This window comes from Polaribacter septentrionalilitoris, from assembly GCF_009832745.1.
Classification (GTDB): Bacteria; Bacteroidota; Bacteroidia; order Flavobacteriales; family Flavobacteriaceae; genus Polaribacter; species Polaribacter septentrionalilitoris.
Map to the genome: position 1 here is coordinate 1 of NZ_VRMJ01000046.1, position 57,671 is coordinate 57,671.

The window sequence follows — 57,671 nt, forward strand, 5'->3', positions numbered from 1 at the left end:
TTTTTACTAAAAAAAAAGTTAATATTTTATGAAAAATTAAAAAAAAAGGGTCTAAATTTTAATTTTTGATGAAATTTAGTTGATTTTACTTCAACATAGCTATTTTAACTTCTACATCTTTACTTGGCTCATAGCCAATCCTATGTGCTTTAACTAATAGCATTTCTGTAGATTTTATCTTAACAGGCTCTGAATAAACGGTCCAACTCTTGGCTTTAGGATCTGTTTTATATCCTATAGAAGCTCCTTTTGTATCACAACTAATTACAATTTTCCCATTTTTTATAACTGTAACTGGATTGGCTGTTTTGGGTTTTGTTTTTTTACCATCCCAAAGTTTGGCTACCAATTCTTTTTCTGGAAAATTAGGTACATCCCCAATTTCTGTAAGCCATCTATCCATTTCATTGCTTAACTCAGCTAATTTATCTTTATACTCAGGGTTTTCGACTAAGTTATGTAGTTCAAAAGGATCATTTATACAATCGAATAATTCTTCTTTTGGTTTTTTATCTCTAAACCATTGCATCTGTACATCATTTAACTTACCCTCATCTTTTAACCTTATTAATTCTTGCATTGTCGGAATTTTTTCGCGGTACGTTATTGGCAAATAATATCCTTGCTCTGGTCTATAATTTCTAATATACTTAAATTGTTTGTCTTTTACAGCTCTAATTGCATCTGTAAAACCATCAAAACGATCTGCTGCTGCATGTATATAATTTCGTTGTTTTTTTGATTGATACTTTCCTAAAAAAGCTTGCCCTTGCATGTATGCTAGCGGTTTTTGATGCGTTAGAGAAAGTAAGGTTGGTGCAAAATCTACAAAACTAACCAATTGATTAAATTTTGTTCCTGCATTTATTTTTCCTGGAAAACGAACAATCATTGGGGTTTTTAAACCAGAATCATAAATGAGTCTTTTTTCTCTTGGCATTGGCCCTCCATGATCACCGTAAAACATAATTATAGTATTTTCTAGTAGCCCATCTTCTTCTAATTGTTTTAAAACCGCTCCCACTTGTCTGTCCATTTCTGCAATATTGTTGTACAATTTCCAAAGATCTCTTTGTACAATCTCAGTATCTGGTAAATAAGGAGGCACTTTAAATTTAGTGTCTTTTGGAATATGAACAGGAGTTTCTGCTTCTGTCATTCTATTTTTAGCATGAGATTTTCCTTTGTTTTTCCAATTGTACGATTTATCTCCAGCTTGATAATGCCTTGTTTCAATTTCTCGAAATCCATAAGGTTCAAACAAACCAGATTCATGTGTTTCAGTAAAGTTAAATACAGCAAAAAATGGTTGATTCTTTTCTCTATTTCTCCAATGTGCATAAGGACTACTCTCATCCCAAGCAGTAACAGGAGGTTTAAATTGATAATCTGTTTTGTAATTATTAGTACAATAATACCCTTGTTTACGAAGTAATTCACTGATCATTTTTACTTCTGGAGGAGGAACTGCCCCATATTTAGGCAATCCAGTTACCTCACTATAAGAAGTAGTACGCATGTGGTTTGCACCAATACTAGATGGATACATTCCAGTTGCAATTGCAGCTCTACTTGGGGCACAAACACCAGATGTAGAATATAAATTTGGATAAATTACACCTTCGCTTGCTAATTTGCTTAAATGAGGAGTAACTATAGTAGAATCTCCAAAAGAAGGGATGTAATGTCCCATATCTTCTGTGACCAACCACAATATATTAGGTTTCTTAGGCGCTATTTTTTCTTGTTTACAACTGCTGACAAAAAGAATTATAACTAAAATTAAAAAAATATACTGTTTCATATTCGCTTTATTTATAATAGTATTTATATGTAACCGCAAAATAATTAATAAGTTGAACTTACGTGTCTTGTAGTGTACCGTTTTATAAGTAATATTTACGTGAGATTTACTACAACAGGATACCACAGGGTATACATTTTACAATAGCATTCTATTTTTAACTTTTAACATAAAAAACACTAAGATGCAAAAAAGTGTATTAATTATATTTTCAATATTATTTTCTTACAGCCAAATTATGGCACAAACCATTAATGCTCCAAAAGGAAGAATAGCCATAGTTGCAGATGGAAACTCACCTGACCCAGATGACTTAGGAGGAACAACAATTAGTTTGGCTTTATTACGTTCTGCAGGACTTGAAGATAGACTGGTACATTATTCGCATAGTTGTGATTTAGAAAGAGATGATAGAATTTCAAAAAAAGCGGAAACAGAGAGACACCATTTAATGCAGATAGCTTGTGATATGACTGCAAGACGTTGGGGTGGTTTTAAGCATTTGACTTTTTTTGATGCTATTTGGCAAAAGGAAGAAACTATTACAGACTTATGCTTTGCTATAAATGCTTCTTCTAAAGAAAGTCCGCTTTGGATAATTGAAGCTGGTGAACCTGACATTATAGGAATGGCTTTACAAAAAACACCAAAAGAAAAACACAAATTTGTAAAAGTGATTACACATCACCCTGCAAATGATAATGCTGGCGATTTTTATACTTGGCAACAGATTTTAGATTTTGGTATTGAAGAAGTAAGAATTCCAGACCAAAATATCAATTTAAAATTACCTATTGCAGATTGGGATTGGGCCAAAAACCACACAGATTCTAGAATTCAACTACTATGGACAATAGGTAAATTAGCTGAGGTTGATGATGTTGTTAAATTTCAAAAAGGAAAATGGGATTGTTCTGATGCAGGTATGATTTTATATTGGATTACTGGTGCTAACGTTAACAATGGCTTAAAAGCTGGAGGTCCTGAAGTGGTAAAAAAAATACTTTTAGATTATATAAAATTAAATCCTGAACCTAAAAGAGGCCCTAAAAAGAAAATTTAATAAAATAATCTTTATATCTAAGTAGTTTTTTTAGGGTTACCCTTTTTTTTATCTTGTTATTAAATAAGCTCTTTCATTCTCTAATACAGAAATCATTTTATCTGCCTGTCCTTGGCTAAAACGTCTCCTACACAAAACTCCTTCTGGATCTGCACCTGCCCATTGTGTCATAAAGTTTAAAGTATCTGGGTTATAAGGTATTCCTGCAGGATCTGTTTCATTTCCTATATAGTTACAAGTTGGCTCATCTATATTACCATCATTTAAATCTGGAGATGCAGGTGTGTCGCATATTTTATCTCCTGCCTCTGCACAGTTAGAGCCATCTACTAATTCTATATTACCCTGACTGTCTGTAAAAGTTTCTTCTGTATGATACAATCCTAAATAATGACCAATTTCATGGGTTACAGTTGCTGTATTTTCTAACTCTATAGCAGATTCGCTTAATTTTAAATTATTTCCTTGGTCAGGAAATAAAGCTGTTGCACCTAATTCACCTTCAATTACTCCGTCTATTCTGTTTAAAATTTTTGTGAAATAAAATATATTTAAAGCTGTATCGTCTTCAAAAGAATTTAATACTTTATTGTTTATAAAATCATCTTGTTTTACAAATTCTTTATTCCATTGTGTGTTGTCTAAAAATTTAATATTTCTTGTAAAGAATTGTATTTTAGTTGATCTAAAATTAAGGTTGATATCGCCCATAATTTTTACTATTCTTTGCTCAGAAGTTACTGCATTAATACCAGCACTATTTCTAGAAATATAATGTACAATAGGTATTCTTAGTGTATCTTTAGAAATCATGGTTAAAGGATTTTCAGATATTTCTCCCTGCATTAAATCTTGTTCTTCTAAAGGCCCTTTATCTTTACTACAGCTAAAATTAAACAGTATTAAAACAGCGACAAATAAAACATGTGGATATGTTAATTTTTTCATTTTAAAAAAAAATAGTTATTGTATTTTGTAAGTTGTCGTAAAAGTTACTAACTAATTACTTTTTTTAAATACTATGAATCTTTTGGGCTATGAGATTTAGTAAAAAAACTTTTAAAAAGAAAGGAAACACTAATTTAATTAAATCTTAAATTGTTCTTTTTGTTTAATTTACACTCCTATTTTTTTTTAAATTACTCTGGTATTATTTCTATTAGTTTTACTGAATGTGGCGCTAAATCTACTTTCAGCATTAAATCATCAGAGTTTGAACCTACAAGAGAATCTTTAACTGTTTGTGATAATTTTGCGAGTTCTCTATATTTGGAAAGGTTATTATTGAACACGTTCTTCCATCCATCTTCAAAACGATCTGATGGTCTGTTCCCATAAATTCGTCCATTTGGTTTTTCGCCCACACCAACTTTTCTAAGATCATCATATAGCTGATTCATTAAAATACTATTTTCTTTATCAATAGTCCACTCATTGACTCTCCATTTGGTATTGCCCGAAATTAAACTTCCTTCTAACTTTGGATAATATGTTTTAGAATTGGTACTACTCCTAGTAGTGTTATGGTTATAGACGAATAAATAAATTTTACCATCTTTAGAAACAGGTAACACCCCAGAGAATCCTGAAAAATTTCCAGAAGCAATCAGTCTATTCCCTCCTTCTAGTTTTAAAAACATTTCTGTAACATTTCTTCTACCAGAAGCTAAATCAGACCCTTCTATTTCTTGACCCCAGTCGTAAATTTCTGTTACTTTATATTTGTAAGTCAAATCTGCAATAGCAGCATACCAACTTGCACCCATTTCTGTAGCATCATGTAAGCTTAAGCCTCTATTACGATTATCTCCCCTTAAAACTCCGAATTCCTGAATATCAAAAGGAATATTTGCAAACTGAGGGTAACTATTTAGTTTATTTCGATAAGGTTTTATAACCTTTTCAAAACGTACTTCTTTTTTATCAAACTTTTCATAATAAGACAGGCAAAAGAAATCCATTTGTGTACCCTTTTCTCCGGTAGCGTAATTTGTTCCGTTTGCACAATGATCTATAATTTCTGTACTAAATATACCTACAGCTCCTTCTGTTAAAAGATTACCTGGACCAACTATAGCATCTGGAATTACCTTTAACACTTCGTCTACAGTAATATCATAATGTTTAAAAAAGTCTTCTTTTGTACCTCTCCAATGATGAGGAGCATAGTTAGGTTCTGTTGTAATTCTAAAGCGCCAAGTTTTTACCTGAGCCATACCAAATTCATCAACTAAGGTTTGTAAAAAAGCATTTACGTATTGCCTCCATATTTCATAATCATTTGGTGGTTTAGAATTTCCATAAGTATCTTTTACTCTGGGTAAACTCATATCCCATGGCACATTATCTAAAACAATTCTAGGTTTAAAGCCCGTTAGCATAAAATTTCGCATGCTAGTGATTAACCCACTAAAGTCAGTTATAATTTTACCAGAGGCATCCACTCCTTTATAAAAGTTATTTTTATCGTCATTTCTTCCTCCCATCATTCTAACCAAATTGTAACTTTTTACATAAGGTTTTATATTTTGAATAGAGTTTCTAAAGTTTGCAACGTTAAATCTAGTTTGATTAATCATCGGCCTTGTAGACCAAAAATTATAAAACAACCCTTCTGATGAACCTGTATTTATACTAATAATTTTGTCTGGGTCTGCATCAGAATAATCAACGACAACAAAATCACCTTCTTTAACTTCTTCTTCCTCTTCTTCAAAAAGTTCTTCTATTAGAGCTTCCTGTTCCGTAATTCCATCTTTAGAACAAGAGGAAATTATAAAAATTGACAAAACAAGTATGTATATAATGGTAATTTTCTTCATTAATAAAACTTTTTTTTACGAAGTTATATGATTTTACTAAATATAATGTCCTGTACAGTGCTGATGAAGTTGTATTACAATTTATCTAGGAAGTTTATTAAAGAAATAGATCTTGTCTTTAAAGTTTTTTTAGTTGGATGTTTTTATACTCCACCTTCATTGGAGGTCCTACATGCACTTGAACACCAATAAACCCTTTTTTACTTCTATTTTCAGTATCTAAGTCAATTACTTCGCTCATTAAAACGCCATTTACATAATGTTGCATTAAGCTATCTTTTACTACAAGATACATGGTGTTCCAATCATTATCTTTTACAGCAGTTTTTAGTTCTTTTTTTTCGCCTAAAGAAGCAACTACATTTCGGGTTTGCCAGCAATTTCTTTTTACATTTTTACGTAAATTATTTAGAGGAATACTATCTGGTATCACTCCAATATTTACTTTCTCGCCAATATAAGCTAGTGTGGTTCTTTTTTTCTCCTCGTAGTTTTGTCCTACAAATCGTTTTTTACCATCAATGTCAGATTGATAACCTCTTAAAGCAAATGGTTTATTTTTTATCTTTTCACTCCTATAATTAACTCCACTATTGCCTGAAATTGAAATTCTGTATTCTAATTTTAATTCAAAGTTTGTAGGTTGTTCTTTTTCATAAATGATAAAAGAATTTCTCTTTAATATGGTTTCAGGAGTAACTTCTCCTGTTAAAACACCTTCTTTTACAGACCAATATTTTGAATCTCCTTTCCATCCTTCTAAATTTTTACCATTAAAAATGGGTTGAAACTCTTTTGTATTATCAGAATTATTTTTATCACTTTTACAAGAAGCAAATGCTATAAAAAATACTAGTAAAAAATGGTTGATCCTTTTCTCTATTTCTCCAATGTGCATAAGGTCTACTCTCATCCCAAGCAGTAACAGGAGGCTTAAATTGATAATCTGTTTTATAATTATTAGTACAATAATAGCCTTGTTTACGAAGTAATTCACTAATCATTTTTACTTCTGGAGGAGGAACTGCCCCATATTTAGGCAATCCAGTTACCTCACTATAAGAAGTAGTACGCATGTGGTTTGCACCAATACTAGATGGATACATTCCAGTTGCAATTGCAGCTCTACTTGGGGCACAAACACCAGATGTAGAATATAAATTTGGATAAATTACACCTTCGCTTGCTAATTTGCTTAAATGAGGAGTAACTATAGTAGAATCTCCAAAAGAAGGGATGTAATGTCCCATATCTTCTGTGACCAACCACAATATATTAGGTTTCTTAGGCGCTATTTTTTCTTGTTTACAACTGCTGACAAAAAGAATTATAACTAAAATTAAAAAAATATACTGTTTCATATTCGCTTTATTTATAATAGTATTTATATGTAACCGCAAAATAATTAATAAGTTGAACTTATGTATCTTATAGTGTACCGTTTTATAAGTATTATTTACGTGAGATTTACTACAACAGGATACCACAGGGTATACATTTTACAAAAGCATTCTATTTTTAACTTTTAACATAAAAAACACTAAGATGCAAAAAAGTGTATTAATTATATTTTCAATATTATTTTCTTACAGCCAAATTATGGCACAAACCATTAATGCTCCAAAAGGAAGAATAGCCATAGTTGCAGATGGAAACTCACCTGACCCAGATGACTTAGGAGGAACAACAATTAGTTTGGCTTTATTACGTTCTGCAGGACTTGAAGATAGACTGGTACATTATTCGCATAGTTGTGATTTAGAAAGAGATGATAGAATTTCAAAAAAAGCGGAAACAGAGAGACACCATTTAATGCAGATAGCTTGTGATATGACTGCAAGACGTTGGGGTGGTTTTAAGCATTTGACTTTTTTTGATGCTATTTGGCAAAAGGAGGAAACTATTACAGACTTATGCTTTGCTATAAATGCTTCTTCTAAAGAAAGTCCGCTTTGGATAATTGAAGCTGGTGAACCAGATATTATTGGAATGGCGTTACAAAAAACACCAAAAGCAAAACACAAATTTGTAAAAGTGATTACACATCACCCTGCAAATGATAATGCTGGTGATTTTTATACCTGGCAACAGATTTTAGATTTTGGTATTGAGGAAGTTCGTATTCCTGATCAAAATATAAAATTAAAGGTTCCTATTGCTGAATGGGATTGGGCTAAAAATCATACAGATTCGCGTATTCAATTGATTTGGACCATAGGAAAATTAGCAGAAGTAGATGATGTTGTTCGATTTCAAAAAGGAAAATGGGATTGCTCTGATGCTGGTATGATTTTGTACTGGATTACTGGAGCAAATAAGAATAATGGCCTAAAAAAAGGAACTGTTGATGATGTAAAAAATATATTGTTAGATTACATTAAAAATAATCCTGAACCATCAAGAGGTCCTAAAAAGAAAACAAAGAAATAAGAATAAGAACACCTATTAAAATTTATTGGTGATATTTTTTTATTTCTAAAAAAAAATAAATATGAAAAATTCATTTTACCTTCTATTAGTAATATTTACTCTTGTTTTTAATTATCAAAATTTAGAAGCTTCTCATAATGAGCCTATACTTTCAACTAAATTTTCTACGGTTACACCTATTACTCAAGAAAATATTCAAACAGCTGTAAATGCTTGGTTGACTGATGCAGTTACTACAGAAGCAACTTATGGGCATATAAAAGACTGGGACGTATCAAATATTACCAATATGGATTATTTGTTTCAATACAAATCTGAGTTTAACGAAGATATTTCGAATTGGGATGTTTCTAAGGTTACTTCTATGAGAGGTATGTTTTGGGGGGCTACTCGTTTTAATCAAGATATAAGTAGTTGGAAAGTTTCTAATGTAAAAGATATGTATGCAATGTTTGCGTATGCTTCAGATTTTAATCAAGACATAGGTTCTTGGGATGTTTCTAATGTAACAGAAATGCTAGGTTTGTTTTTCGCTACAACTAATTTTAATCAAGATCTAAGTAATTGGTGTGTATCTAATATTACATCAACCCCTCCATCTTTTTCTGATAGTTCTGGTTTACAAGAAAACTTTAAACCTCTTTGGGGTTCTTGTCCTAAAGCTAAATTGACTACAGAAGTTGCCACAACTATAACTGAAAATTCTGCAATTTTAGGAGGTACAATAATATCATCAACAGAAACTGTAACAGAAAGGGGTATCCTATATTCAACAGTAGAAAATGAATCCAACCCACAATTAGCCCAAGAAGGTGTTGTTAAAGTTGTTATTGGAAATGGTATAGGTTCATTTGTGGAAATGATTACTGGTTTGTCTGAAGGAACCGTATATACATATAGAGCCTATGCTATAACATCCTCTTCCATAAATTATGGAGATGTTTTAGAATTTAGAACTTTAGGAATTACACCAATTACCCAATCAAACATTAGAACCGCAGTAAATTCTTGGGTAGAGGATGCAACAGCAACAGAAGCCATTTATGGACATATTAAAGATTGGGATGTATCTAATGTAACAGATATGAGCCGATTATTTGAAGGTAAAGGAACATTTAATGAAGATATAAGTAATTGGAATGTTTCCAATGTAACAAATATGTATTCTATGTTTTCATTTACAAATGATTTTAATCAAGATATTGGAGATTGGGATGTATCTAAGGTAAAATATATGTCTTATATGTTTTATAAATCCTCTAAATTTAATCAAGATATAAGTAATTGGAATATTTCTCAAGTCGAAAATCTGGAATTAATGTTTGGATTTGCTACAAATTTTAACCAAGATTTAGGGAGTTGGGATGTGTCTGCTGTGATAAATATGAGTGGAATGTTTAATGAAGCTACTAATTTTAATCAAGACCTTAGTAAATGGTGTGTGTTTAACTTTACAGTTGAGCCAACTGAATTTTCAACTAATTCAGCTTTAGAAGAAAATAATAAACCTGTTTGGGGTAATTGTAATATTTTGAACATAACAACTGAAGAAGTCACTGAAATAACTGAAACTTCAGCAGTATTTGCAGGAAATATAACAACATCAACAGAAACTGTTACAGAAAGAGGTGTTTTATATGCACCAATTTTAAATTATTTAACCCCTGAATTAGAAAAAAATGGAGTTCTAAAAGTTACTGTTGGTAATGATGTTGGATCGTTTAATACAACCGTAACTAATTTAGAGCAAGGTACTGAATATGCGTACAGAACTTATGCCATAACAGCTTCTGGCACAAGTTATGGAAAAGTATTAAATTTTAAAACATTAGGTGTAAAACTGATTACTCAAGAAAATATTTATATAGCTGTAAACACTTGGATAGAAAATCCATCAGAAGCTGAGGCAACTTATGGTCATATAAAAGATTGGGATGTTTCTAAGGTTACAGATATGAGTTATTTATTTTTTAACAAAAGTAATTTTAATGATGATATTGGCAATTGGGACGTTACTAACGTAACAAATATGACTCAAATGTTTTGGAATGCCACTAATTTTAACCAAGACCTTTCTAAATGGTGTGTTTCTAATATCACTGAAGAACCAATACAGTTTTCAGATAATTCTTCAATTCAAGAAAATCATAAACCTTATTGGGGTTTTTGTAATATTGTAGAATTAAAAACTTATGAAGCTACTGATATTACCTATACATCAGCAGTTGTTTCAGGAGAAATTATAGCATCACCAGAAACAGTAACTGAAAGAGGAATTCTTTACGCACTTAAAACAACAAATTCAAATCCTCTAATTGGAGAATCAGGAGTTACAAAACTTACTTTGGGTAAAGGGCTAGGTAGTTTTAGCACTGCAATATCAAATTTATCCTTTGGTATATATAGTTTTAGAGCTTATGCTGTGAGTACATCTGGTGTAAGTTACGGAAGGGTATTCACTTTTAAAATAGTTACCGAAATCACTCAAGAAAATATACAAACAGCAGTAAATGAATGGATTACAGACCTATCAGTTGCAGAAGTTAAATATGGGCATATAAAAGATTGGGATGTTTCTAATGTTACAGATATGAGCTCTTTATTTAACAATAAAAGAGATTTTAATGATAATATTAGTAAATGGGACGTTTCTAATGTTAATAGTATGAATAGAATGTTTTCTGGAGCTACAAATTTTAATCAAGATATAGGTGCTTGGGATGTTTCAAATGTTACCAATATGTATGCAATGTTTAGTGATGCGACTTATTTTAATCAAGATATAGGTTCTTGGAATGTTTCTAATGTTAACCACATGTATGCAATGTTTAGTAATTCAAATAATTTTAATCAAGATATAGGCTCCTGGGATGTCTCTAGTGTTACCAACATGTCATTTATGTTTTCAGTTACAAATTTCAATCCATCTAAATTTAATCAAGATATAGGTTCTTGGGACGTATCTAATGTTACTGATATGTCTTTTATGTTTTTACGTAACACTAGTTTTAATCAAGATATTGGAAGTTGGAATGTTTCTAGCGTTACTAATATGGAAAAAATGTTTAATTATTCTGAAAGTTTTAATAAAAATATTAATAATTGGGATGTATCTAAAGTAACTAATATGTCTTCTATATTTAGAGATTCTAATTTTAATGGAAATATAGGTTCTTGGAACGTATCTAATATTACTGATATGAGTGATATGTTTAAAAATGCAATCAATTTTAATCAAGATATAGGGTCTTGGGATGTTTCTAATGTTACCAATATGTCTTCTATGTTTGAAGGGGCTTCCAGTTTTAATGGAAATATTAGCTCTTGGAATGTAAGTAATGTAACTAACATGAGAGGAATGTTTTGGAATGCAACCAGTTTTAATGTAGATATAAATAACTGGAATGTTTCGAGTGTTACAGATATGTCTTTAATGTTTACAGAATATACAGGTTCTAAAAATTTCAATCAAGATATTAGTAGTTGGGATGTTTCTGCAGTTACAAATATGACAGGAATGTTTGCAGGTGCAAACAAATTTAACCAAGATATTGGTAGTTGGGATGTTTCTAGTGTTACCAATATGTCTAGTATGTTTTCTAGTGCAACTAATTTTAATCAAGATATTAGTAATTGGGATATTTCTAATGTAACAAATATGGAATCGATGTTTTTTTATGCATCAAATTTTAATCAGAACCTTAACCAATGGTGTGTTACTAATATTACCAGAGAACCTAATAGATTTTCATCTAATAGTGATTTACAAGAAAGCAACAAACCTATTTGGGGTACTTGCCCAACAATATTAACTATATCTACAGAAAACCCTATTGATGTAACCCATAATTCTGCTACTCTTGGTGGTACTATTTCAACAACAAAAGAAACAGTTACAGAGAGGGGTATAATTTATGTTTTAAAATCAACAAATGAAAACCCTAAAATTGGTGAAAGTGGAGTTAACAAAGTTGTTATTGGAGATGGTTTAGGTACATTTAGTACAACCATAACTACATTATTAGAAGAAACTGCATATACTACCAGAGCTTACGCCATAACAAATGCTGGTGAAAGTTATGGAAGAGTTTTAATGTTTACTACTGTAAAGTATGTTACCCCAATTACACAATCAAATATAAAACAAGCAGCTGCGCAATGGGTCTCAAACCCAACAAAAGCGGAGGAAATTTATGGGCATATAAGCGATTGGGATGTTTCTAGCATAACTAATATGAGTGAGCTTTTCCAAGAAGCAGATTCTTTTAATGAAGATATTAGCAATTGGGATGTTTCAAATGTAACAGATATAAGTAGGATGTTTAGAGGTGCTTATAATTTCAATCAAGATATTTCTAAATGGGATGTTTCCAAAGTTAAAAATATGGGCGGGATGTTTCAAAGTACAGGGTTTAATCAAGATATAGGGAATTGGGATGTTTCTAGTGTTTCAAATATGCAAGCAATGTTTGCCTTTAATTTCGAATTCAACCAAGATATAGGGAATTGGGATGTTTCTAGTGTAAATAATATGTATTCAATGTTTAGGCTTGCACACAGTTTTAATCAAGATATAGGAGCTTGGGATGTTTCTAAAGTAAGGAGAATGGGTATTATGTTTGAAAGTGCAACAAGTTTCAATCAAGATATAGGCAATTGGGACGTTTCTAGTGCAACAGACATGAGAGCTATGTTTGCAGAAGCAACAAGCTTTAATCAAGATATTAGTAATTGGGATGTTTCTAATGTTATTAATATGGGAAGAATGTTTTCAAATGCTTCAGAATTTAATCAAAATATTGGAGACTGGGATGTCTCAAAGGTTATAGAAATGGAAAGTATGTTTTATAACACCCCTTGGTTTAATCAAGATTTGAGTAACTGGTGTGTCTCTAATATTACATCTGAACCTTACTCTTTTTCATCAAGATCTGGTTTAGCAAATAGTAATAAACCAGTTTGGGGATCCTGTCCATCATTAAATGCAAGAGATTTTGAAATCGATAAAAACATAACCATTTACGTTTCTAACAATAACCAACTTAATATTTCAGGAATTACTGTTGGAGAAAAGGCTAAAATTGAAATTTTTAATATTTTAGGTAAAAACTTAGATTCTTTTGTAATACAACAAGCTGAAGTAAATAATAAAATTGCTTTAAAAAACACAAACACAGGTTTGTATTTGATTAGGCTTAAAACTTCTTCATCAACAAAATTTAAAAAGATTTTTATATATTAAACTTAGGTAATTATTGGTTTGTAGCTGTTTTTATAATAACCTTTTTAATAAGATGTTTTTATACTCCACTTTCATTGGTGGGCCAACATGTACTTGCACACCAATAAAACCTTTTTTACTTCTGTTTTTGGTATCTAAATCTGTAACATCACTCATTAGAACACCATTTACAAAATGTTGCATTCTATTGTTATTTACAATAATATGCATCGTATTCCAATCATTATCTTTAATATGAGATGTCAATTCTTTTTTATCTCCTAAAGAAGCAACTACATTTCTTGTTTGCCAGCAATTTCTCTTTATATTTTTTCTAAGGTTCGTAGTAGGAATAGTATCTGGCATTGCTTCAATAATCACTTTCTCGCCAATATAAGCTAGTGTGGTTCTTTTTTTCTCCTCGTAGTTTTGTCCTACAAATCGTTTTTTACCATCAATATCCGACTGATACCCTCTTAAAGCAAATGGTTTATTTTTTATCTTTTCACTCCTATAATTAACTCCACTATTGCCTGAAGTTGAAATTCTGTATTCTAATTTTAATTCAAAGTTTATAGGTTGTTCTTTTTCATAAATGATAAAAGAATTTCTCTTTAATATGGTTTCGGGAGTAACTTCTCCTGTTAAAACACCTTCTTTTACAGACCAATATTTTGAATCTCCTTTCCATCCTTCTAAATTTTTACCATTAAAAATGGGTTGAAACTCATTTGAATTTTCGGAATTATTTTTATCACTTTTACAAGAAGTAAATGCTACAAAAAATACCAGTAAAAAACTGATAAATGCTGAATTATTATTTTTTAAAATCATACATCTGTATTTAAAAAGTTTGAACTGCTTTTGTGCTATTTGTTGGTGTACTTATCTTTTTGTCATTATATTCTAAACTAGTTCCATCACCAATATACAAAGTCACTTTTTCTTTATCGTTATTTTCTTCAACTCGAACAATTCCATAATGCCCTTGAAACTTTAGGTTTAGATTTGAGATGTTGATTGCTTCATTTTTATCATTACAAATAATATAATCTACTATTTTTTTATTGTTCACATTACTTACAACTTTTGCTCCAACAACTTTACCATTTACTTGTAACTCTTCTACAGATTTTACAGATAATTTTTTGCCTTTTGTGGGTTCTAAAACCACAACAAAAGGTTTTTCCCAAGCTTCTCCTTTTTGTCTAATAACTAATACTTGCGTATCTTTTTTGTCATAGCCATTTCTAGCTTCTCTTGTTGCAGGAGCTAATGCTTTTGTGTATTCTTTATCTGTTCCACTTGGCACAAATAGATGCATTGCTCTGTTTTTCTTTCTAACATCAAATCTAATATTTATTGCTTCTTTTAAAGGTTTTGATACTTTTTCATTTTCAAAAAAGCGCCAACCTGGAGATTGCACAACATCTCCAATATCATTATTGTACCTTGTTGTAGTTTCTAAATGAATCTTTTCTAAATCTGCGGTTTTTAATCGCATTTTATCTCCAATATTATGATATACATAATCGTGAAATTTATTTTCTTTATTGGCTTTAGATCGAAATAAATCGAAATAATACCCTGAAGTTTCGCTTGTTCTTACAATACCTAATGTACGTTGCTGTGTAACGTCGTTTACTTCGTCATTTAAAAACTGAGTCGCAAAATTAAAATTCTTTGTAATTGGGTCTTCTAAATGAGCAGGTTCTGCAGCGATATTTTTAACCTTATTTTGCCAAACATTGGCTCTACCTTTCCAAGAACCTTCTGCTCTACCATGAGATGTTCCATTTACAATTACAGTATTGTTTCCTGCATACAATCTAAAATACTTTTCATGTAAAGGAATACGTCTTTGTTTTACGGTTTCTGGCAAACCGCCATTTGGAGCCATAATATAATCTGCTCCATATAATTCCATGGCAATTCCTGTTACATGAGAATGTACATAATGCGCACCTCCAATAATCCCAGTTAAACCGTAAGTTTCATTATTTTCTTTAGCATCGTTTCTTTGCAATGCAATACCCGCGTGTTTTATAATTACAGTTGGTTTTCTAAAATCAATTTCATCTTCTATTTTTTCTGGAATTGGATGCCCCCAAAACAACTGCAATTCTTGATAATTGTTAAAGGTATCATCAGAAAATTTTGTTTTTCTACCTCCTCTTGCTTTATGAGCCTGTTTCAAAGCAATTTGAGCCTTTGTTTTTAAATCTTTATAACCTCTTCTATCAGCTAAATCTAAAGTATATCTGTATAATTTTTCTGTGTAATCTTTATAACGTTTAGAATCTCCATATCGTACAAAAGTTCTATCTGGATTTCTTAAATTATCAAACAAAAAATTACCTTCAAAAATATGTTTGTAATTTTCTGGAACGTTCAATTCTGGCTTAATACGATCTACAAGATTAATGGTCATTGTAATAATTGACATAAAACTATAGCTCAACGATTCTGGCCAAATACCTTGTTCTCCAAAAATTGGTAAAATTGTTTTGGTAAATGAATTTTGATGCGCTGTTCCTTTTTCCCAAAACACATTGAATAAACGCTCTCTTTCTACATCATCTTCTACGCATAAAATGGTAAACAATGCGCCTGGAGCAGTTAATATTGGGTGATTCGAAACAATGCTACCATGCTTGTCTGGTTTGCCATATTCTTGCAAAGCGTCTCCAACCATATTTAAAATGGCTTTTTGAGCTTTGTTATTATCAAACGGAATTCTTTTGTCTTGTTTTGCGTTGTAAACTGTTGCATTTTTCGATTTTAAATAGTCGTAAATAAAATCATAGGTTAATGCAAATGGACCGTAAGTAGTTCTTGGGTCGTAAAATTCGTTTCCACAAATGGCTGTATTTTCTGGGGTTCTTTTCGCAATTTCATCAATATAAGGAGCCAAAATATCTGCAGCAAACATGGCGTATTTTTTATTTTGAGTTAAATAGTACAACATGGCAGACCTTGAAGCTAAGGCTAAAACTTTGTTGTGTCCTACTGCAAATGAATGCGCCTGAAACTCGGTATATTGCCTGCTGTTTTTTGCAAACTCAGGGATTTTCTCTAGAATTTTTTTTGGATTTTTTTGATGCCCTTTTAATTTATCATCCACTTCTTTGTGCAAATGCAACTCCATACTTTTTGCCCAATCGTACTCTTTAATCAATTCTAAAATATCAGCTCTTTCATCATCAGTAGCAAATATAGTTGGATGCTGTAATGTTTGTGAGGATGCGATTAATGTGAAACAAACACAAATTAGCAAGAGTAGTCTTCTCATATTTTTAGTCTTTAGTAATTTTACTTTTCCACCAATTATCATTGGGTTTAAAATCTTTTGAAAGTACTTCTAATCTACTTTTTTCTAAAGACTCTAACTTTTTAGTTTTGATGTTTATTCGTCTTTTTTGACGTTTAATGCTATCAAATTCCATATCCTTTTCAGGGTATTTTGCATCGACTTCTTTTAACCAAGATCTTAATTGATTGCTTAATTTTTGAGCAATTTTTGGATGTTTTGTAATTACGTTTAATTCGTCTTTTTCTGTAGAGGGTAATTTGAATAATTCCTCTCTATTATCTTCCCAATAATGTATTAATTTCCAGCCATTTTGTTGAATGATAGACGAAGGCTCTCCTCCTTGATTTCCATAATGAGGATAATGCCAATACAAAGGTCTATCTACGTTCATTTCTTTTCCTTCTAAAATTGGTTTTAAACTAATACCATCAATGTGTTGTTCTGGTTGTAAAGGAATATTTGCTAGATCTAACAAAGTTGGATAAAAGTCGGTATGAATTACAGGGAAACTTGTTGCTGTTGCTTTATTTTTCAACCAAGGAACTTTAATAAAAAATGGCTCTCTAATTCCACCTTCCCATTGATATCCTTTACCACCTCTTAAAGGTAAATTACTTGTGGCATAATGATCTCCAGAAGCCACTCCTCCATTATCAGATGTAAAAACTACAATGGTATTTTTATCTAAATCATTTTCCTTTAAAGCATTTAAAACAATTCCAACAGCATCATCCATGGTTTCTACCAAACCTCCATAAATCGGATTATCTTGCACTTGTCTAACAGGTAAAACACGTTCCATTTTATAACCTGATTTATCAATACCTAAACTATCAGCTTTGTTTCTATATTTACTCCATTTTGTTTCTGTAGTTTGTATAGGTGCATGCACTGCATAAAATGATAAAAAGACAAAAAAAGTACTGTCTTTTTGTTGTTGAATAAATTGAGCAGTTTCTTTGGCTAAACGAATGGTTAGATTTTCTCCTTTTTCTTTATCTTTTAGTTTCGGATTTTTGAACGGTGAAAAGAATCCTCCTGAAGGCCCTCCTCTGTGAAAGCCACCTTTATTAATTTCGAAACCATGATCTTCAGGATAAGAACCTTTATCTCCTAAATGCCATTTTCCTGCAAAAAAAGTATTATATCCTTCTTCTTTAAAGGCTTCTGCTAATACTTTATCTTGTTTAGGTAATTCTTTTACATAATCTGCAGGTAGCAGTTTATCGTATCTTTTTCTTGTTCTCCAATCTTCGCCTACTTTTGCACCTATCCAATCTGTAATGCCATGTCTAGCCGTAAATTGACCAGTCATAATACTAGCTCTAGAAGGGCTACACACCCTACTTGAAGCATAGCCTTGAGTAAACATCATTCCTTGATTTGCAAGCCGATCTACATTTGGTGTTTCATAAAATGTACTACCTGTACTCCCTAAATCATGATAGCCTAAATCATCAACAAGAATAAAAAGAATATTTGGTTTTTTAAGCTTACTTTTTTCTTCTTTTTTACAATTAAAAAGAAGTATTGTAAACAATAAAAAAAAGCATTTTAAAACTTTAAACAATTTAGTTTTTGTAAAATTATATCTTAACTATTTTCTTTACGAAATGATTCTTTTTATCAGAATTAGAAATAAAATATATTCCTTTTTTTAAATTACTTATATCAATAGCTTCTGAAGCTGTTTTTGTATTTATTACACGAACTCTAGCTCCTAAAATATCAGTAATAATTAATTTTGAGTTTTCTGGTAGATTTTTAATTTCTATTTTTCCATTTGTTGGGTTTGGATAAATACTAACCTTTTGCTTTATAATATCGTTTGTAGATAAAGAAGCATCATAACAATTAGATTCTGGATTATTTAAATTCTGTGCAGTTGAATCAGAAACATTACTTCTTCTTAACACTATTTTATCCATAAAAAACGAATTTGACCTTGCATCTACAATAATCGAATAATTACCTGGATTATTAAATGTTGCCCAAATGAATCTGAAAGAATCACCGTCATTTGTATTGGTTACAAACCCCCATCTTCTCAACTCATCACCTGTTGGATCTCTGTTCATAAATGCTTTAAAAAAACCATCCCTAGTAGAACCTTCAGGACAAGCTCTATCAGGATTACTACTACAACTAGGTTTTGGTTCTAAAGCTGGTGTAGCAGTTGCACTATTTTGTTTTGTGGCAAAAAAATCATCGGCTTCAATTTTCAACCAAGCATCATTATGTTCTCCTCTTGATGTACCTTTTCCAATTCGACCTCGCCAAGCCAATCTATAAGTTCCTGGATTGTTAATCTTAATGTTGTAGGTAATTGTTGCTCCAGAAGGTTGACTAAAAAACTCTGTACCATCCCAATAAATGTAATTAATGGTTCCTCCCGATAAATTTGGATCTTCTTCACTACCTGTTTTCCAATCTGACCCAGAAGGTAGAATACCAGATTCCATTTCTATAGTTAAAATCCCGTCTTTTTCTTCAAAAGGCAACGAACCATCACAAGTAGCCGTTTGTGCAAACAATTGAATTGAAACGATTGATACTATAAAAAACACAATATTTTTATTCATAATTTTAAGTTTGTTCAGTCAAAAATACAGGTACTTTTATTTAAAACTATCCTGTAGTAAAGCGATGTTATTTTGATGTTTTTTGATACTTAATTGTATACTTTCCAGAACCTAAAACTACTTCATCTTTATCGTCAAAAGAAGCATCGTTTATTTTTAAAGTTTCGAATTCTTTTTTATCTAATATAATTTTAGCCTTTGTGTTAAAAGGCACTTCAAGATTCATTGTTAAAAGACCACTTTCTGATCTCCAACTATTTTTAATATTCCCATAAGGTGAAGGCACAGAAACAGTTGTATTGGTAATTTGACTAGGAAATTCTGGTTTTACCGTAAACATTTTAAAGCCTGGAGCTTCCATCGAAGATTTAATTCCTCCTAAAGATTCAAAGAAATATGCAGCAAAACCACTGTGCATAGGGTGATTTAAAGAGTTGCTTGGTCCCTCCATTTTTTCCCAAATAAACTGACGTTCTGGCCATGTGGTAAACCCTGAATTCATTACATAAGTCTGACTAGGAAAATCTGGTGTAGTTAAAATTTTATACGCCAAATCTGCTTTACCATATTTAGACAAAACTGTGTAAATGTATCTATTACCATGAATTCCTGTATTATGATGACCTCCTCTAACTTCTACAATATTGTAAGCTAATCCATTAACAACAGTTTCTATTTCCTCTTCTGGAACCATACCAAATTGTAAAGCTTGTACAGTTGCAGTCTGACTTTGATACCATTTGTATTTTGTATTTGGAATATCAACTAAAAACTCTTTATTGAATGCTGTTTTTAACGCTTCTTTTTCTTGTTTCATTTTTGCTTCATAATCAGCATCATTATTCATTTTTGCAAAAGTTTCCATTATGCCTAAAACATCATAAAAATAAGCATTTGCAGAAATAATTGGATCACATTCCATTGCACTCGGATTTCTTCTTCTATCCCAAAGTGGTGGACACCAATCTCCCATTCCATCTTGCATAATTCCGTTTTCTCCTTTAAAATTTAGGTAAAAATTGGTTAAACCTTTCATTGGTTCGTAATAGTCTTTTACGATTTCATCATCACCATAAAACTTATAATTGTACCAAGGCAAATACATGGTTGCAACTCCCCAATCTATTTTTGCATAAGTTGATGTTCTTTTACCTGGAGCAATCATTGTAGGTACTTGAAACTTCAATTCTGGATTGTTATGTCCTTTTGTTGGTCTCATTTGTGTTTTGATGTCTTCCATATATTTTTTATAGAAATCGTACATGTCATAATTGTACAATGCATATTCGCAAAACGCATGTGCATCACCTAACCAACCACATTTTTCTCTGTGTGGACAATCTTCTGGAATACCATGTACATTGTCTACAATTGTCCATTTACTAATGCTATGCATTTTATTTAGCAATTCATCAGAAGAGGAAAAACTTCCTGTTTCTTGAATATCTGTAGCTACCAAAACAGCTTTAATCATATCAGCATCTGGTTTTCTAGAAATTCCTTTAATTTTTGCGTATCGAAATCCATGGTAACTAAATTTTGGTTCCCAAGATTCAACGCCTTCTCCTTTACAAATGTATTTGTACACTTGTGTCATTCCATTGGCTCCACCACCAGTTGAACCTTTATAAATATCTGAACCGTCTGTTAATAGTGCCTCTGTTGTTATAACATCTATTAATTGTCCTTTTTCACCTTCCACATTTAGTTTTATCCAACCTGCAATATTCTGACCAAAATCTACAATCCACTCACCATCTGCTCCTTTAAAAACTTTTTGAGGAGCAAACTCTTGTAGTTTTTTAATTGGCGGAATTTGACTTGCACTTATGTTTCTCAATTTTGGTGATACCTCTTTTGGATTTCCCCAAGAAGTATCATCATAACCAACAGTGTTCCATTTTCCTATTTCGTAACGTGCGTCATACGTATCTCCTCCATAAATATTGTTGAATACAATGGGTCCTGTGGATTCTTTCCAATTTTCATCCGTATAAAAATCTTTTGTGGAGCCATCAGCATATTTTAATTTCACCAAACATTTTACAGTTGGTGGGCCATAAGCCATATCTCTTTCAGATTCTGGATCTCTTTTCCATGAAATATCTTGTGCATAAAACCCGTTTCCTAAAATAATTCCGAATGCATTTTTGCCCGATTTTACTTGTTTTGTAATATCATAATTTACATAATACGCTTGCTTATCATAATTGGAAGGTGCAGGGTCTAATACATGATCACCTACTTTTTCTCCATTTAAATACAACTCATAATATCCTAATCCACAGATATAAACTTGAGCGTTTTCTACTTTTTTATCAATTGCTAATTCGTTTCTAAAATAACTTGCCGCAAAACCATTTACCTTTTTTGCTGGCTGATTTCTCATTCTACCTGTTTTGTAATCTCTATATTGATAAGGTGAAGTTCTGGTGTCTTTATTTAAGGTAATCCATTTAGAATCTCCCCAGTTTTTTTTAGAGATTAATCCCATTTCAAATTTTTGAACTGCCGACCATTTTGTAGCTTCTCCATTTTCATCCCAAATCTTCACTTTCCAGAAATAGGTTTTCATCGCTTTTAAATCTTGGCCTTGGTATTTTACAAATGCAGATTTGTTGCTATCTACTTTCTTCGAATTCCAAACATCTGCATCAGTTTCATTTAATTTTTCTGCTGATGATGCTACTAAAATTTGATATGCAGATTGCGATTTATTGAAACCTTCTGCATCAGCAATCCAAGAAAATAAAGGTTGTTTACTTTCTATTGTTGATGGATTTTGTTTGGTGTTTACCAATAATTTCTCAAAAGTTATTGAGCTACTAGATGTAGAAACTTGTTTGCAAGAAACTAAAAAAATAGCTAAAAGAATTATGGAATAAAACGTTTGTTTGTTTAACATCATTTATGTTTAAATTTACAGGTTATGGTTTTAAAATTTAATATACTTATCTTATTTTACTATAATTTTATGATTAGAAATCCCTTGCTCACTCTCTAATTGTAATATGTAAATGCCTTTTTGTGTATTCTCAAAACGCACTTGTTTTTCTGATATAAAATCACCTTTCTGAACTTCCACTCCATTAATTGAATAAATTCTATATTGTGCCTTTTCTCTATTGTTTATTTTGATATTAAACACACCTTTAGACGGATTAGGGTAAATACTAATTATTTCTTCTTGTACTATCTCTGAAGTGGATAATGTAGCATTAGTTAATTCAATAATATTTATAGAAAGTTTAGGCAAAGTAATTCCTTCACTTCCATGATTAATTAAAGTTAACGGATCTACATCAATACCCATAGCTCTTTCTTCATCTATTTTATTAAATGCAATCGCTTTGTGAATTGATACATCAGTATATTCCTCTCCATCTACATTTATATTGAAAGGCACATCTTGATTACTAAGGTTTACAACGAAAACAGAGATCTTACCATTTTTTGTCACTACTCTTGCGTTAACAGCTTTTACACCATCTACTAAATTTGATACTTCTACGTCACTGTCTATTAATGTGGTATTTTCCAGAGCCAAACGAATGATTTCATAAGCTGAACCAAATAATGTTTTCTCTAAAGGATACTTAATTCTTGGGCGCTCTTTACCACTAGGAGAAATATAGGTTTCCCAAACGTAATGAGAGTTTAATTGCCCATTTACACTAAACCAGTTTGCGCGCTCAAAAATATCTTGATGTTGACTCATAAAAATATAACAATCTGCCATTCCTAAAACAGAAACCGCATTTGGACCACCAGATTTTACGCCCCATTCTGTTAACCAGATTGGTTTATTAGGTGCCACTTTATGGGCATAATTATAAATTGAATTTCCTAAATGTTTTCTAGCTGTAAGTGCAGTACTATAAGCTTCATCGCTATTATTAGAATCATCGGGATCTGAACCTACATAAGTATGTACTGTAACTGCATCAAAATACGTAAGATCTTCCGTTAAATCTTTATTCCAGTTAGGGTTTGCCCAACTATCTCTTCTTAATAAAGGTACAGAAACTCTTATGTTGGGATCTTTAGCTTTTAAAGCTGCAGACATCGATTTTGCTCTAGCAATATAATCTTCAGTATTTGGTATTATTGAGCTTCTTTGACCAGGATAAAAGTTTTCATTCCCCAACTCTATAACTTTTACTTCAAAACCTCTAGAAATCAAATCATTATACCTTGCTATCGTTTCTGGGCTTTCATTATTAAAATCAGTTCCATCTGCGCTCATATTAAATGTCCACATCATATCAAACCCTTTACCTGTTTGAGATTTTCTTGTTGCATTTAAACTTGTAAGTCCATCAATACCCACTTTAATATTATTAGTATCAAATATCTTTATATTGGCTAATAAATCAGGTTTTTTTGTTTTAATCGTTTTATTTACTCCTTGTTCGTATTGAAAAGATTCTTCTCCAAAAAGTCTAGTAACATCTCTTCTCCAATCGTACCAATTTGCCCATAAACCGTGAGGAAATCTTATGGTTATTGGTTTTAGTTTATTTATTAAGTCTTTTTCTTTTGCAGTTGAAAAATGATGTGTATTTGTACCCAGTAATAGATTATTAAACACTTCTGTCTTCGAAGATGTTATATTAATTGTTGCTTCCATATTGGTAGGCAAATTAAATGGGTAATCTTGAGAAAATACAGATACAGTGAGCAGTAAGGTAATGCAAAAACAAAGTAATTTCTTCAACATTTCTATAATATTTAACTTTTAGTTACTCAAAAATAAAATTCTTTTCTAAGAACAGTATCCTGCACAGTCCTTCAAAAAAGTTGATTTTAATTAAAGTTCTATCAACCTGAAACTTTAAAATTATACTTGAAACTATCAGTATTGTATAAATAGTATCAATAACTTAAAAGTTTTACAGGACCTTCTAATCCTGTTGGCGCCAAATCTTTGTAATTTCTAGTCCATCTATTCGTTAAAGGATTGTTGAGTGATTTACAATAATTAGCCAATACTGTAGTATATTTTATTTCTATTTTATTTTCTCCTTTTTTTAGATGGTTTTCAATTTCATAAATTGCTTTTCCATACCAGCGTTTTCCAACTTTTTTACCATTTACGTACAATTCTGTAATTCCTCCATTTACATTTCCTAAATCTAAGTGGTTGTAATCACCATCATTATTTAGGGTTATTGTGTAACTAATTTCTCCTCCAAATGAGCTTTTTGTTTTGTCTTCTGACTTGCTAAAATCAATCAATTCATCCATTTGCCAAGTAAACGTTTTTCCATCAACTCTAGTTCCTGTAACATTCCAAGTACCAGTAATTTCTGTTGAAGTTTGAATCTTAGTTATTTTATTTAAAGGCTTTTCTATTGGTTTTTCATCTTCAAAAACTAACAATAAAGATTCTAAAGGATTCAAGGAAATTTCTAACTCATTTGCATTTTTAGCATAATAATATGGTTTTCTTTTTCCAGTTTCTGGATTCCATATATAAGGATATTTCCCTTTTACAGGAAAATCAGCCTTAAATTTTGCAGCCTCAAATTTGTGAACATTTGTAAAAAAATACAATTCTTTCTCTTTCGTATATTGATGAATTTGATACACTTTTTTAGAAGGATTACTTATCACTACATCTGGAACAATTGCAGATTTCTCAAGAAAACCTTTTGTCCAATTGAGTAGGTTTTTTAAGGATTTTGGCTGATTAACTTGGATAAATGCGTTTGGATTTTTAGCTAAGAGATTCTCCATGATTTCTTTAACTTTTTCATCGTTTTTATCTGAATCTTTAAAGTGCAATGATTTTTTTGGAAGCTCATCAATTACAACAACTTTACCTCCTGAAGCCACAAATTTCTGAATGGCAATAGCGGTTTCTGGATGAATGGATTGCAAACTAGCTAAAACCAATAGTTTATAACGCATTTTTCCAAAAGCAATTTCACCATTTTTGATTTCAGCTTTAGTCAACACATTTTGATTGATATATTCACAAGAATAGCCCAAATGACTGATAGGTTCCCAGATTTTATGTAAATATTTTGGCTCCATATGAAAAGGCTCTCTTGCCAAACCTTTATCTCCCCAAATATCAGCAGTTGGCCCAATAATGGCAATCGATTTATCTGCTTGCGAATTTTGAAAAACCGTTGATAATCTGGCATTATAATCTACCCAACTATTGAGGTGTTTCCACCAGGTATTTTGTTCACTAAAATAGGCTCCATAACGAATCCAACCAGGAAAAGGTGCTGATTTTGGAGAATAATTATAACCGTGTAAAATTGAATGATTAATCCCTGTGATGAAATTCATATCATCATGCTGCTTAATTTCTTCTAAAGTGGTTTTAAAAACACCACGTGTATTGGTCATTACTTCTGAACTTATAATCTTTTTATTTGTAAGATGTCCTCCAGCAGAAGCATATAGGTTCCAAGTCATATACCCATGATTTTGATTCCATTGCCATAAAGAATCTTTCATTTCTGCAGAATAAATCCAATTGTTACTTTCTGGGATATCAGGTATCATATAGCCATCCAACATTCCCATTAAAAATGGTGTTCCATAGGCTTGATATCTACACAATACACCATTTTCTTCACAGAAATCTTTATAGGTTTGGGTAAAGTTTTTTAAGAAAACCTCTACCAACAAGTTGTTGTAATCGTAACGAACACGCTTTAATTTCTCTTTAAAGTCTGATGAAAAACTGTTTGCATAATCATCATTACCATAATTCCCTTTGGCTGAATAAAAAACAAAAGGCATCCATTCTTTTAATTGATAGCCATAAGCATTGTAAAAAAGTGTCTCAAAACCATCTGTCCAATTAGCACCAGAAACTTCAATACTGTCACAAAAAATAGCTCTAATTAATTGATTTAAAGGAATCCCAGAACGTTCAGAAATTTTCTTTAATCTGCTTAAATAAGCCAAAGTCATTTCTTTTTTATAATGATCCATTACTGGTCCTGCTCCTCCTGGAGCACCTAAAGTAACCTCTCTAAAATTTTGCTGAATTAACGCATAACTCAGATAATAATCACCAGGTTTTTCAATTTTATAGGTTAGTTTTTTGTTTTTATCTAAAAATCCTGAAAGGTTAATAATTTCATCTTCATCATTACAATTTACAGGAACTAACGCTAAATTAGCAAGCGTATACGTTGTTCTTTTACTGATATGTCTTTGTGATCGAGATTTACGGTATTTTTTTTTGTACAAGTTGATTAGGTAATCTTCATCAACTTCAATAATTGCATTTGAGCCAAACAAAATTTTATCAGTTACCATTCGCTGACTCGTTTCTTCGTCTTTTAAAAACTCGCCTCCAAATGGCCAACCTGTTCCAGCAATAATATCTGTAATCATCCCCAAATCTTTCGCTTTTTTTGCAGCGTGAACAACCATATCTACCCATTCATCACTCATCCAAACTAGTGATTTCTCACTTTTATCAAATGCGAGTGGCATCGCAATAGGATTTATTTCTACACCACCAAAGCCAACATTTTTTAGCGATTCTAATTGTCTATCAAGTTCTTTTGCTTTGATTTTATTACCATTCCACCACCAACGTACAAAAGGTCTTGCTTCTGCTGGCGGATTTTGGAATTTGCTAAATAAATCTTGTTTGTTTGTATTTTTTAGACTGTTTTCTTCACAAGAAGAAACTATCAAAACTAGTAGAAAAGCAAAAAAATAATAGTACCCTTTCATTTATTAAGTAGTATTAACGTATAATATTTGTTGAAAAATAGACTTTCTTTCAAGAATTATCATCCTGTACTTACTTGTCAATGAGAATTAAATGAAATAGATGTTTTTTAATTAGGTTTTTTTTTACGTTTTCATACTATTATCCTATTGTTTGATAAATTTTGATTCGTAAGGTTTACCTTGAACATCAGTCATTCTAATTATATATACTCCATTACTTAATGAAGACATATCTAAGGTATTAGCATTTACAGTGAATGTTTTTATCATTCTTCCTGATAAATCGTACACTTTTGCTTTCACCATTTTACTACCTTTAATAGTCATCATTTTACGAACTGGATTTGGAAACAAGTTTATGTTATTGATTTCAAGTTTATTATCAGTAATACTAAGACTTGAAAGGTAATCTTGAAGATTTTCAATATTCATTACTTCATTAATTTCAGATTCAGAAAGTACATCATTAAACATATACACTTCATCTAACATCCCAGTAAAATTTCGTACAATTTGAGAGGCTGAAAATGAACCAAAAATTAGTTTACCAATAGATTTAGGTTTATCAGTTTCAAATTCATAACCTTCAGCAATACTTCCACGTTGTTGCCCATTTACATAAAATTTATGCTGTCTTTGTCCTTCTCTTTGGTCTATTACCAAAGCAATATGCAACCAGTCATCTTTTTCATTGTTATCTACATTAAAAGAAATGGATTTTTTTTGATGTGAAGATCTAAAGCTTAAATCAGCACCATTAGAATATAATAAAGTACGTCCATTTGTAGGTTGTAAAATGTCACCACGAGTTGTGTAATCTGTAACCTTCAACCAAAACGCAATTGTATAAGCAGTTTCAGAACTGTATTCGAAAACATTATTTGCAGATGTAAAATAGGATCCTTCTGTATAACTAAATGCTGCTCCTTTACCATATTTTCCACTAGAATAAGTTACAGCAGACCCCATAGTTGCATCATTATTATTACCACTTTCATCAGTACCACTATCTTCTAAGGGTAAATAAAACAGAAGTTTGTTCGTAAAAATACCTGCTTTATCTAAAACCTTAAACTTTATAGTTGCTTCAGCAGTTTTACCATCAGTATCTGTAACTATAGCCTTTAACTCATATTCTCCACCTTCTAAATCTAACAATGATGACGTACTTGATGAAGAAAAATTATAAGGTGTATCTGTTTTTGTAGCTATCAATTGATCATCAAGAAACAATTCTACTTTTTCAATGCCTTCATCATCGCTAACATTTAATTCAATATCTAGAGACGAATAACCTTTTTCAATTTCGCTATCTGCACTAGGGCTAATAAACGAAATTTCAGGAGCATAGTCTACAAATACGCTTGCATTAAACTCCCAAACTCCAGGTATCACATTGAATTTTAGAAAAGCATCATCCTCACTATTAAAAGAGATTCCCTGAACTGCATCTACAAATGCATTATCTTTCCAAACAGTTACACCTCCAACAGTTACTTCAAAAATTTCTGTATTTGTTTTTGGTATTCCTACAACTGCAGTGGTATTATTTGGCGATTCTATTTTGAGGTTAAAATTTGTTTTACCAGCAGTAACCTCAACTAATATGTCTCCTTTAACAGAAGGTACTTTCGTTTTAAAAGAATCCAAATTAGTTAAAGTTGGACATACTTCGTAAGATGCCCAAGCAACTTCGGTAGCTTTAATTCCTGTTATATAACGAGATAATATATAGTTAGGTGCATTCCAAGCGTGGTTAGGCGTACCCAAACTACCTTTTGGATCACTCTCAAAACGTTCGTACAAGGTCGTTAAATTCGGGTTATCCACCTGAAAATCATATACCTCTCTCATTCTCGTTAATGCTTTTTCTGGGTGCCCTAACTGCATTAATGCCTCTTCTGCTAACCATTCAAAATGTGGACTTGATTTTCTAACTGGGAATAACACTTCATTTACTAAAGTCTCATAGTGACTTTCATCAGCTAAACCTGCTATAACAGCCAGTGAACTAACACGTTCTTCAATTGCGTTTCCTGAAGTATTATAACTACTACCTCTCCAATATTTTTGTACATAGTTTTGCTTGATGCTATTAATTCTGTTATCATACCAAGGTATATCTTCAGTTTTATCTAATACAATAGCCATTTTTTTGGCTGCTTTTAGTGCGATATAATACCATGTAGCTCTTATTGCGTGTGAATCACGATCGCTTCCCCAATCTGTCCAATTTACGCCTCCTATCCTATTTTCTGGCATCCCATCTGAAGCCATATTCCATAATTTTAGGTACGTTAATATAGCTGGATATGCATTTTCTATAGTCGCTTTATCACCAGTATTATAATAATATTGCCAAACCACATTGTCAATAAATTGCAGACTTTGTGCTGCAAATTCGGCAGTTTTAGTTTGAAAACTACCAAAACCTGGAGTCAAGCCTTCTATGATATCTCCTCTTCGATAGTTAATGGTATTATCAATGGCTTTCTTTAATAATTTTCTTCCTGCTTCATCTAAAGTATAGAAAATTGCTCCTGTTTGATCACCAACATCTCCAATCCACAATGCTCTTTCTCTATCTGGGCAATCCATATATCCATCTCTTGCACAGATGTATAAAGTATTTCTTGCCATCCACCATAAACGATTGTAAAATTGATCATCACATTCAAAATTACCTGTCATTTCACCTACACCTGTCCAACGATATTTTAGTTCTTGTACTTCTACTCCTGAAGGAATGCTGTATTCGACATAATGTCCATTGAACCAAGTATATCCTTCAAATTCTTGAACACCACTTTTAGAAATATAAGTTGATTTTAACAAGTGAAGATTATTATCAGTATCTATAACAACAGTTTTACCAGATGTAGCATTCAACTTTATATAAGGAGTAATTTGCTGGTTGAATGGTAGTTTTGCTCTTATCGTTTTATTAGACCCAGTATTGTTGATATAAGGGAGTTGAATTGTAGCCCCATTTACTGTCATTGATGGATAATCTGTTAATCCTCTATCATTCCATTGAGGTATAGCACGTTCTACCAAATTGCCCCAAGGTTGACTATTTACACCTCCTTTTTCTGTAGGTGTGTCCCAATTACTATCATCATAACCTACAGTATACCAAGCACTATCTGTCCAATCACGCAATGCATTTCGAGCATCGAATTTTACGCTATAAGGGGTAATTCTATTATCTGCTCCACCTCCACCACTATTTGGATCATAGGCTGGATGTAATTTCATTTTCCACGAGGTATTTGTATTTAAGTCTGAATTCCAATCAGCAGAAACATATAAACCTCCTTTACCACTATCTAAGTGCGACTTTCTTGTACGTCCAAAATACCAAGCTAAAATGGCTATGGTATTTTCACCCGATTTTAAGTAAGGTGCCAAATCAACTGGATCGTAATACGTGGTATTTGGTGCAGCGCCTCTTGCCAATCCTCCTTCAAACAACACCATCTTTCCATTTATCCAAAGCCAATATTTACTATCGACAGCAATTTTCACCATTGCTTCTGATGGAACTGCATCAATAGTAATGGTTTTTCGAAATGCCATCCAAGTATTGGCTGGCCCATCTTGTTGTTGCCAAATCCATTGAGATTGCGCATTTACAGAAGTTATTGAAATTGTTAGAAGGAAAAAAAGAGATAATAAAAATTCTTTTCTTTTAATTTCACTGTAAAATTCTTTTTTGCTATTCATTACTTTGATGGATAAAATCTTCTCAACTTATTATGTGGACGTAACCTGAAGTTTGTCTATTTTTTTTTCGGGCTACTATATTAAAAAGAATATGCGTAAAAAGTATCCTGTTAACTCCTGATATATGTATATAAACTTGAAATTAGCCTTTGATTATTTGGATTGTAAGGTCAGCTTTCGAATTCATAAAAATTTTCATTTTTACACTAATCTAAATATTTCTTCAGTGAAAATTTAAAACATAAAAAAGCAAACATCACTATTAACATGATATTTGCTTTCTATAAATTTATAGTGTTTTGTTCTTTTTTTAATATTACTGTTTGTTTAATTTATCTATAAGAAACTCAACCAATGAATTATATTTCGTTTTGGAACTTGGGTATTTTAAATGAGCTTCTACATTTAACTCGTCCATTTTTTCTTTAAGTGCAATTCCAAAATCTACATGATGAATAACCCAACCTTTAAATTTCTTTGGATTGTCTTTGCTTGGTGCAACAGCGTTTGGATTCATCGAATATTGCATATAAATAGGTGGGTCATCAGTTGAAACCAAAGCCAAAGCAGATATGCTCTTTGCTATTTCATCGGCTTCTTCCATATTTTCAACACCATAGATTTGAAGACGTGTTTTACTTTTAAATTCTGACTCTGTACCTGGCGCATATTTAGCTAGATGTTTAATCCAAAAATCAGACTCCATAGTAGTTTGCCCAATATTCGAGGCTACACAAGTAATACGAGTGGACTCCTTTTCTATTGGATTAGTACTTTTAGAGTCTGCCATTTCATCATTAAAGGCAAGCCACATAGATATTTGAGCTCCTGCTGAACTTCCCCATACTCCAATCTTGTCTTTATCAATTCCCCACGAATCAGCTTTGAAACGAATAAATTGCAAAGCTTTTTTTGCATCATGATGTGCAGCAGGTAAGGGAGCAATTTTTTTATAGCGATAATTAATGGAAGCAACCGATATTCCAGCCTTTAACAATCGAGATAATGGACGTGCATTAATTTTTTCTTTACTCCCATAATCAAACCCACCACCATGAATGTATATAACTAAAGGTGTTTTTTTGCTTTTGTCCGCAAACCAAATATCCAATACATTTCGTTCATGCTCTCCATATTTAACATTTGCTAAATCAGGTTCAGGTTTACTTTTTTGTGCAAAAGATAAATGTGATGTAAAGAAAACAAGTACGATAATAGTGATAGTTTTGAGGCTCTTCATTTTAGATAATTATATAAAAATTTATATACCTTTAGACAGCATCAATCTCAAATGGTTTAATCCAATTACTGACAACTTCTGATATATGTTTATATACTTGAAATTAGCCTTTGATAATTTGAATTATAAAGTCAGCTTTCGAATTCTTAAAATTTTTCATTTTTACACTAACTTAATTAATTCTTCAACGACAATAAAAAACATAGAAAAGCAAACATCACTATTAAAATGAAATTTGCTTTTTATAAAATTATAGTGTTTTGTTCTATTTTTAGTAAAGAAGTTTTACAAAAGAATTGTTGATATTTAGAATATAAACACCTTTAGCGTAAGAAGAAATATCAATAATATTCCCTTTCCCTTCAATCATTTTTTTTCCAGTAATGGAATATACTTTCCAATTTTGAGGAGTTTGATTTTTTATTTGAAACACTCCATTGTTACTTGGATTAGGAAAAATACTAATCTTTTCTATTTTATTTTTATCAACAGATAATTGACCATTAGAAAATATGGCTTTGATATTTATATCTGATGTTACTGTTATTGCTAATGGATTATCTGTACTTGTAACATCTCCTTCCCAACGTTCAAATTTCCAACCACTATCTGCAATTGCATTTAAACTCAATTCTTGCCCATTGATTGCAGTTCCACTCCTATAATTTAACACACCCTGACCTTCTTTACTGAGTGTTATGGAATGAATAGTTGAATTAATTGGAACAAACTCTATACTATCAAAAACAATACTTCCAGAAGTAAAATTATTATAAAATTTAAATTCATTGATTGTATCTGTCCATAATCCCCAATTTGTTAAATCGAAATCTAAAGTATGCCATTGGTTATCATTAGGTACTATTTCTTTTTTTCTTCCAGACACAAAACTTGTACCTGGTGCATTTGGTGCCATTTGAAGATCTGGTTTATCAGTACTATTCTTTACTACAATTCTTAAAGTACCATACAAACTCGCATTGATGTTTAAATCAGTTATGGCTAACATTGGCCAAGAAACATCAGAAGAAAAATCTACACTTAATTGATCATTATCTGTATCTATAGTCATCCCTGACTTAACCGCAGACCAAGCCGAAAAATCTTCAGTAGTCTTCCAGACAAAAGTTGCTGGAGTTATTACTTCTTCAAAAAAAAAATCAGGTCTAAATTCAAACTTTTCAAAAGCAAAAGAGCCTATTTCCGTACTTAAACTAACCACAGACCCTGACCCCTCATCATTTCGTTCTTTAGTGGTAATACTTGTCCATTCTGTAAATTTATGCGGGTTTGGATTTTCATAATTTTGATAGGCTGTATACCCTGCCTCTGTTAAGGTACGATCTGGTGCACCTTTCTCATCATAACCACTCATTACGAAGTTTGAGTTATCAATTAAAAAATTCTGTAGTTTATTATTCTCTTTGCCATAAGATTTGCTTCGATAATATAATGTTGTTCCAACAGGTAAATCTGTAGTAAACGAAATTTCTACAGTTTCATTCGCTTTATAAGTAATGGAACTACTATTGTAATTATATAGTAAGACATCATATTCATCTTTTGTTCCATTTTTAGCAAAAATTGCATCCAACTCGTTTGTTGACGTATTCGGATACCCTGAAATACTGGTTTCATAGCGAACCAAACCTTGCATTGCATCTAATTCTTTTATTCCATCTGGGTTTTCACTACCCGTTCTATTTCCCCACCTGTAAATAAATTCTAAGCCTTTGTCTTTATTTTTATAAAACGTATGGGAAAAAATTAATTCTACGATTTCTCTATGTGAAGTTTCGCAGCCAATTGTTCCTTTACCATCCGCACCATTCATAGTTGTAACCGTTTTATACTCCATTATATCTATTGATGTTTCGGAATTCCATTTTGGATTATTGATTAACGGTGCAAAGTTTTTATCATACTTTCCATTCATATCCCTTTTACCACTATTTCCAATAATAATATAATCTGATAATCCCCAAAAATCGCATTTAATATTGTTCGCGTGATTGTAATCAATAAGATCATCAATAAACGAAGCATAAGGTTCTCCTTTATAATTTAGAATAGTAGCATCATTCCTATACAAAAAACCAGGATTTCTAGTATGCAAACCTACTTTTGCATTAGGTAAAATGGCTCTTACAGCACTTTCTGTATTTGCAAAGTGTTCAATAAAATCTTGTTTTGTGCCATACCAATGTTCTGGAGTTTCTATTTCTGAACCTACTCTAAATCGCCATTTTAAGACTTGTTCTTCTCCATACGTTTCTACCAATTTGGTCATCAACGCTTTTATAAAATCATGATAGGCTTGTTTATCTTTAGGAGGCAAAGAATTTCCATAAATGGATATTCTTTCATCTTCACGAAAGTTAACATTATCTCTTGTACCCTTTGGAATAAAAGTATAACCATGTTGAAATGCCCATGGAGGTTGATCTAAAGCAATTTGTAAAATTTCGGTTTGTGAATTGACTACTTTATTCAATCTTGTGATCAATGGATCCCATCTATACACATACTTATTGTTGATAGAATCGTATAAACAAGGATCGAAATCTAAATCTTTTACTCTCTTACCATTTACTTTTTTATTAATTCCCCCAACCATTCTAACAATATTCATCTTTAATCCTGGACGAATATTAGATCCATTTCTTGGACTAATTCTATTGGCAACATTCCAAACATTGTGAATTGGCAATTTTTTATCACTTTCACTTGTAAAATCTGTAGATAATTTTACCTGAGCTTGTGTGTAGGTGACCAAAGTAAAACTTAATAAAACAAAAACATATTTTTTTATAAAGTTTAAATTATTCATTATCTCTAATTTTTTATTGATTTTAATTTCTCTAAGCTAAAGTTTAATAACAAAATTAACATCCTGTAATATCCTGATGCTTTTATTCATATTTTCTTATCAAATTGAATTTCCAATACCCACCAAAACAACGGATAAAATAATCACTACAATTCCTGATGTTATGGTCCATTTTGTTTTTTTGGTTACACCTTGCCATTCTTTACGATAAACTCCCCATAGATTGGCAGTTAAAATAATAGTAGACATATGTAAAATCCAAGAACTTGCTCCATTTCCTAATTTACTTTCTCCCATTCCGTAAAAGAAAAATTGTAAAAACCATATGGTTCCTGCTAATGCAGAGAATAAAATATTATTACGGATTGGTGTACTTTTATTTGTAAAATCTTTATACGATTTATTTTTGATACTCAAAATGGTAGTCCATACTAAATTCGTAGCTAAACCACCCCAAAGAATCACCACAAAAGTTACATTGTTAGCGAACAAATGATCATAACCTGCTGCAACAGCAGCATCTGCTAATGGTTTTCCTGCTTCTATACCAAAGCTAAAAAATGAACTTAGAATACCTGAAAGGATTGCAACAATTAATCCTTTTATCAAATTGAATTCAGAAACACTCTTTTTCTTTTCTTCTTCTGATAATTCCTTTTCTTTTAGCATTCCTGCTTTTCCAGAAAGGGCAATCCCTAGAAGACAAACTAAAACTCCTAATAATACAACTTGACCACCTGTAGAAGATATCATCTCAGTAAATGAAGTTTTACCTTCTTGTGGATTAAAGTTATAATAAATTGATGGTACAATTGCCCCAAAAGCTGCACAAAAACCTAAAACTACAGAGTTTCCCAAAGACATCCCTAAATAACGAACCCCTAAACCATAAGACAACCCACCTATACCCCAAAGTAATCCCATTAAAAAGGTAATTCCTAAAATTGTATTGGAGCTTGATGCAATAATATCTACAAAACCTGGCACTGTTAAATAAGCTGCAATTGGAGGCACTATTAACCAAGACATAACTCCTCCAACCATCCAATAGGTTTCCCAAGACCAACCTTTTACTTTATTATAGGGCATGTAAAAACTACCCGCGGCAACGCCGCCTAATGAATGAAATAAAACTCCTAAAATTGCTTGCATAATTTTTTTTTAATATAAATTAGTATTAGATCTTATTGATGTACTCTAGATTTTTAGTTTTTGGAATAGGTGCATTCGTGTATTTCCACCATGTCTTCAATATTTTAAATAACTCTTCTTTCTTTTCTAGATTCGTTTCTGAAAGATTATTTCTTTCCCCAATATCTTCAGATAAATTATATAACTCAACACCATCATCTTCAAAATAATAATGAAGTTTCCAATCGCCTTTTCGTATAACAGAACCAGGACGTGTTCTAAATAAAGAATCCCTGTTTTCGTTATCATTTACATTATAGGCTTGTAAATAGATAGGGAAATGCCAAAACAAAGGACGTTCCAATTTTTCCTCTTTTCCTTCTAAAATCGAAGACAGATTATTTCCATCCAAAGTTAGACTTGCATTTTTCACTCCTGCATATTCTAAAATTGTTGGAAAGACATCTAGGTTTGTTATAGGCACATCGCTCTTAGAATTTGGTTTAATTTTATCGTTTAAGACAAAGAAAAATGGTTCTCTAATACCACCTTCATAATAGCTCCCTTTACCTGCTCGTAATGGTTTTTGTTTGGTTATTCCGTATAAACCACCATTATCTGAAGTAAAAACAATCAACGTATTATCAAACAAATGTTTTTCCTTTAGTTTATCGATAAGTAACCCTATATTTCTATCTAAATTATCAACCATAGAAGCATATTCTGGGTTTCCCTGACCTTTCCAAGGTGCTTTTTTTTCATATTTTGGTAAAATACTATCCACTGGCATTATGGGTACATGAACGGCATAAGGCGAATAATTAAGGTAAAATGGTTTTTGTACGGTATCTACAAATTGAATTGCTTTTTCCATTATAGCATCCGTAAGATATTTATCAGAATCACCTTCAATTATTACATTTTTGTATGGTGGCTTATAACTTTTAGGCAGTCCATTATGACCACCTCCAATATTTACATCAAATCCATATTCTAAAGGATTATTGCTTAAATGCCATTTTCCTGCCTGACAAGTCACGTAGCCGTTGTCTTGTAATACCTTTGGTAAAATAGTATGTTTTTTGGCGAGTGTATGTGTGTTTTTTATTGGAATCAATTTTCTGTCTTCAGATTTTCCACGTGTTGAAGGGCTAACGGTGTAAACCCCGTGACGTGGTGTCCATTGCCCTGTCATTAAACATGCTCTACTAGGGGCACAATTTGAAGCTGATGCATAACCATTTGTAAATACCATACCTAAGCTCGATAAATAATCTATGTTAGGAGTTTCATAATATTCACTTCCCATAAAACCAACATCTTTCCACCCCATATCATCAACATTTATAATGATGATATTAGGAGCTGTTACCTCTTGTTTTTTGTTGCATGAGGCTAATACCAATGTAAATAACAGTAAGGTTCTTAGCAGTAATTTGTAAACCATATTCATAAACTATTCTTCTTAATTTTTATATTAAAACGTGTTTTCTAAATGCAACACTAACCCTCATAAGTTTTACATTAGCTTCTCTGTGCGTTTTCTTATAAATCTTAACGCAACTTAAACTCTCCTTTTAGTTTGATATCAACAGAAGAAGCTCCAATGTTTACTTTAAATACGCCTGGTTCAACAATCCATGTATTATCTAAACCTAGCATTTCTAAATCGCGCTTGGGATTAATGGTAAATGTTACTTTACGAGATTCCCTTTTTTTTAAGGTTACTCGTTTAAAACCGCGCAGCAATTGGTCAAATGGAGACACAGAAGCTATTTGGTCTCTAAGATATAATTGTACCACCTCATCACCATTACGATTTCCCGTATTTTTAATGGTACAACTTATGGTAATGGTATCGTTTACGGAAGGATTCGCAGGACTTATCTTTAAATCGTTATACTCAAAAGATGTGTAACTTAAACCATGCCCAAAGTGATACAACGGATTGACCAAGCGTGTTTGTCCCCATCCATTTGGATCATTCTTTTTACTTTGTCCACCCCAAGCTTTTACACGGTATGGAAATGCCATTGGCAATTGCCCTACAGTACTTGGAAAAGTAACAGGTAGTTTTCCTCCTGGATTATAATCGCCAAATAAGGTTTCGGCAACTGCTTTTCCTACTTTTTCACCACCAAACCAACTTACGATTATACCTGGCACATACTGGTCTGTCCAGTTGATAGAAGCCGCACGACCAATCATTAATACAACAGTTACAGGCTTTCCTGATTTTACCATTTCTTGAATTAATAAACTTTGGTGTCCTGGTAAATTAAGTGAAGTTCTAGAATGCGCTTCTCCTGTAGTGAAATGATCGTCTCCCACAACAACTACAATAGCATCTGCTAACTTTGCTTTTTCTTTGGCTTCATTAAGTTCTGCCAACTCTTCTTGGTTAGGTGCTATTTGCATCACATCCGATTTTGGAAACATTGCATCTACATGATCGCAACCTTTGGCATACAATACATCTACTTTTTTTCCTAATCGTGCCTTAATCCCTTTTAAAGGCGTAATTACTTTTGATAGCCCTGGCCCGTACTTGCTAATCATTGGTTTTACATGGTTGGCGTTAGGTCCGGTTACTAATAATGTCTTGATTTTTTTAGCATTTAAAGGCAACGCCTCATCCTGATTTTTTAAAAGTACGATAGACTTTCTAGCCGCTTCTAAAGTAATAGCTTCATGTTCCTTATTATGCACAATACTTTCCGCTTTATCGGCATCAACAAAAGGCGTATCAAAAAGTCCTAATTTAAATTTTACACGTAACACATTAGCTACTCTAGCGTTTACGGTTTCTTCTGTAACTTTTCCTTGCTTTACAGCATCACGTAAGGGCTGTACCAAATCTTCCATTTTTTTAAAATCGGTACGTACATTAAGCCCTGCGTTGTAAGCTTTGGCTATGGCATCAACAACGGTTGGTTCTGTTTTATGTTTGGTATATTGCCAAAAATCTGCGCCACTATCTGAAACCACATAACCTTTAAAACCGTATTGGTTTCTTAACAATTCAGTTAAAAAATAATGACTTCCTGTTACAGGAACACCATCGTAGGTATTTAAAGAACTCATGGTACCCATCACATCAGTTTCTGTAAATACTTTGCGAAATGGTGCTAACAATAACTCGTGCATATCGCGAAAAGGTACTTGAGGATCAGTACGTCCCCCTCCATCACGTCCACCACTAGGAATACTATACGCTGCAAAATGTTTTACAGTGGATGCCATGCCCACAGATTGAATACCATTGACCTGTGCTTTTCCCATCTCACCTACTAAAAATGGATCTTCTCCATAACACTCTACCGCGCGTCCCCATCTTGGATCTCTACTTACATCTAATATTGGAGAATACACGTTAGTATAACCTACAGCTTTTCCTTCTCTACCTGTTACCATACCTACACGTTTTACCAAATCTAAATCCCAAGTGGCTCCTATCCCTGTTTGGTTTGGAAAATTAGAGGCGTTGATATACCCCACACCGCGAATGCCTTCGCAAGTAAAATCAACTGGGATTCCCAAACGTGTTTCCTCTAAAAACCATGCTTGAATTTCATTCATTAATTCTGCGTGTTCTTTAAAACCGAGATACGGTTTAATACCTCCACGTCCATTCATGTGCTCGTCTAAATTACCCGCGCCATCTTTCCAGATGCGTTTTTTCCAATCTTCTGTAGGATGTATGTCTTTAATGACTCTTTTGTATCCGTAAATAGTTCCAAACTGACAGGTTTTTTCATCTAATGTCATTTGAGACAATAGGTCATCTACACGTTTATCTATGGGTGCATTCGGATTTTCGTAGACATCCATTTTCCCATTTTTGTTCAAATCATTCCACCCTTTTTTATAGATTTTAGATTTTGTCTGCGCTATACTTAGTGTTGAAAATAAAAGTAGTAAGTAGCTTATGGTAAAAAGTTTTTGTTTCATTTTATTTTTATTTTCTTTCAACTTAAAATTGAAATTGCTTTAATACTTGGGAACTCATTTGATATGATTTATCCCAAAATAAGGTTCTCTATTAACAAATACGAACCACTCGTAAATTTAAAATATTTCCAAATTTTTCTATTTTGTTGGCAATATGTCCTACCCCGATAGCACAATGATGCGATGGCCCTTGTTTAGACCATTCGTTCATAAATGCTCTGGCTCCAATTGAAAAACGATAACGACTGTTTGTGTTACCTATTTGTAATACAGGCCCTTCTACAGATTCGCCTTCAGCCACTAACAAGAACACATCATCTTTACCTTCAACAACAGACAAGAGTGTAACTGGTCCATGCTTTACAGTCATTTGAATAGACAAACCTTTACCTGGTTTTCCATGATAGACTGGTAATGGCACTAATTGAACATTGCCTTCTGCTATCGCAAAATGTGCAGGTCCATCGTGTCCTAACATTACAATATCATCATTAAAATCCATTGCATAAAACTCAGAGAATGAACCACCAACACCAAAGGCATCCATAATTTTCATGGCTTGGGCATTCTTCACTTCATACTCGCCTGCTACAGGGACATTTTTACCAGTTAATAAGGTGTTTCCAGCAATAACTGAAGTTACTATATTTTCATATGCATTGGCATTTTCTCCTTCATAATAATAGGCTAAAGAACCCAAATCGTGATTGTCTACTAATTTATCTAAGGCGATTGATGTTTTTGCTGCACGAATTAATTCGGCATCTTCACAAGTATCAATCACTTCAAATGTGGTTTTAAATTCATTTAATTTGTCATCAACCTCAGCTTGGGTAACCGCATCTCTATACTTTTTAACTTCACACATTTCAACAATTTCTATGTGTGTTCCAAAGGCTGAAGATTGTTTGGTTAAATCGGAATATACATCTAACATTCCTGCATAATAATGCCCTAAAACACCTAACCTATTATTTTGCATTATAGATGCAACTTTGGCAGCATCTATCCAATCCTGAATGTCGTCCCAAACGACTTGTTCTCCCAAATATCCTGTAACAAATTCATAATCAATTCCTGCACGATTAAATACATTCGCAAATTCTGGAACAGAACACGCCTGACAATGCGCCAACCACTCTCCTGTCATTTTTCCACGATCTCCCAGAGCATTAAAACTGTCATAATTTATGGCTGCAACTGGTTGTATGTTTAAAATAACCACAGGGCATTTTACTTTTTGCACAACCGGTAATACTGTTGATGATAAGGCATACGTTGATATATACAAAAACAATATATCTACGTCTTCTTTTTTAAGTACCTCTGCTTTTTCTCTTGCAACCACAGGAGAATCTACCAAACCAACATTTACAACTTCGGCACCAAAATTTTCCATTTTAGTAGCGATTTGTTGTTGATAACCTTCTAAACGTTCTAACAGTCCTTCAAACTGTGGCCAATAGGTATCTAAACCTATTCCAAATAATCCTACTTTTATCATTATTTTATTTATTTTTACTTTAGATTTAACCTAGACCTTAACTTCACTTTTAACTCCTCAACTAATTCTGGATATTCTTCAGCTATATTCTTGGTTTCCTTTTCTTCAGTGGTGTGGTCGTATAATTCTACATACCCATCTTTATGAAGTGTCATCCTATGTGTTTCCGTTCTAATGGTTGAAGCTTTATTTGTGTATGCTATAGCTGTATGACCATCGGTATTCGGATTAACCAATATATCTTTAAGCGATTCTCCTTGAATATAATTTGGCTTATCAATACCTGTTAAATCACATAAAGTAGGGAAAAGATCGAGGGTTTCAACGACAGCATCCGTATTAGATCCTGACTGTTCCATCCCAGGGTAGTGAATGATTAGAGGAGAATGCAAGGACTCTTCAAACAAACTATGTTTCCCCCAAACGGAGTGCTCTCCCAAGTGCCAACCGTGGTCGCCCCAAAGCACCACAATGGTATTCTTATCCGCACCTGTTCTTTTCAGTTCGGCTAAAACTTTACCAACTTGAGCATCGGCATAACTCACACAAGCGGCATAATGACGGCGCACATCATTCGCAAAATCAACATCTTTATTAGGATTTTTACCCCAACGATTGTATTTCATAAATTCACCAGATCCATGCCATGTTGTTCTTCCTTTCGGTTTTTGAGGGTGTTTTATTTCGGGAAGGTCAACACCATCATACCTATCATAATATGTTTTTGGTGCACCAAAAGGCAGATGTGGTTTAATAATTCCAACAGCAAGAAAATATGGTTTTTCATTATTACTTGCCAGTTCGCGCAGCTGCTTTAAAGCTTCATCGGCAATTGCTCCATCTGGATAAATGTTATCATTCCCTTCTACCGTTTGAAAAACGTCCATACCACCTCTTGTTACCCGAATCTCTCCATTAGCTAATCCGTGCATCATCCCACGCGGATGTTGCCATTCCGCAACTGGCATCAAATGTCTATCCCATGCATTTGGCATTTCAATTTTTGTACTATCATTCCAATTTTTACCACCTCTTCCTCCAGGGTGATGAGATACTTTCCCGACTGAAACTGTTGTATAACCATGTGCTTTAAACCACTCTGGCATACTTTGTTTTGTTTCTTCTTTGCCATTTTTTATTTTCTTTGCTCTAAGAAAAAGTGCGTTATTTCCATAATGCCCATATTGTCCTGTTAATAAGGTATATCGAGATGGACCGCAACTTGGGGCGTTTACAAAATGTTTCTGAAATTTAATTCCTTTTTCCGCTAAAGCATCAATATTAGGTGAGCTAATATACTTTGCTCCAAAACTCTTTAATTCTGGACGAAGGTCATCCACACAAATAAGTAGCACATTTGGCTTTTGAACAATTTGTTCTTTTTGACAACTCGTTATCATAAAAAAAGATAACGCCGCACAAATTAACGGTATTGTCTTTTTAAGGTTCATCATTATATTTTTTATCATTTTCAATATTCTTTTAAAAATTTGTATTTATGTTAAACTTCTATATACAATTCACTTACTTTTTTCAAACGGTCTGTATCTATTTCTAGTCCAAAACCAGGTGATGGTTTAAAGGAATAATATCCATTGGGTTCCTTTTTTGTAGCAGCGCTTTGCAAACATTCTAAATAGTTTTTAGAATCTTCTTTTTTCTCAATGGCTTCTACCCAAGTGGCTCCAACGCCTATTGCTATTTGTTGCCACGCAGAACAAGCTGGACCCACCAAACTATCATCACCTATCATTACTTTTGCATCTATTTCCTTTACTTTATGCGCTAATTTTGCTGTGTGGGTTAAACTTCCCATTGTAGAGGGATGCAGATTATAAATATGTCCCATTCCTTTTTGTATTGTGTTGATGCCTTTCCAAGCAGGACGCATAGGCGCATCTGGAATCAAGTTTAAATCACCCACCATTTCTTGCAATTGTATCCATTGTTTTGTTTTTAAATGTGCTGGATCTTCAATAGCATTTAGTCCATTAGCTTTAAAACGATCTAAAATCCCTTTTAATTCGTCTAATGATTTCCACTTTTTATAGCCTTTATTCACGTCTGAAATTACTACAGCTTCATCTCCTAAAACATCTCTAATCGTATTTAACAACTTCATATCCACTTTTTCATCACCATACATTTTAAATTTCATATGATGTGCAAGATTTTGTTCGATACTTTTTTCAGCTTCTTCTCTAACTTTTTTCTCGTCCTTATCTAGAATGCAATACAGCCCTGAAACTGGATTTATTCCTGTTAATCCCAACAATTCAACAGCAGATTTGTTTTGTAGTCTTCCTGATACATCTAAAAGTGCCATATCTAAAGACTCTAGCATTTTTAGAGAGCGTTTTGAACCCAAAACTTGCTCTGATGCTAAAAATTTTTGAGCTTCACCTAAAGTCATTCCTTTAAATTGCTTTAAATAATTTACCCAAGCCGTTGGTTTAAAATCTGGATTGTTTTTGGATGCTGGTGTTTCTGTCCAACCATAAAAATCACCTGCAGATATTTTAATAAATAAATGTTGACGGTTGTGCCAAGTTCCCCAAGAAAAATAACGAGGTATGTTAATATCGTATCGAAATATTTCGATTTTTGTAATGTTTTCGTTTAAATATTCATTTCCATTTTTACTTGCACAAGCAGATAAAAGAGGATATATAGAACCAACAATACCTAATGCTGACAAACTTTTTATAAAATCGCGTCTATTTGTTTCCATAATGTTTTTTTTACCAAGGATCATTCATAGAAGTTAACAATGTAGCTAACTCCGTTTTCATTTTATTATCTAAAGTTGGATTTTCTCCCCAAATATTTTTCATTTGATACGGGTCTTTAGCATCGTTATAGAGGTAGTGAAATTTATTCCCATTTTCGTGTTTCACCACAGCATAGGTATAGTCTTTCGTTCTAAAACCTCTAGCATCGCCTTTTGAAGCAAAACTTTTTCCTCCAAAATACAATTGCTTTTCTGGTCTGTTTACGGGTTTATCAAAAAATAAATCCGCATAATTTTCACCATCAACCACGTTTGGTATTTTATTTTCAAGTCCCATTAAACCTAATATAGTGGGCATATAATCTGGTACGCTTAATAAAATATCGTCGGTTTTTGGTTTTACTTTTTTTGGATAATGCACAATTAAAGGAATTTTATACGCTTCTTTAAACCATACATTTTTATGCATCAATCCTTGACTTCCTAACATTTCTCCGTGATCTGCCGAAAATACGATAATGGTATTTTCATACAATCCTGCTTCTTTTAGTTTTGTAATCACACGTCCTATTTGATCATCAACTCCGTTTACTGAAGCAAAATAATCGGTAGCCTGATCTAAGCGTTTTTCTACACCATGATCGCCTCTTTTTAATTCATAATTGTCATCAAACTGCACATTGGGACGATTTAAAACATCTTTATGAGTCATCCCTTCATAGCGTTTTCTATAGCGTTCGGGTACTTGTTTGAACGGTGTATGAGGTGGATTTATAGACCAAAACAGGGCAAAAGGCTCCTCAGATTTTCGTTGCTTTTCATTATTTTTAAGATAATCAATAATAACATCTGCTTCGTGTTCTGCAGACCATTTTTTGATATATGTTTTTTCATCTTCTTTGGCATCGGTTGTCCAATAATAAGGTGCATTATGTCTATTGTGAGTTCCGTAAGCATACCAAAAAGAAAAACCGTGTCTACGATCTGGAGAGCACCAAGTATCCCAAACCCTTTTTACATCTGGTGGTGTAGGTTCTGGCCCATCTAAATGCCATTTACCAACATAGCCTGCACTATAGCCATTTTCTACCAAAACATCAGAAAAACAAATTTCATCTTTCTTTAAATAATTTCCCAACGCAGTTCTTTGAGAATTGCAATTTTCTACAACTCCTGTTGATAAAGAATAACGTCCAGTCATTAGCATCGCGCGGTACGGACTGCATAAAGGATTGTTTGAAACAGCTTCACTAAAAAACACCCCTTCTTTTGCCAATTGGTCTAAATTTGGAGTATGTACAGGATCTTCTTTTAGAAATCCTAACGATGCTTGACGATACTGATCTGCAAAAATAAATAGTAAATTGGGTTTGGTTTTTATATTTTCTTTCTTAGGCTCGGTTTTGCAAGAGTATACACTGCATAAAACCAAACTGATAAGCGTCAATTTTTGTAATATTTTTATTTTCATATTATTATGAAATTTATTTGTTTATCAATATTTTAGTTATTTAAAGTCTGTTTTAAAAGTTTATGCACTTGGCAACAATTTAAGCACCTAAGATGTTTTCGTTTGCTTTAATAATGTATCTTCTGGTTTTTAGAGTTATAACAATTCACAAAAAAACAGTATCAAAAGAAAAAAGGTTATTCTTGATAAAAGTCACATATTTATATAGTTTTTATATTTTTAATAAATTATTAGTTTTTTAGTAGTATTATTTACTCTAACAAAATAAAGACCTGCCGCCTTAAATTGATTTAGTGGAATTATGGCTTGTTTTGAAAACTCTAAGGCTTCATAAACCTTAACTCCCTCAATGCTAAATACTTCAATTTTTGATTCGCTAGTTTTGAGTGTTAAATGAACATCCGATTTTGCAGGGTTGGGATATATTTCAAATTCAGAGTTATCATTTAAAGATAGTTCTGGAACTGATAAGGTTTCATAGTATGAATCTAATTTTACAAAAGTAGCCTTTAATTGAGCTGGAGTTCCATATAAAAGAATACTTTCTTGACGAAATTTTTCATAAACACCCGGGTTTGTAGCAGATAATATAGACCTGTCAATAAGACCTTTAAACCTTTTTCTAAAACCTATCCAAGACATTGTGGGTGTTCTATAAGGGATATCTAAATAAAGCTTTTCTAATGTTCTGTTATCTCTGTATGCTTCCGATCCATCCGATTCATTTACACCAACAACATCAAAAGTATTTATATTGGTGTCTGGTAAGTAAAAACCTAAAGCATGACCACTATTTTCATCATTGGAATCTGCCACAATAAAGTTTTGTTTATAGTTGGAGATATCGCCTTTGAAAGTCCCTTGACGTTCCACTATTTCCCATGAGTTATCATTTTTTTGAGCATACCTGTAAATCGGGTTCCATATCGCAACATCTGTTCGAATACTCCATGAATAACTAACATAATTTAAATTAGTTGTACTTCCAGGGTGAATGCCCACTGGAAATTGCGTAGATATATCATCTTGGAGTTTTTCAGGACTCCACTTGCCAACAGCACTCAAAGCGGGGCTGTTAAATTGTCTCATGGCTGAATTGGGTAAGGTAGAAGAACGAACAAACCGATATTCTAAATAATGTCTTATAGCTGGTATATCTAAATTTAATTTATTTTTTACATTTTGGTATTCACAATAAAAATCGAAATCACTATGAACTTCGGCAGCTTGATTTGTAAACGTTCTACCATCAATGACAACAGAAAGATTTTCTTCCTCAATAGTATCTTGATCACTATTATTATTATCTAAGATGTGTGGATGATCAGGAACAATATTTTCCCATCGAGTATAGTCAAATTTCCCATCACCATTGTATAAAGCACATCCTCTTGATGGGATGACGATTTTACCTTCAGCAGTTTTTACCACTTCACATACGGTTCCACCTTCATCACTAAATCCTGCCTGGGTTGGATTATATTGCCCTCCGCGAGCCAAATCTCGAATTGATGATTGTCCTCCCCGACCATAGCGTTGGGCTTGAATCCCCATAGTATTTCCAATTCCCGGAATACTAACTTCTGTAATATAGCCACCACCATTGCGATTTACTCCTAAAGTAAAATCACCAGATTGTATTGTATCGGTAATTGCTCTTCTTAATCCTATATTATCTCCAATTATTTTAAAGCTTTGACCATAAAATTTCGTAGTACAAAGTACTGTAGTTATTAATAAAAATTTTAAATAAATTTTTCTTTCCATGTATTGTGTAATTTTAAGGTTTATCTAACTATTTAGATACACCATTTTCTTTCGATTCAACTTTAATTTAAACAAAAAACTTTGCCTTGAATTTCAAAAAAACTATCATTATTTACTTTTTATTGACTCGTTTAAATCATAAACATTTTTTCTAATATTATTTAAATCACCTACTATTAAATAGTAAGTATACTCATACACTGTATTTTTATTAAGTGATTCTTTATTTAATGGTGCCATATATGACGTTGCTCTATCCTGAGCTTCATAACCAGGTTCTCTAGACATTCCTGCTAAAAAGTTGGTACATTTTGGAGAATACACTCCCATTCCCCAAAAATCATCGTTTACAAAAGCCATCCAGCTTTCGGTAACCATATCATTTTTATATTTCCCCCAAAAACCACTTGTTAAGTTTACTACTTTTGGTTTATTCACTGGCTCTCCCGTAAAAGGTTTATCTCCAAAATAAGAATACAAATTATTTAAGGCTGATATTGGGTAAACTGCAGGTAATTCTTGATTATGCGATTTCCCTTCACCATAAATAGTATCCGTTCGATGACAGGTTAATTTATTTTGAACTTTGATAACATTACCTTCTAAAGTTGTCCATTGCTCCATGATTGCTTCTGCAGGCTTATTTTTCATATCCCACAACATAGGGATACATTTTACATAAAGTGTATTTCCTTGTTGTTTGTATTCTAAAATTTCTGCTCTATTTTTATAGCAGTCCCCTACTTGAATGGGATTCCAAGACCAAGGCGACCATGCTTTTTTCTGACCTTCTTCTTGCCTATTAATTATATTACCTCCATAATATGATTGCTGAATGTATCTCCCTTCATCATGAACGTTTACGATATTTCTATCTACGTCAGATTTTGAGATATAAGCAATGGCACCTCCTCTTGTTAAATCTAATTTTACTCGTAATGAATCATTACTAACCTCCATAAAATTTGGAATGGTGGATTTTTTTAAAGGTATTTTAGTTTGCGCCTGAGAAGACACAAAAATTAAAATCGATAGAAAGCAAATTAACAGTCGCATATTATTCTTTATTGTGTATAATTCTTTTTGCAACACGCAGTCCTCCTTTTTGAATTCCTATTTCTTCTGGATGGTATTTTTGTGAATCAAATGCAGGGTTTATAATTGGAAGAACAGCATTAGTATCCTTTAGGTGTTCCTCGATTAAAGTATCTAGTTTTTTTACTTTTTCTGGATACTTCGATGCTAGATTATGTACTTCTCCGATATCTTGTTTTAAGTTATATAAGAAGTACTGATGTTTAAAATCTTTTCCATTATGAAATACGCGAATCAACTTCCAATCTCCATCGTGAATAGAAACCGAAGGTGGTAACCAATTTGGTATTTTTGGATTATGAGGAAAATAGGTGATGATTGGTCCTCTGTCTTGAGCTTCGCCTTTTAAGGCATTAGTAATATCTACGCCATCAATTTTATGTTTTTTAGGCAATTTAATTTCTAATTGATTTAAAATTGTTGGATAAAAATCGGTGGATTGAATCATAACGTCTGACCTTGATCCTGGCTTTGTCAACTTAGGCCATACAATTACACAAGGCACTCTAGTACCCCCTTCGTAAATGGTTGCTTTTCCTCCACGTAGAGGACGATTACTTGTAGGTTCGGTTATAAATTCTTCTCCCGATTTGGAAGTTTCGCGAATTCCATTGTACATGTTTCCTCCATTATCACTAAAAAAAACGATTGCTGTGTTATCACTAATTCCTAATCTATCAATTTCATCTAGTAAACGCCCCACTGCTTGATCTAAAGAATGTACCATAGCCGCATAAGTTGGTGAATGCTGTAGATCTGTAAAATCAATTTTAGATTGATAATATTTTATCAAACTTTCTTTAGCATCAAAAGGAGCATGAACCGAAAATTGCCAATAATTCATAAAAAATGGCTTATCTAAATCAACTGAACGCAACCAATTGATAGCTTCATCTGCCATTCGATCTTCAATATGCTCGTTCTTATATTTTGCTTTAAATTTTGGATATTTCCACGGCCCCACAAAACTACCTGCTGGTCCTGGTCCTGGCCAATGTGGTAGATCTACATCAAAACCATGTTGAATGGGCGTATAAGGTTCTCTACCTAAATGCCATTTTCCAAAATGTGCTGTTTGATACCCTTCTCTTTTTAAAAGTTTTCCAAGAGTTGGTATTATGGTATCTAACCTCGTTACTGGTTTACAAGCAACTGATTTAAAACCTACAGCCGCCTTTTTAGGAACTGACGCTTTTAATTGTACTTTAGGTTGATGAGCTGCAGGAGACGTAATTCCAGTTCGCGCCGGAGTTTGTCCTGTTAAAATACTAGCTCTTGTTGGTGAACATAATGGGCTTGCGGCATAAGCTCGTTTAAAAGTCATGCCACGCGCTGCTAAACGTTCTAAATTAGGCGTTTCGTAAAGTTTTGTTTTTCCGTAAAGTGTTACATCTGCCCAACCCAAATCATCAGCCAAAATAAACACAATATTCATTTTCTTATCACTTGTATTTTGTGCTTTCGTAGAAAAAAACAGCAAACTAAAAAGGATTATTGATAATATGTTTTTCATTATAAATTACTTTTTAGCTTTCGTTATAATTCTTTAATCTTTAAATTTCTCCAACGGATAATACCTTGTTTTCCTCCATGAACTTGTAAACCTATAAAACCATTTGGAAACTCATTTTTTTCATCAATCCAATTTGCAGCAGGTATTCCATTTACCCATGTTTTAAATACGTTTCCTTCTACCTTGATGGTAAGTCTGTTCCAACCGTTTCTGTCAATGGCATTTTTTAAAGGTTTATGTTCTGGAGCTTTTAAAGGGTAAAACCATCCACCACAGTTTTGACCATAAATACCACCTGACCAACCACGTCCTTTTTTACCTAAATCTTCCATTTCTGCTTGAGGACCAATTACTGTATTTCTATTTGGATCTTTTCTTATTCTTGATCTAATTTGAACTCCAGTATTTCCATCAACATCCCATTTCATTTCACAGGTAAAAATAAAATCTGTGTATTTTTTATCAGTACATAAAAAAGTACTCGGTCCTTTACTACAAGTGCCTACAATTTCTCCATTAACAACTTCAAATTTCATAGTTCCTTGTTTAGGAGACCAACCATTTAATGTTTTTCCATCAAAAAGTGATTTGAATTTTTTACTGGTTAACTTTGGTTCTTTATCAGTATTAATCAATTGTTTTTTTCCTTTTTGATTGTTCTGAGCTAAAACACTAAACCCAATTAAAACAGCACTGAATAAAGTGAAAAATTGTTTTCTTGTTGTCATACTTTTCAATAATTATTTATAAGTGATGCTAAAATTCCAGTTTCCTTCTTTAACTTCAAGAGTTACGTATTCCTCATCTTCTTGTAAGAATTTTATCTTTTTTATCTTGCTTTTAAACTTTCCTTTCTTCAAGATTTCTTTACCATTTACCAAAATTTTTGCAATTTCTTTTCCTTCTTTGGGTAGATAAACTGTTGCTGTTGTGCTTTCTGGGGAAATTAAATCTAATTTATAATTGCTTTCTGTATTATTAACCTGTAGTGTAATATCGCCCTTTACAGAAGGTACTACTTGTTTTACAGAAGTCATGTGGGCTAAGTTGGGCTTTACCTCAAAAGTTTCCCAAGCAACACTGGTAGCTTTTATACCTGCAATGTATCTTGAAAGCACGTAGTTTGGTGCATTCCAAGCATGATTGTATGTTCCTCGTAATTTTGGTTGATATTTTTCATAAAGTGTTGTCAACCATTTACGATCTACTTGTTGTTGATAACGTTGTTTCATACGCTCTAAACCTTTATCATAATGTCCTGTCAGCATAATAGCTTCTTCGGCTACCCACTCCATGTGTGGACTTGATTTTTTTACAGGCACTAAAACACTATCTACTAAAATAGTGTAATGTTCTTTTTTAGCTAATCCACTAATAATCGCTAAGGCACTTACCCGTTCTTCAATTTTTTTCTTTTTTGAGCCGTAACGATTCCCTTGCCAATATTCTTTATCAAAATTCTTTTTAATACTGTTGATACGAGTATCGTACCAAGCAACATCTTTGGTTTTTCCTAAAGCAATAGCCATTTTTTTAGCGGACTTTAATGCCATATAGTACAATACTACATTTGTTGCTACTGGGTCTGTATCAATTCCCCAATCTACCCAATTGGCATAGCCTTTTCTGTGTTTTGGTAAACCATTTTCTTGCATGCCCCATAATTTTAAATAATTTAAAACAGCAGGGTATGCATTTTCAAGAGTCGCTTTGTCACCAGTATTGTAATAATATTGCCAAATACCTTGATCAATATACTGTAAACTTTGCCCAGTTAACTCACTGCTTTTTCCACGATATGCACCAAATCCAGGTGCTAATCCTTGAATAGTATCTCCCTTTCTATAAGCAATCGTATTATCAATTCCTTTTTTTAATAATAGACGCCCAGGCTCATCCAACGTATAAAAAACTGCTCCTGTTTGGTCGGCTACATCTCCAACCCACAAACCACGTTCTCTATCTGGACAGTCCATATAACCATCTCTTGCACAAACATATAACGTATTACGAGCCATCCACCATAAACGTGTAAAATAAGGATCGCTTGTTTCAAAAGTACCTGACATTTCTCCTACACCTGTCCAACGATATTTCAATTCTAAAACTTCAACTCCTGCAGGAATTGTATATTCTACCACGTGACCATTTATCCATGAATAACTTTCAAATGCCTGAACACCATTTTTAGTAATATAAGTTCCTTTTAGCATATTAAACCGATTGTCCATATCTGCAATAATGGTTTTACCAGCTTTACTATTTACTTTTAAATAGGGTGTAATTTGTTGATTGAAAGGCAGTTTTGCGTGAATTACAACTATAGAATCTGTTGTGTTTTTAAAAGGTAATTTAATTTTGTTTTTGTTTGATGCTAAAGTAAGCGCTTCGTAATTTGTTAACCCTCTGTCGTTCCACTGTGGAATAGCTCTTTTTACTAGAGTTCCCCATGGTTTACTATTTGCAACTCCCTTTTCAACTGGTTTATTCCAATTAGTATCATCAAAATTATTAGAATACCAGGCTTTATCAGACCAATCTCCCAGTGCTTTTCTAGCATCAAACTTAACATTATAAGCATTTACTCTGTTTGCGCTTTTACCTCCTCCTCCACTTCGTGGGTCATATGCAGGATGTACTTTTAGTTTCCAATCAGCATTAGAAACTAACGTTTGTTGCCCTAAATTGGCATGAAATAACAAGCCTCCTTTTCCACTATCATCGTGTACTTTTCGAGTTCTACCCCAGTACCAAACCAAAATAGCAATGGTATTTTGCCCTTCTTTTAAGTAGGGTTTTAAATTTACTTCATCATAATAATTGGTATTTGGTGCAGCACCTCTAGCTAATCCGCCTTCAAACAATACCATCTCTCCATTAATCCAAAGCCAATATTTGGTATCCACAGCAATTTTTGATAATGCTTGGTCTGGAATTTCATTTAAGTTGAATGATTTTCGAAATGCTACCCAAGTGTTTGCTGGCCCATCTTCTTGTTGCCAAATCCATTGTGCGTCTGCCCAACTGGGTGAGTTTGACATACTAAAAGTTGAAGTGGTTAAAAAAACTACTCCAACTAATAATAAAATAGTTTTCTTCATCTTAAAATAAGCCTTTTATTATTTATAAATTGCTTTAACATACCAAGTTCCAGAATTTGCTTTAAATTTCAAATATTTAGAATCTTCACTGCTATAAACCAAGCCATTAAGTTTCTTTTTATTTTTCCCTTTTTTCCATATACACTTTTCATTAACCCATACTTCTTTAATAACTTTATCTGTTTTAGGTATCCCTATAATAGCCTTGGTATTTTCTGGGGATTTTAATGTTATCTGGTAAGTAGTTTCTTTTAATTCCAAATCAATTTCTATATTTCCTTTTACTGTTGGAATGATTTTTTTCAACTGCTTAAAATCTACCAAGTTTGGCATAATTTGATACTCGCTCCAGGCTGGCTTAGTTGGTTCTACTCCTGCAATATATTTTGATAAAATTTTATTAGAACCATTCCAAGCGTGGTTATAACTTCCACCTTTTGGAAATTTTTCGTATAAAGTAGTCATCGATTTCTTATCTACTTGTCCTTTATATTGGTCTTTCATTCTTTCCAAAGATGCTGCATATCGTCCTGAAATACACATCGCTTCTTCTACAAGCCATTCAAAATGTGGACTCGAATAACGATTTGGGATTAAGACATTATCTACAATTTGATTATAATAATTTGGATTTGCAATTCCTGAAACAATAGCAATAGCATTGGCTCTATCGTCTTTTAACTTTTCTTTATTTGTGGTATAAAAACCATCTTTCCAATACGCTTTATCAAACGCCGGTTTCATAGTTTTCATTCTATCTTCGTACCATTTTATATCTGCCTTTTTACCTAAAATATCTGCCATCTTTTTAGCTTCTTTTAATGCTAAATAATAAAATGCCATTTGTATCGGTTCTTTATCAGCAGTATTTTTAACCCCCCAATCTACCCAGTCCCAAGAATCTGGACTTTTCCTTTTACGATATTCTGGCAATCCGTTTTCTTGCATTGGAAATAATGCTAAATAATCATAAACAAAAGGATAGGCTTTTTCTAGAGTCTCTTTATCGCCCGTATTTAAATAATAAGGCCAAATACCTTGAGCTATAAATTGTAAACTTTGCGCAACCAACTCACGAACTCTTAATGGTCCTAAAGCACCAATCACACCATTTTCACTAAATGCTGTGGTTTGTAAAATAGCTTTTTTTAATAACTGACGCCCTGAGTTATCCATGGAATAAAATAAATAACCCACTTGGTCTGCTACATCACCAATCCATAATGCACGTTCTCTATCAGGACAATCCATAAAATTATCGCGAGCACAAACAAAAAGCGTATTATTTCCCATCCACCACAAACGATTATAAAATGGATCGTCAATTTGAAATTTACCAACCATTTCGCCTACACTCATCCATCTGTACTTTAATGCTTTTACTTTAACACCTTCTGGAATCGTGTACTGTATTTCATGACCATTCATCCAAGAAAAACTTTCAAATTTCTGAATTCCAGCTTTTGCAATGTACGTGGCATGTATTTGATTACGAACATCATCTGTTGTTATATAGATACTATCGCCAGCTTTGGCTTCAATTTCCAAATAAGGGGTTATTTGCTTATTAAAAGGCAGCTTGCATATAATGGTTTGCCCTTTGCTTGTAAACGGTAATTGCAATTCTGAATGGTTTTCATAATCTTGTAAACCGTGGTTGACGAGTTTAGGTACAAAATTCTTTTCTAAACTGTACCAAGGTGCTGTGCCAGCTATTCCTTTTTCTATTGCTTTTGGCCATTTGCTATCATTAAAATTAGCCGTATGCCAAGCATTATCTGCCCAGTCATTCATGGAATTTTGAGCGTTGTATTTAACGCTGTATTGTACTAAATTTTTACTTGCTGGGGCAATAGTGTTATCGTATCCAGGATGTTGTAATGCTTTCCACGAGGCATCAGAAACAAGCTTTTGACTTCCAATTTGTGCTGAAAATAACAAACCGCCTTTTCCACTATCTATATGTGTTCCTTTATGGGTTTCACGACCCCAATACCAAGCTAAAATAGCAATTGTATTTTCTCCTTTTTTAAGATATGGTTGAATGTTTACTATATCGTACCAAGAGTTTGTAGGTGTTATTTTTTTCTTCCTATCCCAATCTCCTGCTTGACTTGGTCCTCTAGAGAGTCCGCCTTCAAAAAGTACCATCTCCCCATTTATCCATAGCCAAAATTTACTATCAACGGCAATATTTGCCTCTGCAATAGCTGGGATTTCATCTACAGAAATTGTTTTTCTAAAACTCATCCAAGTGTTTGATGGACCATCTTCTTGTTGCCAAATCCATTGGGCATTGTTCCAATCGTTAGAAAATACCAAGGAAAAATTCAACATAAGTAGTAATAATATTAGATTTTTTTTCATAATTGTAATCTGTTTTTTAGTAATAAATAGTTTCTGTTTAATAATTAGTTTCAAATGAATAGGTACCAGGCTTCGCCTCAAAAACAAAAGTATTCTCCGTTTTATTTAGTAATTTAATAGCTAAACTTTCCATAAAAATAACACCGTTAACCTTTATATTTTTTTGGGTATTAGCGGGTACTGTAACTTGAGCTGTTGTGTTTGGTGGTACTTTTATGTCTAGTGTAAATTGGTTGTTCTCGAGTTTCCAACTAGAACTCACTTCTCCATAAGGCGAATTATAAGTTGCAGCTGCAGCTGTTAAGGGTCCTCCTGGAATGGGCGCAATTTCTATTGCTTTATAAGCTACCTTAATCGGCTTTATACCTGCTATACGCTCATACATCCAACGCCCAATGGCACCATAAGCATAATGGTTAAAGGAGTTCATACCATCTTTATGGAAACCATCCTTTTTAGTATAACTATCCCAACGTTCCCACATGCTTGTAGCCCCTTGATTGATGGAATAAAACCACGATGGATAGGTTTCTTTGAACAAAATATCATACATCAAATCATACTCCCCCGCTTTATCCAGCACCAAAGGCAATATAGGCGTTCCTAAAAAACCGGTGCGCAAATGATTATCATACTCAGCGATTAAACGCTTAAGATGCTTTATAGCCTTAACTTCCATTTCGTCTGACAAGAGTTCAAACTCTAAGGCAACTAAATAATGGGTTTGTGTTTCAACTTTATGCTTAGCACGTCCATCTGCATGAAACCAACGTTTCTCAAAAGCCGATTTAATGGAATCGTGAAGTATAGCGAAGTTTTCAGCCTCCTGAATTTTCCCTAATACACGAGCACTTTTAGATACTAAATCAACACTGTGGGCATAGTAGGCCATTTTTATGAGTTCTTTAGATACATCGCCTGCTGCACGTCCATTTTTTGTAAGTGGTTGCAACCAATCGCCAAACGACTTAATATCGGGAATATGTTCTATTGCCTGATTTGTGCAATAGTTTGTCCATTTTACCATCGCTTCATAGTTTTCTTCTAAAACCTCTTTGTCGCCTGTTCTAAAATACAATTCCCAAGGAATAATAACAATGGCATCTGCCCAACCTGAAGAGTGTCTTTTACCCAAATTATTAGGGACTACCCAAGGGATGCCTCCGTCTTCAAATTGCTCATAGCGTACACTTTGCAACCAGCCTGCCCAAAAAGCATACATATTGTTATGAAACATAGATGTGGGTGCAATAATTTGTGCATCGCCTGTCCAACCTAAACGCTCGTCTCGCTGTGGGCAATCAGTTGGTATGTCAAAAAAGTTCCCTTTCATACCCCAACTAATATTACTTTGTAGTTGATTTAATTTTTCGTGTGAGGATTCAAAAGTACCATTCTTCTTAAAGTTAGAATATTGAACAATGGATTTTACCCAGTTTTTTTCTGGTTTCGCACCTTTTGCATAACCACTTAGTTCTACATATTGATACCCGTGAAACGTAAAAGTGGGTTTATAAGTTATCGTACCATTTTTGGCAGCAACATAATAATCTGTAGATTTTGCCGATCGATAATTGGTTGTGTAAATCGTACTGTCGCGATCTAGCATTTCAGCAAAACGAATTTTTAAAGTATCGCCTTTTATCATCGGAACTTTAACTACTGGAACACCAACATTATTCTGACCCATATTAAAAATTGTTGTATTCGCATAAGGCTCATGCATACTTTTAACCTCCAATGCTTCCCTATCTACAACCGTTTCAAAGCGTTTAGGCAATAATAAAACTGATTTTTCTATATTTCGAGTTTGCACTTTGTGCCATTTTGTATCATCATAGTTATTGGTGTGCCAATTGCCTAATTCGAAATTAGCATCATAAGTTTCACCATCATAAATTTTGGCAATACGAATAGGGCCATCTTTAGTTACTTTCCAATTTTCATCTGAAACAACTATAGTTTTTCCTTCATTATGTTCCATTTCTAGCTGACATAATAACGCTGGTGTAAGACCGTGCTTCTTTTTTCTACCTCTTAAATAAATTTTACCAGCATACCAACCTTCAGCAAGTGCAAAAGCAATCGTATTTTTGCCTTCCTTTAACATATCTGTAACTTCATAAGTAAGTGTTGGAATATATTTACGATAAGGCACCCAACCTGGAGGCATAATATCTTCGCCTACTTTTTTACCATTGATGTAAGCCTCGTAAATTCCTTTGGCAGTAATATATAAGCGTGCTTTTTTTATAGTTTTATCTATATTAATTTCCTTGCGGATGTATTGGGCAGG

The 57,671-nt window shown here is 32.8% G+C and carries 32 protein-coding genes (1 of these 32 running past the window's edge); 3 read left to right on the top strand and 29 right to left on the bottom strand.

Annotated elements, in window-relative coordinates:
- Window positions 1-85 precede the first annotated feature (85 nt).
- Entirely contained in the window at window positions 86-1,804 is a 1,719-nt protein-coding gene (locus FP421_RS14235; RefSeq protein WP_159951763.1) for a sulfatase family protein, read from the bottom strand.
- A gap of 184 nt (window positions 1,805-1,988) precedes the next feature.
- Here FP421_RS14235 and FP421_RS14240 point away from each other — a divergent pair, with 184 nt between their 5' ends.
- Entirely contained in the window at window positions 1,989-2,867 is an 879-nt protein-coding gene (locus FP421_RS14240) for a hypothetical protein (protein WP_201288859.1), read from the top strand.
- Between the two features lie 48 nt (window positions 2,868-2,915).
- Here FP421_RS14240 and FP421_RS14245 read toward each other — a convergent pair whose 3' ends face one another.
- From FP421_RS14245 to FP421_RS14260, 4 genes are all read right to left on the bottom strand, one after another.
- Window positions 2,916-3,815 carry a M43 family zinc metalloprotease gene (locus FP421_RS14245; RefSeq protein WP_159951765.1) on the bottom strand — a complete coding sequence of 300 codons (900 nt, stop codon included), beginning with the start codon at window positions 3,813-3,815 and terminating at the stop codon, window positions 2,916-2,918.
- Window positions 3,816-4,006: 191 nt separating this feature from the next.
- On the bottom strand, window positions 4,007-5,689 hold the full coding sequence (locus FP421_RS14250) for a GH39 family glycosyl hydrolase (protein ID WP_159951767.1): 1,683 nt from the start codon (window positions 5,687-5,689) through the stop codon (window positions 4,007-4,009).
- A gap of 118 nt (window positions 5,690-5,807) precedes the next feature.
- Window positions 5,808-6,602 (bottom strand): 3-keto-disaccharide hydrolase, encoded by a 795-nt coding sequence (locus tag FP421_RS14255; protein ID WP_236548128.1) that lies wholly within the window; start codon window positions 6,600-6,602, stop codon window positions 5,808-5,810.
- Window positions 6,514-7,050, bottom strand: a complete 537-nt coding sequence (locus FP421_RS14260) for a sulfatase-like hydrolase/transferase (protein WP_201288860.1) — start codon at window positions 7,048-7,050, stop codon at window positions 6,514-6,516. The genes FP421_RS14255 and FP421_RS14260 overlap by 89 nt, the downstream gene beginning before the upstream one ends.
- A gap of 184 nt (window positions 7,051-7,234) precedes the next feature.
- On the opposite strand from FP421_RS14260, the gene FP421_RS14265 reads away from it, so the two are divergent.
- On the top strand, window positions 7,235-8,119 hold the full coding sequence (locus tag FP421_RS14265) for a hypothetical protein (RefSeq protein ID WP_201288861.1): 885 nt from the start codon (window positions 7,235-7,237) through the stop codon (window positions 8,117-8,119).
- A 61-nt stretch (window positions 8,120-8,180) separates the two neighbouring features.
- Window positions 8,181-13,361 (top strand): BspA family leucine-rich repeat surface protein, encoded by a 5,181-nt coding sequence (locus tag FP421_RS14270; RefSeq protein ID WP_159951769.1) that lies wholly within the window; start codon window positions 8,181-8,183, stop codon window positions 13,359-13,361.
- A 30-nt stretch (window positions 13,362-13,391) separates the two neighbouring features.
- Here the strand turns inward: FP421_RS14270 and FP421_RS14275 are convergent, their stop codons facing one another.
- From FP421_RS14275 to FP421_RS14390, 24 genes are all read right to left on the bottom strand, one after another.
- Window positions 13,392-14,174 (bottom strand): 3-keto-disaccharide hydrolase, encoded by a 783-nt coding sequence (locus tag FP421_RS14275; protein WP_159951771.1) that lies wholly within the window; start codon window positions 14,172-14,174, stop codon window positions 13,392-13,394.
- 10 nt (window positions 14,175-14,184) lie between these two features.
- The gene (locus tag FP421_RS14280; protein ID WP_159951773.1) at window positions 14,185-16,632 is read right to left on the bottom strand and encodes a hypothetical protein; all 2,448 of its coding nucleotides are present in this window, start codon (window positions 16,630-16,632) and stop codon (window positions 14,185-14,187) included.
- 4 nt (window positions 16,633-16,636) lie between these two features.
- Window positions 16,637-18,193: a sulfatase gene (locus FP421_RS14285; RefSeq protein WP_159951775.1), complete on the bottom strand. Its 1,557-nt coding sequence runs from the start codon at window positions 18,191-18,193 to the stop codon at window positions 16,637-16,639.
- Window positions 18,194-18,239: 46 nt separating this feature from the next.
- Window positions 18,240-19,235: a T9SS type A sorting domain-containing protein gene (locus tag FP421_RS14290; RefSeq protein WP_159951777.1), complete on the bottom strand. Its 996-nt coding sequence runs from the start codon at window positions 19,233-19,235 to the stop codon at window positions 18,240-18,242.
- Between the two features lie 67 nt (window positions 19,236-19,302).
- A complete protein-coding gene (locus FP421_RS14295) occupies window positions 19,303-22,143 on the bottom strand; it encodes an alpha-L-rhamnosidase (RefSeq protein WP_236548129.1) in 2,841 nt (946 codons plus the stop codon).
- Between the two features lie 48 nt (window positions 22,144-22,191).
- The gene (locus FP421_RS14300) at window positions 22,192-23,955 is read right to left on the bottom strand and encodes a T9SS type A sorting domain-containing protein (protein WP_159951779.1); all 1,764 of its coding nucleotides are present in this window, start codon (window positions 23,953-23,955) and stop codon (window positions 22,192-22,194) included.
- Between the two features lie 155 nt (window positions 23,956-24,110).
- Entirely contained in the window at window positions 24,111-26,948 is a 2,838-nt protein-coding gene (locus FP421_RS14305; RefSeq protein WP_159951781.1) for a glycosyl hydrolase, read from the bottom strand.
- Window positions 26,949-27,092: 144 nt separating this feature from the next.
- Window positions 27,093-30,674, bottom strand: a complete 3,582-nt coding sequence (locus tag FP421_RS14310; protein WP_159951783.1) for an alpha-L-rhamnosidase-related protein — start codon at window positions 30,672-30,674, stop codon at window positions 27,093-27,095.
- A 316-nt stretch (window positions 30,675-30,990) separates the two neighbouring features.
- Window positions 30,991-31,914, bottom strand: a complete 924-nt coding sequence (locus FP421_RS14315; RefSeq protein ID WP_159951785.1) for an alpha/beta hydrolase — start codon at window positions 31,912-31,914, stop codon at window positions 30,991-30,993.
- A 271-nt stretch (window positions 31,915-32,185) separates the two neighbouring features.
- A complete protein-coding gene (locus FP421_RS14320) occupies window positions 32,186-34,744 on the bottom strand; it encodes an InlB B-repeat-containing protein (RefSeq protein WP_159951787.1) in 2,559 nt (852 codons plus the stop codon).
- A gap of 99 nt (window positions 34,745-34,843) precedes the next feature.
- Window positions 34,844-35,896: an L-rhamnose/proton symporter RhaT gene (gene rhaT / locus FP421_RS14325; protein ID WP_159951789.1), complete on the bottom strand. Its 1,053-nt coding sequence runs from the start codon at window positions 35,894-35,896 to the stop codon at window positions 34,844-34,846.
- A gap of 25 nt (window positions 35,897-35,921) precedes the next feature.
- Window positions 35,922-37,328, bottom strand: coding sequence for a sulfatase (locus FP421_RS14330; RefSeq protein WP_159951791.1), 1,407 nt, complete (start codon window positions 37,326-37,328; stop codon window positions 35,922-35,924).
- Window positions 37,329-37,429: 101 nt separating this feature from the next.
- Window positions 37,430-39,826, bottom strand: a complete 2,397-nt coding sequence (locus FP421_RS14335; RefSeq protein ID WP_159951793.1) for a glycoside hydrolase family 3 N-terminal domain-containing protein — start codon at window positions 39,824-39,826, stop codon at window positions 37,430-37,432.
- Window positions 39,827-39,917: 91 nt separating this feature from the next.
- Window positions 39,918-41,330, bottom strand: a complete 1,413-nt coding sequence (locus FP421_RS14340) for an L-fucose/L-arabinose isomerase family protein (protein WP_159951795.1) — start codon at window positions 41,328-41,330, stop codon at window positions 39,918-39,920.
- 14 nt (window positions 41,331-41,344) lie between these two features.
- Window positions 41,345-42,799, bottom strand: a complete 1,455-nt coding sequence (locus FP421_RS14345) for a sulfatase (protein ID WP_236548130.1) — start codon at window positions 42,797-42,799, stop codon at window positions 41,345-41,347.
- A 32-nt stretch (window positions 42,800-42,831) separates the two neighbouring features.
- Window positions 42,832-44,061: a mandelate racemase/muconate lactonizing enzyme family protein gene (locus tag FP421_RS14350; protein ID WP_159951797.1), complete on the bottom strand. Its 1,230-nt coding sequence runs from the start codon at window positions 44,059-44,061 to the stop codon at window positions 42,832-42,834.
- 10 nt (window positions 44,062-44,071) lie between these two features.
- A complete protein-coding gene (locus FP421_RS14355; RefSeq protein ID WP_159951799.1) occupies window positions 44,072-45,532 on the bottom strand; it encodes a sulfatase family protein in 1,461 nt (486 codons plus the stop codon).
- Between the two features lie 219 nt (window positions 45,533-45,751).
- Entirely contained in the window at window positions 45,752-47,299 is a 1,548-nt protein-coding gene (locus tag FP421_RS14360; RefSeq protein ID WP_159951801.1) for a T9SS type A sorting domain-containing protein, read from the bottom strand.
- 108 nt (window positions 47,300-47,407) lie between these two features.
- Window positions 47,408-48,259 carry a hypothetical protein gene (locus FP421_RS14365; protein ID WP_159951803.1) on the bottom strand — a complete coding sequence of 284 codons (852 nt, stop codon included), beginning with the start codon at window positions 48,257-48,259 and terminating at the stop codon, window positions 47,408-47,410.
- A gap of 97 nt (window positions 48,260-48,356) precedes the next feature.
- Window positions 48,357-49,907 carry a sulfatase gene (locus FP421_RS14370; protein ID WP_159951805.1) on the bottom strand — a complete coding sequence of 517 codons (1,551 nt, stop codon included), beginning with the start codon at window positions 49,905-49,907 and terminating at the stop codon, window positions 48,357-48,359.
- 23 nt (window positions 49,908-49,930) lie between these two features.
- The gene (locus FP421_RS14375) at window positions 49,931-50,635 is read right to left on the bottom strand and encodes a 3-keto-disaccharide hydrolase (RefSeq protein WP_159951807.1); all 705 of its coding nucleotides are present in this window, start codon (window positions 50,633-50,635) and stop codon (window positions 49,931-49,933) included.
- Between the two features lie 12 nt (window positions 50,636-50,647).
- Entirely contained in the window at window positions 50,648-53,008 is a 2,361-nt protein-coding gene (locus tag FP421_RS14380) for an alpha-L-rhamnosidase-related protein (protein ID WP_159951809.1), read from the bottom strand.
- Window positions 53,009-53,026: 18 nt separating this feature from the next.
- A complete protein-coding gene (locus FP421_RS14385; RefSeq protein ID WP_159951811.1) occupies window positions 53,027-55,375 on the bottom strand; it encodes an alpha-L-rhamnosidase-related protein in 2,349 nt (782 codons plus the stop codon).
- Window positions 55,376-55,412: 37 nt separating this feature from the next.
- A protein-coding gene (locus tag FP421_RS14390) for a family 78 glycoside hydrolase catalytic domain (protein WP_236548131.1) crosses the window boundary here: on the bottom strand, window positions 55,413-57,671 show its 3' portion. Its footprint extends 414 nt past the window's final position; the window shows 2,259 of its 2,673 coding nt (coding positions 415-2,673); its start codon lies beyond the right edge, outside the window; it ends in the stop codon at window positions 55,413-55,415.

Coding starts and splice junctions, on each gene's coding strand:
- FP421_RS14360 (WP_159951801.1), bottom strand. CDS start 47,299: ATGGAAAGAAAAATTTATTTAAAATTTTTATTAATAACTACAGTACTT.
- FP421_RS14380 (WP_159951809.1), bottom strand. CDS start 53,008: ATGAAGAAAACTATTTTATTATTAGTTGGAGTAGTTTTTTTAACCACT.
- FP421_RS14265 (WP_201288861.1), top strand. CDS start 7,235: ATGCAAAAAAGTGTATTAATTATATTTTCAATATTATTTTCTTACAGC.
- FP421_RS14355 (WP_159951799.1), bottom strand. CDS start 45,532: ATGAAAATAAAAATATTACAAAAATTGACGCTTATCAGTTTGGTTTTA.
- FP421_RS14250 (WP_159951767.1), bottom strand. CDS start 5,689: ATGAAGAAAATTACCATTATATACATACTTGTTTTGTCAATTTTTATA.
- FP421_RS14365 (WP_159951803.1), bottom strand. CDS start 48,259: ATGGAGGTTAGTAATGATTCATTACGAGTAAAATTAGATTTAACAAGA.
- FP421_RS14385 (WP_159951811.1), bottom strand. CDS start 55,375: ATGAAAAAAAATCTAATATTATTACTACTTATGTTGAATTTTTCCTTG.
- FP421_RS14320 (WP_159951787.1), bottom strand. CDS start 34,744: ATGAATAATTTAAACTTTATAAAAAAATATGTTTTTGTTTTATTAAGT.
- FP421_RS14340 (WP_159951795.1), bottom strand. CDS start 41,330: ATGATAAAAGTAGGATTATTTGGAATAGGTTTAGATACCTATTGGCCA.
- rhaT (WP_159951789.1), bottom strand. CDS start 35,896: ATGCAAGCAATTTTAGGAGTTTTATTTCATTCATTAGGCGGCGTTGCC.
- FP421_RS14335 (WP_159951793.1), bottom strand. CDS start 39,826: ATGAAACAAAAACTTTTTACCATAAGCTACTTACTACTTTTATTTTCA.
- FP421_RS14315 (WP_159951785.1), bottom strand. CDS start 31,914: ATGAAGAGCCTCAAAACTATCACTATTATCGTACTTGTTTTCTTTACA.
- FP421_RS14330 (WP_159951791.1), bottom strand. CDS start 37,328: ATGAATATGGTTTACAAATTACTGCTAAGAACCTTACTGTTATTTACA.
- FP421_RS14255 (WP_236548128.1), bottom strand. CDS start 6,602: ATGAGAGTAGACCTTATGCACATTGGAGAAATAGAGAAAAGGATCAAC.
- FP421_RS14260 (WP_201288860.1), bottom strand. CDS start 7,050: ATGAAACAGTATATTTTTTTAATTTTAGTTATAATTCTTTTTGTCAGC.
- FP421_RS14305 (WP_159951781.1), bottom strand. CDS start 26,948: ATGAAAGGGTACTATTATTTTTTTGCTTTTCTACTAGTTTTGATAGTT.
- FP421_RS14370 (WP_159951805.1), bottom strand. CDS start 49,907: ATGAAAAACATATTATCAATAATCCTTTTTAGTTTGCTGTTTTTTTCT.
- FP421_RS14275 (WP_159951771.1), bottom strand. CDS start 14,174: ATGATTTTAAAAAATAATAATTCAGCATTTATCAGTTTTTTACTGGTA.
- FP421_RS14350 (WP_159951797.1), bottom strand. CDS start 44,061: ATGGAAACAAATAGACGCGATTTTATAAAAAGTTTGTCAGCATTAGGT.
- FP421_RS14345 (WP_236548130.1), bottom strand. CDS start 42,799: ATGATAAAAAATATAATGATGAACCTTAAAAAGACAATACCGTTAATT.
- FP421_RS14310 (WP_159951783.1), bottom strand. CDS start 30,674: ATGAATAGCAAAAAAGAATTTTACAGTGAAATTAAAAGAAAAGAATTT.
- FP421_RS14375 (WP_159951807.1), bottom strand. CDS start 50,635: ATGACAACAAGAAAACAATTTTTCACTTTATTCAGTGCTGTTTTAATT.
- FP421_RS14270 (WP_159951769.1), top strand. CDS start 8,181: ATGAAAAATTCATTTTACCTTCTATTAGTAATATTTACTCTTGTTTTT.
- FP421_RS14245 (WP_159951765.1), bottom strand. CDS start 3,815: ATGAAAAAATTAACATATCCACATGTTTTATTTGTCGCTGTTTTAATA.
- FP421_RS14290 (WP_159951777.1), bottom strand. CDS start 19,235: ATGAATAAAAATATTGTGTTTTTTATAGTATCAATCGTTTCAATTCAA.
- FP421_RS14240 (WP_201288859.1), top strand. CDS start 1,989: ATGCAAAAAAGTGTATTAATTATATTTTCAATATTATTTTCTTACAGC.
- FP421_RS14295 (WP_236548129.1), bottom strand. CDS start 22,143: ATGATGTTAAACAAACAAACGTTTTATTCCATAATTCTTTTAGCTATT.
- FP421_RS14280 (WP_159951773.1), bottom strand. CDS start 16,632: ATGAGAAGACTACTCTTGCTAATTTGTGTTTGTTTCACATTAATCGCA.
- FP421_RS14300 (WP_159951779.1), bottom strand. CDS start 23,955: ATGTTGAAGAAATTACTTTGTTTTTGCATTACCTTACTGCTCACTGTA.
- FP421_RS14235 (WP_159951763.1), bottom strand. CDS start 1,804: ATGAAACAGTATATTTTTTTAATTTTAGTTATAATTCTTTTTGTCAGC.